This is a genomic window from Streptomyces sp. NPDC057854 (genome assembly GCF_042797055.1).
Taxonomy (GTDB): Bacteria; Actinomycetota; Actinomycetes; order Streptomycetales; family Streptomycetaceae; genus Streptomyces.
In genome coordinates this window covers 57,672-111,494 of record NZ_JBHVMF010000027.1, presented here as the reverse complement: position 1 = coordinate 111,494, position 53,823 = coordinate 57,672, and the positions used below count along the sequence as shown (strand labels likewise).

General features: G+C 70.9%; 42 protein-coding genes and 5 pseudogenes (1 of these 47 cut by a window edge). 29 read left to right on the top strand and 18 right to left on the bottom strand.

The annotated features are described in order from the left end of the window. The 3 genes from ACFVQZ_RS31145 to ACFVQZ_RS31135 all read left to right on the top strand — a co-directional run. Positions 1–300: alanine:cation symporter family protein (locus tag ACFVQZ_RS31145; protein ID WP_383628079.1), on the top strand; the 300-nt coding region annotated here is incomplete at its 5' end. Positions 301–524: 224 nt separating this feature from the next. Beyond that, complete coding sequence (nhaA, locus tag ACFVQZ_RS31140) at positions 525–1,829, top strand: Na+/H+ antiporter NhaA (protein WP_383628077.1); 1,305 nt, start codon at positions 525–527, stop codon at positions 1,827–1,829. Further along, positions 1,826–2,095 (top strand): hypothetical protein, encoded by a 270-nt coding sequence (locus ACFVQZ_RS31135; protein ID WP_383628075.1) that lies wholly within the window; start codon positions 1,826–1,828, stop codon positions 2,093–2,095. The genes nhaA and ACFVQZ_RS31135 overlap by 4 nt, the downstream gene beginning before the upstream one ends. Before the next feature lie 17 nt (positions 2,096–2,112). On the opposite strand, the gene ACFVQZ_RS31130 is transcribed toward ACFVQZ_RS31135, so the two are convergent. The 4 genes from ACFVQZ_RS31130 to ACFVQZ_RS31115 all read right to left on the bottom strand — a co-directional run bounded on the left by ACFVQZ_RS31130 (position 2,113) and on the right by ACFVQZ_RS31115 (position 6,682). Further along, positions 2,113–3,735, bottom strand: a complete 1,623-nt coding sequence (locus ACFVQZ_RS31130) for a hypothetical protein (RefSeq protein WP_383628073.1) — start codon at positions 3,733–3,735, stop codon at positions 2,113–2,115. 5 nt (positions 3,736–3,740) lie between these two features. Continuing rightward, entirely contained in the window at positions 3,741–4,631 is an 891-nt protein-coding gene (locus tag ACFVQZ_RS31125; protein ID WP_383628071.1) for an ATP-binding cassette domain-containing protein, read from the bottom strand. Positions 4,632–4,978: 347 nt separating this feature from the next. After that, the gene (locus tag ACFVQZ_RS31120) at positions 4,979–5,455 is read right to left on the bottom strand and encodes a hypothetical protein (protein ID WP_051788413.1); all 477 of its coding nucleotides are present in this window, start codon (positions 5,453–5,455) and stop codon (positions 4,979–4,981) included. A 348-nt stretch (positions 5,456–5,803) separates the two neighbouring features. Next, on the bottom strand, positions 5,804–6,682 hold the full coding sequence (locus tag ACFVQZ_RS31115; protein ID WP_383628069.1) for an LPXTG cell wall anchor domain-containing protein: 879 nt from the start codon (positions 6,680–6,682) through the stop codon (positions 5,804–5,806). A gap of 610 nt (positions 6,683–7,292) precedes the next feature. Between ACFVQZ_RS31115 and ACFVQZ_RS31110 the strand changes: the two genes are divergently transcribed. The 14 genes and pseudogenes from ACFVQZ_RS31110 to ACFVQZ_RS31045 all read left to right on the top strand — a co-directional run bounded on the left by ACFVQZ_RS31110 (position 7,293) and on the right by ACFVQZ_RS31045 (position 24,363). Beyond that, entirely contained in the window at positions 7,293–8,543 is a 1,251-nt protein-coding gene (locus ACFVQZ_RS31110) for a cation:proton antiporter (protein WP_383628067.1), read from the top strand. Next, positions 8,530–8,979 (top strand): CBS domain-containing protein, encoded by a 450-nt coding sequence (locus tag ACFVQZ_RS31105; protein WP_051788416.1) that lies wholly within the window; start codon positions 8,530–8,532, stop codon positions 8,977–8,979. Before ACFVQZ_RS31110 ends, ACFVQZ_RS31105 begins: the two co-directional genes overlap by 14 nt. A gap of 461 nt (positions 8,980–9,440) precedes the next feature. After that, positions 9,441–10,013: a hypothetical protein gene (locus ACFVQZ_RS31100; protein WP_383628065.1), complete on the top strand. Its 573-nt coding sequence runs from the start codon at positions 9,441–9,443 to the stop codon at positions 10,011–10,013. 212 nt (positions 10,014–10,225) lie between these two features. Further along, the gene (locus ACFVQZ_RS31095; protein ID WP_030497914.1) at positions 10,226–11,182 is read left to right on the top strand and encodes a HAMP domain-containing sensor histidine kinase; all 957 of its coding nucleotides are present in this window, start codon (positions 10,226–10,228) and stop codon (positions 11,180–11,182) included. Further along, positions 11,179–11,835, top strand: a complete 657-nt coding sequence (locus tag ACFVQZ_RS31090; RefSeq protein ID WP_030497915.1) for a response regulator transcription factor — start codon at positions 11,179–11,181, stop codon at positions 11,833–11,835. The genes ACFVQZ_RS31095 and ACFVQZ_RS31090 overlap by 4 nt, the downstream gene beginning before the upstream one ends. 286 nt (positions 11,836–12,121) lie before the next feature. After that, on the top strand, positions 12,122–18,331 hold the full coding sequence (locus ACFVQZ_RS31085; RefSeq protein WP_383628087.1) for a DNRLRE domain-containing protein: 6,210 nt from the start codon (positions 12,122–12,124) through the stop codon (positions 18,329–18,331). A 117-nt stretch (positions 18,332–18,448) separates the two neighbouring features. Then, positions 18,449–18,640 carry a hypothetical protein gene (locus tag ACFVQZ_RS31080; RefSeq protein ID WP_030497917.1) on the top strand — a complete coding sequence of 64 codons (192 nt, stop codon included), beginning with the start codon at positions 18,449–18,451 and terminating at the stop codon, positions 18,638–18,640. A gap of 572 nt (positions 18,641–19,212) precedes the next feature. Beyond that, positions 19,213–19,560 (top strand): annotated as a pseudogene (locus tag ACFVQZ_RS31075) (MBL fold metallo-hydrolase); the annotation flags it as partial. A gap of 727 nt (positions 19,561–20,287) precedes the next feature. Further along, entirely contained in the window at positions 20,288–21,250 is a 963-nt protein-coding gene (locus ACFVQZ_RS31070) for a sigma-70 family RNA polymerase sigma factor (RefSeq protein ID WP_150234920.1), read from the top strand. 283 nt (positions 21,251–21,533) lie between these two features. Beyond that, positions 21,534–21,707 carry a hypothetical protein gene (locus tag ACFVQZ_RS31065; RefSeq protein WP_383628062.1) on the top strand — a complete coding sequence of 58 codons (174 nt, stop codon included), beginning with the start codon at positions 21,534–21,536 and terminating at the stop codon, positions 21,705–21,707. Between the two features lie 15 nt (positions 21,708–21,722). After that, positions 21,723–21,932: pseudogene (locus ACFVQZ_RS31060) on the top strand (TIGR02391 family protein); the annotation flags it as partial. Between the two features lie 650 nt (positions 21,933–22,582). Next, positions 22,583–23,251: pseudogene (locus ACFVQZ_RS31055) on the top strand (hypothetical protein); the annotation flags it as partial. 241 nt (positions 23,252–23,492) lie between these two features. Continuing rightward, entirely contained in the window at positions 23,493–23,894 is a 402-nt protein-coding gene (locus ACFVQZ_RS31050) for a cupredoxin domain-containing protein (RefSeq protein WP_036416442.1), read from the top strand. 31 nt (positions 23,895–23,925) lie between these two features. Then, the gene (locus ACFVQZ_RS31045; RefSeq protein WP_030497923.1) at positions 23,926–24,363 is read left to right on the top strand and encodes a hypothetical protein; all 438 of its coding nucleotides are present in this window, start codon (positions 23,926–23,928) and stop codon (positions 24,361–24,363) included. On the opposite strand, the gene ACFVQZ_RS31040 is transcribed toward ACFVQZ_RS31045, so the two are convergent. The 10 genes from ACFVQZ_RS31040 to sigK form a co-directional block, all read right to left on the bottom strand. Beyond that, a complete protein-coding gene (locus ACFVQZ_RS31040) occupies positions 24,332–24,727 on the bottom strand; it encodes a hypothetical protein (protein ID WP_051788422.1) in 396 nt (131 codons plus the stop codon). The genes ACFVQZ_RS31045 and ACFVQZ_RS31040 overlap by 32 nt on opposite strands. 48 nt (positions 24,728–24,775) lie before the next feature. After that, entirely contained in the window at positions 24,776–25,537 is a 762-nt protein-coding gene (locus tag ACFVQZ_RS31035) for an alpha/beta fold hydrolase (protein ID WP_383628059.1), read from the bottom strand. Continuing rightward, the gene (locus ACFVQZ_RS31030) at positions 25,534–26,364 is read right to left on the bottom strand and encodes a DUF1295 domain-containing protein (protein WP_030497926.1); all 831 of its coding nucleotides are present in this window, start codon (positions 26,362–26,364) and stop codon (positions 25,534–25,536) included. The genes ACFVQZ_RS31035 and ACFVQZ_RS31030 overlap by 4 nt, the downstream gene beginning before the upstream one ends. Further along, positions 26,361–27,644, bottom strand: coding sequence for a class I SAM-dependent methyltransferase (locus tag ACFVQZ_RS31025; RefSeq protein ID WP_383628057.1), 1,284 nt, complete (start codon positions 27,642–27,644; stop codon positions 26,361–26,363). The genes ACFVQZ_RS31030 and ACFVQZ_RS31025 overlap by 4 nt, the downstream gene beginning before the upstream one ends. Next, positions 27,641–28,975, bottom strand: coding sequence for a class I SAM-dependent methyltransferase (locus ACFVQZ_RS31020; RefSeq protein WP_383628055.1), 1,335 nt, complete (start codon positions 28,973–28,975; stop codon positions 27,641–27,643). The genes ACFVQZ_RS31025 and ACFVQZ_RS31020 overlap by 4 nt, the downstream gene beginning before the upstream one ends. Continuing rightward, on the bottom strand, positions 28,972–29,751 hold the full coding sequence (locus ACFVQZ_RS31015) for a DUF1365 domain-containing protein (protein ID WP_051788423.1): 780 nt from the start codon (positions 29,749–29,751) through the stop codon (positions 28,972–28,974). Before ACFVQZ_RS31015 ends, ACFVQZ_RS31020 begins: the two co-directional genes overlap by 4 nt. Further along, positions 29,748–31,013, bottom strand: coding sequence for an FAD-dependent oxidoreductase (locus tag ACFVQZ_RS31010; protein ID WP_030497930.1), 1,266 nt, complete (start codon positions 31,011–31,013; stop codon positions 29,748–29,750). Before ACFVQZ_RS31010 ends, ACFVQZ_RS31015 begins: the two co-directional genes overlap by 4 nt. A 125-nt stretch (positions 31,014–31,138) precedes the next feature. Next, positions 31,139–31,621 (bottom strand): peroxiredoxin, encoded by a 483-nt coding sequence (locus ACFVQZ_RS31005; RefSeq protein WP_383628052.1) that lies wholly within the window; start codon positions 31,619–31,621, stop codon positions 31,139–31,141. A 37-nt stretch (positions 31,622–31,658) separates the two neighbouring features. Then, positions 31,659–32,408 carry an anti-sigma factor gene (locus ACFVQZ_RS31000; protein WP_190044978.1) on the bottom strand — a complete coding sequence of 250 codons (750 nt, stop codon included), beginning with the start codon at positions 32,406–32,408 and terminating at the stop codon, positions 31,659–31,661. Continuing rightward, positions 32,405–32,998 (bottom strand): ECF RNA polymerase sigma factor SigK, encoded by a 594-nt coding sequence (sigK, locus tag ACFVQZ_RS30995; protein WP_373305444.1) that lies wholly within the window; start codon positions 32,996–32,998, stop codon positions 32,405–32,407. The genes ACFVQZ_RS31000 and sigK overlap by 4 nt, the downstream gene beginning before the upstream one ends. Positions 32,999–33,368: 370 nt before the next feature. Between sigK and ACFVQZ_RS30990 the strand changes: the two genes are divergently transcribed. Beyond that, on the top strand, positions 33,369–33,608 hold the full coding sequence (locus ACFVQZ_RS30990; protein WP_030497993.1) for a chaplin: 240 nt from the start codon (positions 33,369–33,371) through the stop codon (positions 33,606–33,608). Positions 33,609–33,759: 151 nt separating this feature from the next. Here ACFVQZ_RS30990 and ACFVQZ_RS30985 read toward each other — a convergent pair whose 3' ends face one another. After that, entirely contained in the window at positions 33,760–34,170 is a 411-nt protein-coding gene (locus ACFVQZ_RS30985; RefSeq protein WP_383628049.1) for an ATP-binding protein, read from the bottom strand. Positions 34,171–34,539: 369 nt separating this feature from the next. On the opposite strand from ACFVQZ_RS30985, the gene ACFVQZ_RS30980 reads away from it, so the two are divergent. The 3 genes from ACFVQZ_RS30980 to ACFVQZ_RS30970 all read left to right on the top strand — a co-directional run bounded on the left by ACFVQZ_RS30980 (position 34,540) and on the right by ACFVQZ_RS30970 (position 38,987). Continuing rightward, complete coding sequence (locus ACFVQZ_RS30980; protein ID WP_383628047.1) at positions 34,540–36,597, top strand: MMPL family transporter; 2,058 nt, start codon at positions 34,540–34,542, stop codon at positions 36,595–36,597. A gap of 76 nt (positions 36,598–36,673) precedes the next feature. Beyond that, positions 36,674–38,248, top strand: a complete 1,575-nt coding sequence (locus tag ACFVQZ_RS30975) for a molybdopterin-dependent oxidoreductase (protein WP_383628045.1) — start codon at positions 36,674–36,676, stop codon at positions 38,246–38,248. 85 nt (positions 38,249–38,333) lie between these two features. Next, positions 38,334–38,987, top strand: a complete 654-nt coding sequence (locus tag ACFVQZ_RS30970; protein WP_030497997.1) for a fasciclin domain-containing protein — start codon at positions 38,334–38,336, stop codon at positions 38,985–38,987. 149 nt (positions 38,988–39,136) lie between these two features. Here ACFVQZ_RS30970 and ACFVQZ_RS30965 read toward each other — a convergent pair whose 3' ends face one another. Beyond that, entirely contained in the window at positions 39,137–40,006 is an 870-nt protein-coding gene (locus tag ACFVQZ_RS30965; protein ID WP_030497998.1) for a DUF4394 domain-containing protein, read from the bottom strand. A gap of 1,012 nt (positions 40,007–41,018) precedes the next feature. Between ACFVQZ_RS30965 and ACFVQZ_RS30960 the strand changes: the two genes are divergently transcribed. From ACFVQZ_RS30960 to ACFVQZ_RS30945, 4 genes and pseudogenes are all read left to right on the top strand, one after another. Next, positions 41,019–42,533, top strand: a complete 1,515-nt coding sequence (locus ACFVQZ_RS30960) for a DUF4331 domain-containing protein (protein WP_189954476.1) — start codon at positions 41,019–41,021, stop codon at positions 42,531–42,533. Positions 42,534–42,625: 92 nt separating this feature from the next. After that, positions 42,626–43,966 (top strand): tetratricopeptide repeat protein, encoded by a 1,341-nt coding sequence (locus tag ACFVQZ_RS30955; protein ID WP_189954433.1) that lies wholly within the window; start codon positions 42,626–42,628, stop codon positions 43,964–43,966. After that, positions 43,963–45,585: a nickel/cobalt transporter gene (locus tag ACFVQZ_RS30950; RefSeq protein WP_189954431.1), complete on the top strand. Its 1,623-nt coding sequence runs from the start codon at positions 43,963–43,965 to the stop codon at positions 45,583–45,585. Before ACFVQZ_RS30955 ends, ACFVQZ_RS30950 begins: the two co-directional genes overlap by 4 nt. Before the next feature lie 334 nt (positions 45,586–45,919). Continuing rightward, positions 45,920–46,264: pseudogene (locus tag ACFVQZ_RS30945) on the top strand (MBL fold metallo-hydrolase); the annotation flags it as partial. A gap of 190 nt (positions 46,265–46,454) precedes the next feature. Here the strand turns inward: ACFVQZ_RS30945 and ACFVQZ_RS30940 are convergent. Beyond that, positions 46,455–47,063, bottom strand: coding sequence for a hypothetical protein (locus ACFVQZ_RS30940; protein ID WP_383628042.1), 609 nt, complete (start codon positions 47,061–47,063; stop codon positions 46,455–46,457). 205 nt (positions 47,064–47,268) lie between these two features. After that, on the bottom strand, positions 47,269–47,994 hold the full coding sequence (locus ACFVQZ_RS30935) for a FadR/GntR family transcriptional regulator (protein WP_383628040.1): 726 nt from the start codon (positions 47,992–47,994) through the stop codon (positions 47,269–47,271). Positions 47,995–48,322: 328 nt separating this feature from the next. Between ACFVQZ_RS30935 and leuA the strand changes: the two genes are divergently transcribed. The 4 genes and pseudogenes from leuA to ACFVQZ_RS30915 form a co-directional block, all read left to right on the top strand. After that, entirely contained in the window at positions 48,323–50,044 is a 1,722-nt protein-coding gene (leuA, locus tag ACFVQZ_RS30930; RefSeq protein WP_383628085.1) for a 2-isopropylmalate synthase, read from the top strand. Further along, a pseudogene (locus ACFVQZ_RS30925) lies at positions 50,041–50,817 on the top strand (ABC transporter ATP-binding protein); the annotation flags it as partial. The gene leuA and the pseudogene ACFVQZ_RS30925, both read left to right, overlap by 4 nt. Positions 50,818–51,931: 1,114 nt before the next feature. Beyond that, the gene (locus tag ACFVQZ_RS30920; protein ID WP_030498009.1) at positions 51,932–53,176 is read left to right on the top strand and encodes an NAD(P)/FAD-dependent oxidoreductase; all 1,245 of its coding nucleotides are present in this window, start codon (positions 51,932–51,934) and stop codon (positions 53,174–53,176) included. A 411-nt stretch (positions 53,177–53,587) separates the two neighbouring features. Continuing rightward, a protein-coding gene (locus ACFVQZ_RS30915) for an SRPBCC family protein (protein ID WP_383628038.1) crosses the window boundary here: on the top strand, positions 53,588–53,823 show its 5' end (the start). It continues 1,033 nt past the right edge of the window; only the first 236 of its 1,269 coding nucleotides appear in the window; it begins with the start codon at positions 53,588–53,590; its stop codon lies off the right edge, out of view.

Sequence of the window (53,823 nt, the reverse complement as noted above, 5' to 3'; positions counted from 1 at the left end):
TACTGCATGAAGGCCTGGACGCACCTGTTCGGCCGCAGCCGCGCCAGCGAGCTCACCTTCAAGGTCCTCTACACCGTCTTCGCCGTCGCGGGCTCCCTGCTCACCCTCCAGACCCTGATCGACATGGCCGACGCGGTGCTCTTCCTGCTCGCCGTCATCAACATCATCGGCCTCTACCTCCTCGCCCCCGTCGTCAAGCGGGAGCTGAACTCCTTCCTCGCCTTCGCCAAGCGCCGCGACGCCGGCCTCGACACGGCGGACGAGGCCACCGACCAGGAGCCGGTGAGGACCACCGTCTGACCGCCCCCGCGGCCCGGCTCCCGAAGGACCCTGTCCCCGCGCCTCGGCGGGGACAGGGTCCTTCACCCTGTCGACGCAGGTCAGCGATGCCCTGGTGAGACCCCCGCGCTCCCACTAGGGTGTGAAGAAGGCATCAAGAACCACGATGCTGGTGTGCCGGGAAGTCTGGTCGGCGTCCGAGGGCCTGTGCGCCCGTCCACCGACATGCCCCGGAGGGCTCTCCCATGACCCAGGCACGCCCTCGCAAGACCGTCTTCGGACTCCTTCCCTGGCCCGAACGCCAGGCGATCGCCGAAGCCCTGCGCACGGAGACCGTCGGCGGGCTCGTGCTCCTGGCGGCGGCGATGGTGGCACTGATATGGGCGAACAGCCCCTGGAGCGGCGCCTACGAAGCCGTACGCGACTTCCACTTCGGCATCCCCGCCCTCGGCCTGGACCTCTCCGTGGGCCACTGGACGGCCGACGGCCTCCTGGCCGTCTTCTTCCTCGTCGCCGGCATCGAGCTGAAGCGTGAACTCGTCGTCGGTGAACTGCGCACCCCCGCCACCGCCGCACTGCCTGTCGTCGCCGCCCTGTGCGGCATGGCCGTCCCGGCCGCCCTCTACGTCCTCACCGCGAAGGCGGGCGGCGGCTCGCTGGAGGGGTGGGCCGTGCCGATGGCGACCGACATCGCCTTCGCCCTCGCCGTCCTCGCCGTCATCAGCACCCACCTCCCCTCCGCCCTCCGCGCGTTCCTGCTGACGCTCGCGGTCGTCGACGACCTCGGCGCCATCCTCATCATCGCGATCTTCTTCACCTCCGACCTCGACTTCTGGGCCCTCGGAGGAGCCGCCGCCGGCCTCGTCCTCTTCTACGTCCTACAGCGACTGCGGATCCGGGGCTGGTGGTGGTACGTGCCCCTCGGCATCGCCATCTGGGCCCTGATGTACAACTCGGGCGTCCACGCCACCGTCGCCGGCGTCGCCATGGGCCTCATCCTGCGCACCACCCGTGACAAGGGAGAGGAAGCCTCGCCGGCAGGACGCGTCGCCCACCTCGTGCACCCCTTCTCCGCCGGCGTCGCCGTCCCCCTCTTCGCGCTCTTCGCGGCCGGCGTCAGCGTCTCCGGCGAAGCCCTCGGCCAGGTGTTCACCGACCCCGAACCCCTCGCCGTCCTCATCGGCCTCGTCGTCGGCAAGGTCCTCGGCATCTTCCTCGGCACCTACCTCGCCGCACGCTTCACCCGCGCCCAGCTCAACCCCGACCTCGCCTGGGCCGACGTCCTCGGCCTCGCCACTCTCGCCGGCATCGGCTTCACCGTCGCCCTCCTCATCGGCGAACTCGCCTTCCCCGACCCCGCCCAGGCCGAACACGTCAAGGCCGCCGTCCTCGTCGGCTCCCTCACCGCCGCCGCCCTCGCCGCCCTCCTCCTGCGCCGCCGCAACCGCCTCTACAAGCAGCTCTACGAGGCCGAGAACCGCGACGACGACGGCGACGGCATCCCCGACTGCTACCAGACCGAGAGCGGCGTGGGCGGTAGCAGCCGGTGACCGAGGGCGGACACGGCCCCGCGCTCCTCGGCTGCGCCGCCGTCGTGGCGGCCCTCGTCATCCGGACCGCCGTGACGGAGATGAGGCGACCGGGCAGCACGCGCCAGGCATGGGGCTTCCTGACCACCCGCCGAGGGTGGACCACCTTCCTCGTGACCGCCTGCGTGCTCGCCGCCACCACCTACGCCATGGCAGGGGCGACGTACCTGCCATGGGCCCTGCTCGCCGCCCTGCTGATCACCCACGTCGTCTCGGACAAGAACTGACCCTGCGCTCCGAACGGTCAGACACGAAGATCCCGCCGCCGATAGCCGGCCGCACCGACCACCACGGCAAGAACGCCGACGACCGTCATCACCATGGCCGCGGCCCGGCCGGCCGGGACGTCGGGCACGGCCGTCAGATGCGTGAAAGGAGACATCCGACCGATCCACGCCGGCCATCCCCAGGTGTCGGCGAACACCTTCAGGAGGAACCCTCCCGCGGCCGGTACGCATCCGGCGACCGTGACCGCGCGCGGAGCCCAGGCGAGCGCGAGCGCCCCGGTGCCCAGGCACAGGAAAACGACGGGCAGAACGTTCCACGCCCCGGACAGCGCGGCGAGAAGACCGAGGCCGGCGCCGACCGCCCTGGTCCCGGCCCAGGTGGCCAGCCCGGCGACGGTCGTGAGCACGACCGCGCCCCCGACCGCCGCGGCGACCTCGGCGGTGAGCACCCGCACCCGGGTGACAGGCTGGGCGAACAGCAGCGTCAGCCGTCGCGAGGTCTCGTCCTGGGCCAGACCGGCGAGCCGGACCGCGGCGAACGCCCCGACGGGGACGGCCAGGAGCGCGAACAGCGTGGCCACGTACCCCTCGACGGTGACCAGCCCGCCGAAACCGGCCTGCGCGGCGAGCTCGGCGAAGCGGGGGTTGGCGGCGAGGAAGGCCGTCATCGAGACGGCCAGCACCCCGATGAGGAAGTAGTAGGCACCGATTCCCGTCGACCAGGCGGCCAGCGGCCGGAGAAGGCGGCGCACGGCGAACGCCCGGACCGAACCGAGCAGGACCCTCCGTGGCGCCCGGCCCGAAGAGGACGGCAGAAGGCCGCCGCGGACGTCCCGTCGCCCTGCCGCGGCGACGGCGGCGACGGCGAGCAGCACGCAGACGGTGCCCAGGACCGCCAACGGCCCCATGTGGTCCCCGTCGTAGGGGCGTGCGAGCGCCGCCATGCCGAAGGCTGTGAACCAGCGCAGCCACTCCAGACCGGCGATGCCGTCCCCGACCATCTTGAGCAGCATGCCCACGCCGAGCACCGCCACCGCCGCACCACTGGCCGCCGGCCGCGCGGCGAACACCTGCGACATGAGCGCGCCTACGGAGGCGAAGAACACCCCGCACAAGGCGAGGCCGGTCGCGTGCGCCATCGCGCCACCCGCGGCCGCACCCGCGGCGACGAGACCGGCGAACGCGGCCACGCCCGCCACGAGCGCCCAGACCACGAGGGTCGCGAGGTGGCGTGCCACCACGTTCCCGACCGGTACGCGCCCGGCGAGCAGGACGTCCCACCGGCCGGCGTCCTCCTCGCCCCGGGTGATCCGCGTCGCGGCGAGCAGTCCCCACACCGCGAGCAGCACGGAGAGCGCCGTCCCCGTCCGCCATACCGCGAAACCGCCGGCGTCATGCAGCGCCACCGGTTCGCCGAGCAGCGTCCGGATCGCCGGATTGCCGGCCAGAGCGGCCAGGGCCGCGGCGTCGGACGGGCTTGCGACGGCACTGCGATGGGCACCCACCGCGACCGCGGACATCAGGGCCGTGAAGGCGATCACGACGACCGCTCCCCGCCATGTCTGCCGCAGCGCCAGGCCCGTGACCGCCCACGCGGCGGAAGAGGCGGCTCCCCGGTCCTTCCCGATCCCCGTCTCCACGGCCGTCACCGCTCCTGCCCGCCGTAGTAGCCGAGGAAGATCTCCTCCAAGGACGGCTCCCGCACGGCCAGGCTCAGCACGCCGCCGGCCGCCAGCGCCCGCAGGGCCGGCCCGGGCGGGCCGGTGAGGACGAACCGGACCGTCGTCGCGCCGGTCGCCTCGACCTCCGCCACGCCGGGCACCCGCGTCAGGTCCGGCGGCGCGGTGGCGAAGCCCGCCGTCACCTCCGTGCGATGCAGCCGTCGCAGCTCTCTGACAGTCGCGACGTCCACCAGCCGTCCCGCGCGCAGGATCGCCACCCTGTCGCAGACGGCCTCGACCTCGGCGAGCTGGTGCGAACTGAGGAAGACGGTCTGGCCATTGTCCCGGGCCTCACCCACCGCCCGGCGGAACTCCCTCTCCACCAGCGGGTCCAGACCGCTGGACGGCTCGTCCAGCACGAGCAGAGGAGCCCGCGTGGCGAAGGCCGCGATCAGCGCGACCTTCTGCCTGTTCCCTGTCGAGTACGTCCGGCCCGGCTTGGACGGATCCAGACCGAACCGTTCCACCAGCTCGTCCCGGTAGGCGAGGTCGGTGCCCGGCCCCGTCCGCGCCAGCAGTTCGAGCGTCTCGGCGCCGGTCAGCCGGGGCCACAGCGCCACGTCGGCCGGCACGTGGGCCAGACGGCGGTGCGTCACGGCCACGTCGGCGGCGTCCGCACCGAAGACCCGGGCACGGCCGGCGGTCGGCCGGGCCAGCCCGAGCAGCAACCGGATGGTGGTGGACTTGCCGGCGCCGTTGGGCCCGAGGAACCCGAACACCTCGCCAGGCGGGACGCTCAGGTCGAGCCCGTCCAGCGCCGTCGTACGGCCGTAGCGCTTGGTGAGGGACTCGGTATGAAAGGCGGGCGAGACCATGAGGCCTCCACGAGAGGGAACGGCGGGCGCACGGCCCCTGACCGCCGACCAGACTTCCCGGCACACCAGTCGTGAACGTACTCCCGCCCGAGCCCACTCGACAAGAAGCAACTACCGACTGCCGCCGAGGACATCAGAACGCGACGCGTGTCACCCCCTCCCAGAGGGCCCGTTCTCGGCAGGGGCGGGGCGGATTCCCGCACGCCGTCCTGGTGCGGAGAGCTCGACATACGCGGGCCGGTCGCAGCGAGCCGTCCCGTCCCGCCTGCGGGCGTGCTCCGCGCCTTCGGCCATCGACCGAGTCGAACCGATGACCGCTCCGGAAAGCTCCGGCCCCGGAAGCGGACTCAGCAGTCGCCCTGCGAGACCTTCACGGTCAGCCGGACGGTATGGACCTTTCCCAGGCTGCGCGGCGGTTCGGGGGGAGAGAGGCGCACGCAGAAGGTTTCGGACAGGTGGGCCGCGCTGATCTCGAAGCCGTCCTCCGTGGGACTGCCCAACGCACCGCTCCCGGTGCCATCGTCGGTGGGCCTGATGACGAGGTCGGCCACGGGGCCCTCGTCCGTTGCCTCGATGGCGTCCCTGATCAAGCTGTCGTAGCCGAAGTGCACCCGCTGCGGCCGGGCCTCCAGCTCGCGGGCAGCCTCATGAACGGCGCCGCGCAGCTCCGACTCGCTCCACTGGCCGGTGTCGGAGACGTAGAGGTAGAAGCCGACCAGGCCGGCGACGGTCGCGAGCATCAGCACCCGGGCCACGGGGCTCCGCGTGTTGTAGACCCAGCGGCCCCTCTGCACGAACACGGGCTCGCGATCGCCCCACGACATGTGATCCTCCTCGTATGTTCCGATCTTCCGTGCCTGGACGCGTCACTGTCCGGGCACGGGAACCCATCGGGGTCGGGCAGTACAACCGAGCGCCTTGCTCACCCTCGGCACCCCTGTGCGGCGTTCGCTGACGTCGCCCCACGCGCCGGCAACAGCGTCGATGCCCTCCTCATCCGCTGTGCGGAATGCCTGTACGACGGGCAGCCCGCCGACGGTGGGCGTGCATCGGGGAACTGCTGCTCAGGTCCAGTTCGGTACGTCTCGACTGGTCGAGGACCGCGCCACGGCTTGGCGAAGGCGCCCATCTCGGCGCTCCGAGGTCGCGTAGCGGTGGGAGACGGGGATCCGTCAGGCCGCGGTCGTCCGGCGGCGCTTGAGGGCGAAGACGACGCCGGTGCCGGCGAGGACGGCCATGCCGCCGACGGTGGCGAGGACGGGAAGCTGGGAGTCGGCTCCGGTCTCGGCGAGGACGCCTTCGGGGTTGAGCTCGATGTCGCCGGCGGGCTTGCCGGGGAGGGGCTTCTTTCCGCCTTCCTGCGGTTCGGCCTCGTTCGTGTCGCCGGGCTCGGTACCGGCGGCGAGGATGTCGAACTCGTAGAAGTTCTGGTCTCCGGCGAAGACGCAGTTGCCCTCGTCGTCGGCGTAGACGCCGATGGTGATGGCGAAGCCGGAACCGGCGGGGGCCTTCTCGTCGACGCTCAGGCGCAGGTCGATGGAGAGGGTCTCCTTGGCGCGGACGTCGGTGTAGCCGAGGTAGCCGGCCCCTTCGTCGTCGGCGGCGAGGGAGATGTCGGTCCACTGGCCGGTGTCGGGGTTCTTGAACTGCAGGGTGAGGTGGCCGGTGGTCTCCCCCCAGGTGTCGGCGTCGATGGCGGCGGCGAAGACGCCGAGGTCGACGCGCTGGTAGGCCTTGTCTCCGGTGTTGACGACGTTGAGCTTGAAGGGGTGGAACCCGCTGCCGGCGACGACCTGGGAGGGCAGCCCGGACAGGGTGGTGCTCAGGTTCTCGTCGAGAGTCGGTTCCTGCTCGCCGTCGCATATGTCGGCAGGGGAGGACACCGTCGAGGAAGGCGTGGGCGTGATGGCGCCCTGCGTGGGGGTGGGCTGCGTGGAGGGTGTCCGGTCGGGGGGCGAGGTGACCTCCGGCGTCGCGGTGCCGGGCGCGGAGGTCTCCACGGCGGGGCCGGCCGAGTCGGCGGCGACGGCAGCGGCTCGGCGGAGCTTCATGAAGACCCTTGTGTGACTCGGGGTGCCGACGGGGGCGGCACGTGCATCGCACGGTGACGTCCGCCTTCCAGGAGGAAGCCGGTGCTCAGCACACAGGTGAAGAGTGCAGGGCCCCACGCCTGCGGGTCGCGAGAAAGGCTTACTGCAGCGGAAGCCGCCACAAGTGGAGCGAGCCCCCGGCGGACCCTTCGGCCCGGCAGGCGCTTGCGCAGCAGCTGGGGCAGAGCTGCGGCTCCCACCACTGCCGTGATGATCCAGAGACTCACCACAGTCCTCCGTGCCGATTCCGATGGCCGCCGTTGATGCGTGTGGCCCCATGTTTCCAGCCAGAGCGTAGCGGTAGGAAACGGTGTGCCGGAGGCATCCCTTCTCGGTGGGTGAGAGACGCCCAGGGCGGGATGGAGCTCTTCGACGTGATTCCAGGACCGCTCAGGTCGCTACCGGCCGACCTTCAGTTGCCGGGCCCCGGCAGTGTGGGGCAGGGATTCGTGCACGTCAAGGGCCCGACAATGCCGCGTATGGAAGGTGTAAGTTTCCTGGTGGTGTGCCGGGAAGTCTGGTCGGCGAGCAAGGGACACGTGTCTTCTCTGCTGATCGGGGGACTTTCTTCATGGTGCTCGTCGCCGTCTTCGGGGCCGCGCTGCTCGTCGCGGTTCTGCTGTCCGGGCTCGCCGCCCGCACCGTCCTGTCGACCTCGCTCCTGTTCCTCGTGGGCGGCGCGCTGGTCAGTGACGGCTTCCTCGGCCTGATCCACGTCACGCCCGAGAGCGAGATCGTCGCGGTGACCGCCGATCTCGCCCTGTTCGCCGTGCTGTTCACCGACGGCATGCACGTCTCCTTTGCCAAACTGCGGGCGAACTGGCGCAATCCGGCCAGGGCGCTGGGAATGGGCATGCCGCTCGCCTGTGTCGGCATGGCGCTGGTCGCCCACTACCTCGTGGGCCTGGACTGGACGACGTCCTTCCTGGTCGGCGCTGTCCTGGCGCCGACGGACCCGGTGTTCGCCTCCGCGATCGTGGGCCGCAAGGAGGTGCCGGCCCGGCTGCGGGAGCTGCTGAACGTCGAGAGCGGCATCAACGACGGACTCGCCCTGCCGGTGGTCCTGGTCCTCATCGCCGCCGCCGGACCCACCGCGGCCGGCGCGGAGGCGTCGTACGGAAGCATCGCCCTGGAACTCGGCCTCGGCCTCGCCTTCGGCGTGCTGCTCCCGCTGCTCGTCAACGGACTCGTACGCCTGCCGCACCTCGGCGCCGAACCCAAGCTGCAGCCCCTGCTGCCGCTGGCCACCGGGATCATCCTGTACGCCGCCTGCCACCTCACCCACGCCAACCCCTACCTCGCCGCCTTCTCCGCGGGCGCGGTCCTCGCCGCCGTCGCGCCGGAGTCCCACAAGACGTTCGAGCCGCTCGGGGAGGCGCTGGCGGAGCTGGCCAAGTTCGCCGCGCTCCTGGTGTTCGGCGCGCTGCTGACCCCACAGCTGTTCGGCGACCTGTCCTGGGGCGGCTACGCGGCGGCGATCCTCGCCATCGTCCTGATCCGGCCCGGCTCACTGCTGCTGTCCCTGTGGGGCACGCGGATCGACCGCCGGGAGAAGCTGGTGGCCGCGTGGTTCGGCCCGAAGGGCTTCGCGTCGGTCGTCTACGGACTGCTCGTCCTCCAGGCCGGCATCCCGCAGGGACAGGAGGCGTACACGCTCATGGCGGTCTGCATCGCCTTCTCGATCGTCGCCCACAGCAGCACCGACGTTCCCATCGCCCGCCTCTTCCACGTCGACGACCTCGTCGACACCGGCACCACGCCCGGGCCCGCTTCCGGTGACGGGACGAGCACAGGAGGATCGGTCCCTCATGCACGCACGTGATCTGGCCTGGCCCTGCACCCCGGTCCGCCTGGACACCCCCCTCCACGAGGCCGTGGGGCTCCTCATCCGTGAGCGGACGCCGGCGCTCGTCGTCGTGAGCATGGACGGACACCCCTTCACCGCCGTACCACCCGCCACGATCCTCAACGCCGCCCTGCCCCGCCCCGTACGCGACGACCCCCTGCTCGCCGCCGTCGTGGGCGAAGCGCTCGACGACACGGTGCGAGCCAGGGCCGACGCCCTCTCCCTGGCCGACGTCCTGCCCCAACGCCCGCCCGCACCACCGGTCGTCAGCCCCGACGCCTCGCCCCTCCACATGGCCGCCGTGATGGAACGCACCGGCAGCCCCGTCGTCCTGGTCGTCGACTACACCGACGACCAGCCGCACCTGCTCGGCACCGTCGACGCCACCACCCTGCTCCAGCACTACTTCTGAAACCGGACCCCGGGCACTTCCCGCCCGCCCCCAGGGGAGGCATGGATACTCGACGCCCCCACCAGCGGCCTCACGCACGCCGGCCCTTCCGTACACCGGACCCGCAGATGACCTGGGCATCGTGCGGTCCGGGGACCGGGTTCCTAGGCGGCGGTGGTCGTCAGCGTCAGCGCCAACTGCGACTGGTCTCTGAACGAGCTGCTTCCCGTCCGCAGCGGTGGCCGTGCCGCTCACCTTGCCCTACGGTGATCCATCGGTTCAAGTGCCCTCCAGAGGAGCGGTGTTGAGCGGTAGAGGGGGGTCGTCGGCGGGCATGGGGTGCCTGGCCGCGGGGGTGTTCATGGTGGGGGCCTTCGGGGGCCATTTCCTGGCCGTACCGGCCCACGTTCGCGGCGCTGCTCGACGCTCAGACGCCGCCGCAGAGGGTGCAGGGCCTCGCCCATCACGCCTTCCTGTACGGGATGGTGGTGCTGACGGCGTTCGCGGTGGCCGCCCTGACTGGGCGCGGGCGGAGGTTCGTCTGGTGGCTGGTAGTGGTCAGGGCCCTGGTGCTGGCGGTGATCGCGACGGTGGTGGTGGGCTGGGTGGAGCCCCGCGTCGCGGGTGCCCCGTGGAACGCCCGTGCGCTGGCGGAAGGCCTGGCGGCCGGTGCCGTCGCCTTCGTCTTCTGGGTCGTCGTGCGGTGGTGGGACCGCACCTGTCGGCATCGGCCGGTCGCCGGGCAGATCTGGCTGTCCAGGGTGCCGTTCCGCGAGGGCGGGGGAGCGCTGCCGCACTACCGCGTCGTGCTCAGGGCCCGGTGGCGGCATGCGGAGGTCCTGCAGATCACCACCAAGAACAAGGACGACCGGACCGATCACATCCGCATCCCCGACGAAGGGTGGGACCACGTCTCGGGGCGCGCCCACTGGGTGGAGAGGGGGCTGCCACCGCGTCTCGTGCCCTATGGCGACTTCGAGAAGGCCCGCCCGCAGGGGCGATGCCCCCGCACCACATGGCGGCTTCTCCGCGCGGCGCGGCCCGTCAGGACCTGAGTCTTCCAGTCACCGATCTCCTGACCCGCGAAAATCAATGCATGACGAACGGCATAGCTGTCCGGACAGGGCACCTCCCGGCGGGCGGAGATGGGTGTCAGCATGTATGGACGGACCGAGCGTGATCGCCAAGAATCCCTCTTGCTCGTCGTCACAGCACCCCCAAGGACGGGGTGAGCGGACGGATCCACGGAGCTAGGGGGAGGTCCGCGGTGTCGTTGTTCTGGCGGATCTTCGCGATGAATGCCTTCCTTCTCATCGTGGCCACTGGGCTGCTGTTGAGCCCGTGGGTCACGGTCTCTCACCCCGTTCTCTTCGACGAAGCCGTGGTGCTGACCGTCGGGGTGCTGGCCATGCTCGTGGCCAATGGCCTTCTCTTCCGGCACGGGTTGGCGCCGCTTGAGCGGCTGTCCCGCGCGATGGCGAAGGCGGATCTTCTGCATCCCGGCACGCGGCTCAAGGCCACCGGGCAGCACGAAATCGCGGAGCTGGTGGACACGTTCAACGCGATGCTCGACCGCCTGGAGAACGAGCGCGCCACCAGCAGCGCCAGGGTAGCGGCGGCTCAGGAGGCCGAGCGGCGGCATATCGCCCGGGAACTTCACGATGAGGTCGGTCAGGCCCTGACAGCCGTGCTCCTCCAGTTGAAGTGGCTGGCGGATCAGGCTCCCACGGAGTTGCGGAAGGACCTGCACGCGGCACAGGAGACGACCCGGGAAAGCTTGGACGAACTGAGGCGCATCGCCCGCCGGCTGCGCCCCGGGGTGCTGGAAGACCTGGGACTGGTCAGTGCCCTGCGGGCGCTCACGGCCGACTTCACCACCGCAGGAGTCGCGGTGCGGCACGACCTCGACCCGGGGCTGCCGGGCATGGCGCCCGAGGTGGAACTGGCTATCTACCGGGTGGCCCAGGAAGCCCTGGCCAACGCGGCGCGTCACTCGCATGCCGACCGCATCGAGCTGGACCTCAGGTACCGGACGCCGGGAGCCGTGGACCTCGTCATCCGTGACAACGGGCACGGCCGTCGAGACGCCGCAGAGGGATCCGGCATCCGGGGCATGCGTGAACGCGCGCTGATGATCGGAGCGGAGTTCTCCATCGGGACCTCACGGGAGGGCGGAACAGCGGTGCGTCTGCGGGTACCGGTGACAGCGGGAGCCGAGCGGTGACCACATCTGCGACTCGCATCCTGCTTGCCGACGATCACGCCCTGGTACGTCGTGGTGTGCGGCTGATCCTGGACGCAGAACCGGACATGTGTGTCGTGGCCGAAGTCGGCGACGGGGCCGAGGCCGTCGCCGTGGCACGTCAGGTACCGGTCGACCTGGCGATCCTGGACGTCGCCATGCCCCGGTTGACCGGCCTGCAAGCCGCTCGTGAGCTCTCACGTGCGCATCCGGGCCTGCGCATCCTGATCCTCACCATGTACGACAGCGATCAGTACTTTTTCGAGGCGCTGAGGGTGGGAGCCAGCGGGTACGTACTGAAGTCCGTGGCGGACCGTGACCTGCTCGGCGCGTGCCGTGCGGCCATGCGTGGGGAGTCGTTCCTCTACCCCGGTGCCGAGACCACGGTGATCCGCAAGTACCTCGACCTGGCAGAGGACGGCAAAACCCTTCCGGAGAAGGCGATCACGGACCGTGAGGAAGAGATCCTCAAGCTGGTTGCCGAAGGCCACACCTCGAAGGAGATCGGCGACCTTCTGGTCATCAGTGCCAAGACGGTGGAACGCCACCGGGCGAACCTGTTGCAGAAGCTCGGACTGCGCGACCGGGTCGAACTCACCCGTTACGCCATCAGGACAGGCTTGATCGAGCCGTAACAACGACCTTTCCGACAAGCCTCCGGCCCCGCCGGCCGCGAGGCGGCCCCGCCATGCCGCCGTCCCCTGACGGTCCTGACCTCTATCCCACAGCCGCGCCCTCCCACCCTCCTGTGGGAGGGCGCCGGGACCGGACTTCGCACCGGCCCCAGCACCACCATGAGAAACGCATACAGGGAGAAAAGTGACCAGCCAGATACCGGAGCCCTCATCAGGGTTCCGTTACCGACCAAGACTCGACCAACACAAGGGCATCCGCACCACCGCGGTCGGAGTGGCCCTGCTCATGTCGGTGTCGATGCTCTACGGCGCCGAAGCCGCCGTCGCCGCGCCCAGCGGTCCGCAGGCGGCGGAGGCCCCGCAGACGCCGCTCGCCGCGACGTCGGCCACTGACATCGCCTCCGCCCGTGTGGCGGCACGGCTGTCGGGCAAGCGTGTCGAGGCGTTGTCAGAGCGGACCGAGTCGTCGACGACGTGGGTGAACGAAGACGGTTCCCTCACGACCGAACTGTCCGCCGGACCTGTCCGATTCCAGGACCCGGCCACCGGCGACTGGCGTGACGTCGATGTCGAGCTCGTCGGCGCCTCGGACGGCTCTGTCGTCCCGAAGGCCCACCCGCAAGGACTGAAGCTCGCAGGCAAGTCCGGCACCAAGGCCTCCTCCCTGCGTGCCGCCCAGTCCGCCCCGGCGACGGACCTGGTGACCCTGGGCACCGGTGACGAGGCGATCACCTTGCAGTGGCGCGGCGGCCTGCCCGCGCCCAAGCTCGACGGCACCCGCGCCACCTACCAGGACGCGGTACCCGGCGCGGATGTGGTCGTGGAGGCCACGCGTACCGGCTTCGAGCAGTTCGTCGAGGTCAAGGCCAAGCCCGCTGCCGGGTTCTCGTACACGCTGCCGCTGAAGACCAAGGGCATGAAGGTCGAGCAGCAGTCGGACGGCAGCGTGCTCTTCACGGACAAGAAGTCCAAGAAGAGCGCAGTCATGCCCGCCCCGGTCATGTGGGACGCCACCGTCGACGAGGTTTCCGGTGAGCACACCCGCCGGGCCAAGGTCGCCATGAAGGTCGTCAAGACCAAGGACGGCGTCGACCTGGTCCTCACCCCGGACGCGGCCTTCCTGGCCGACCCGGCGACGAAGTACCCGGTGACCGTCGATCCGTCGACGTCCGCGCTGGGCAATCTCTTCGACACCTACGTCCAGCAGGGCGAGACGGTCGACTGGTCGGCCGACACCGAGCTGGACCTGGGCAACCCGGGAACGAAGAACGCCGACGGCACCTATCGCACCGCGCGTTCCTTCATCACCTGGAACACCGCGCCGGTCGCGGACGCACTGGTCTCCAGCGCGTCCCTGTCACTGTGGAACTTCCACTCCGGCAACACCGACTGCACCGCCCAGCCGTGGGAAGTGTGGACGGCGAACAACGCCTCCACGGCCTCGCGCTGGACGAACCAGCCGGCGATGGTCACCAAGATGGCCACCTCCACCCAGACCAAGGGCAACCCGTCCTGCACCGCCGACGGGTGGATCAGCGCGGACGTCACGAACCTGGTGCAGCACTGGGCGAACAACAAGTGGTCCCACGCCGGCATGGGTCTTCGTGCCACGGACGAGAACGACATCAAAGAGTGGAAGCGGGTCAACTCCGCCAACGCCGCCTCGAACGTTCCGAAGCTGACCGTCACGTACAACTACCGGCCCCGCACGGGAACGAAGCAGGAGGCGGGCGCTCCGTTCTTCTCCTACGGCGGCGCCTACGTCGTCAACACCACGACGCCGATCCTCCGTGACACGTTCGTCGACGCCAACGGCGACAAGGTCAACGGCACCTTCCAGATCTTCGACTCCGCCACCAACGCCCAGGTCGGCGACGTCATCGTGTCCCCCTGGGTGAACTCCGGGCAGGTCGCCTCGGTGACCGTCCCCGCCGGGGTCCTCACGAACGGCAAGACGTACAAGTTCCGTACGTCACCGTACGACGGCACGCACTACAACCTGGGCTGGTCGGCGTGGAAGACCTTCACGGTCGACACCACCGCCCCCTCCGCTCCCACCGGCATCACGTCGACGGACTACCCGTCCGCCTCGTGGGTCAAGGGCGCAGGGCAGGCCGGCACCTTCACCGTGACCCCGCCGTCCGGAACGGACCACAACTGGCTCGAGTGGTCCCTGGACGGTGTGACCTGGACCAAGGTCACCACCGGCGGCGCCTCGGGCGCCAAGGCCATCTCGGTCACCCCGCCCAAGAACGGCACCCACACCCTCCAGGTCCGCGCGGTCGACAAGGCGGACAACAAGTCCGAGGCCGTCGACTACACCTTCCACGCCGGCCCCGGCGGCTTCGTCCAGCCGGCCGACGGCGAGCGCACCGCACGCCGCCTCCCGCTCGTCGCCGAAGCCGACGGAGCCAAGTACGACAAGGTGTCCTTCTCCTGGCGCCGCTCCGAGGCCGACGCCTGGGCGCAGATCCCGGCCGGACAGGTGACCTCCGGCGGTACGCCGCTGACCGCGTGGCCGGTCCCGATGACGGGCGGCAAGAACGCCCCCCTGGTCTGGAACGCGACCGACACCGTCAACCCGGACGGCACGGTCCAGATCAAGGCCGACTTCACCGGCCCCGGTGGTACCGGTGCCACCCAGCCCCTCTCCGTCGTCGTCGACCGCAACGCCAGCGGCGCGGCCGTCGACGAGGTGGGACCCGGTTCGCTCAACCTGCTCACCGGTGACTACTCGCTGTCCGCCGACGACGCCTCCGCCTTCGGGCTCTCCGTGTCCCGCACAGCCTCCTCCCGCACCCCGGACAAGGGCGCCAAGCAGGAGGGGCAGGCACCGATCTTCGGCAAGGAGTGGGTCTCCGGCACCGTGGCCGAGGCCACCGATTCGGACTACTCCCATATCCGGCGGATCTCCGACACGGCCGTCGCCGTCGTCGACTCCGAGGGCGAGGAGACGCACTTCACGGCGAACGCCGCCAGAACAGCCTGGGTGCCCGAGACGGGCTCCGAGTTCCTGACCCTCACGGGCAACGTGTCCGGTTCCTTCACGCTCACCGACACCGAGGGGACGGTGACCGAGTTCACCAAGCCCGACGCGGCCGCCGCCACCTGGCAGGTCTCCTCCACGCTCCTGGACGGCCTCGCCGGCACCACCACCACGGTCGTCTCCGAGACGGTGACCGTGGACACCAAGAAGCTGTCCCGGCCCAAGCGGGTCATCGCCCCCACCTCCGCCGCGACCGCGGCCACGTGTACGGCGACCCCGGCCACCAAGGGCTGCCGGGCACTGGAGTTCGTCTACGCCGCCACCACCACGGGTACCGACACTACCTTCGGTGACTTCGCCGGCCAGGTGAAGGAGATCCGGCTGTGGTCCACCGAGCCCGGTGCCGCCGCGGCCACCTCCAAGGCCGTGCAGACGTACGCCTACGACGCGTCCGGCCGACTGCGCCAGGCATGGAACCCGCAGATCAGCCCCTCCCTGAAGACCGAGTACTCCTACGACGCGGCGGGCCGTGTCACCGGCCTGACCCCTGCGGGGGAACTGCCCTGGACCTTCACCTACGGCAAGGCCGGCAACGCCGCCACCGCCGGTGACGGCATGCTCCTCAGGACGTCCCGCTCCGGCCTCCAGCAGGGCACCAAGGACGTCGAGTCCGGCACCGCGTCCACGTCGGTCGTGTACAACGTGCCGCTGACCGGCACCACCGCCCCCTACAAGATGGGCGCGGCGGACGTGAAGGCCTGGGGACAGCTGGACGCCCCGACCGACGCGACCGCTGTCTTCCCCGCCGACGCGGTACCCGCCTCCCACGACGGCAGCACGCTGACCTCCGGCTCGTACACCCGCGCCGAGGTCACGTACATGGGCGTCTCCGGCCGTTCGGTGAACAGCGCCACGCCCGGCGGCCACATCACCACCACGGAGTACGACCGCTTCGGCAACACCGTCCGCGAACTGTCCGCCGGCAACCGCGCCATCGCCCTGGGCATCGGCGCCGCCGACAAGGCCGCCCAGTCCGAGCTCGGCATCGGCCTGCTCACCAGCGCCGACCGGGCCGACCTGCTGGCCACCAAGTCGGTCTACGACGGCACCGGTATGCGCGAACTGGAGGAGCTCGGCCCGCTGCGCCGGATCGAGCTCACCGCCGACCTGAAGTCCGGAACGACGACGCTCGTCTCCGCCGGCACGTCGGTGACCGCCCGCTCCCGGAAGGTCAACGAGTACGACGCCGGACGTCCCACCGACGGCACAGCCAAGGTCAAGGACCAGATCACCAAGGTCACCACCGGAGCGGAGGTGCGCGAGCACCCCGGCATCCACGGCGAGACCCGCATCACCCAGACCGTGTACGACTGGGCCAAGGGCATGCCCACCCAGACGATCAAGGACCCGGGCGGTCTCTCGATCACCGAGACCACCGAGTACGACGCCCAGGGCCGCGTCATCAAGCAGCGGCTGCCCGGAGCCACCGGCACCGACGCGGGCACCCGCGTGACCACCTACTGGTCCGCGACCGGCACCGGCACCTGCCAGGGCCGCCCCGAGTGGGCCGACCTGGTCTGCTCCACCGGACCCGCCGGCGCCATCACCGGCGGCGGCTCCAACCCCACCCAGCTGCCGACCACCACCACCGAGTACAGCTGGTGGGGCGGCCCCGCCAAGGTCTCCGAGACCGCCAACGGCAGCACCCGCACCACCACGACCACCTACGACAACGCCGGCCGCGCCACCAAGGTCGCCGTCACCGGCGGGATCGGCCAGGCGGTACCGGAGTCGACCAACGAGTACGACCCGGCCACCGGGCGCATCGTCAGGACGGTCTCCCCGACCGGGGGCACCATCACCAAGGCGTACGACAAGCTCGGCCGCCAGACGTCCTACACGGACGCCGACGGCGGCGTGACCACCACCGAGTACGACCTGCTGAACCGGCCGGTGAAGGTCACGGACAACGCGCCCTCGACCGTCACCTACACCTACGACCACACGGCCGAGCCCCGCGGTCTGGCCACCAGGACCACGGACTCCATCGCCGGCGCCTTCCAAGCGACCTATGACGCGGACGGCTCCGTCGCGACGGAGAAGCTGCCCGGCGGCTACACCCTCACCAGCACCGAGGACACCACCGGCAGCCAGCTCAAGCGCACCTACACGCGTGACAGCGACGGCGCGATCGTCTACGCGGACACCGTGACCGAATCCGTCCACGGGCAGGTCACCACTCACGCGGGCTGGTCCGACCAGAAGTACGGCTACGACGCCACCGGCCGCCTGATCACCGTCGAAGACACCACCGACACCGTCTGCACCAAGCGGACCTACACCTTCGACAACCGCACCAACCGCAAGTCCCTCACACGCGCGACGGGCACCCCCGGCGCCGACTGCCCCACCACCGGAGGCACCACCACCAGCCACACCTACGACAGCGCCGACCGCCTCGTCGACACCGGCTACGTCTACGACGCCTTCGGCCGGTCCACCTCGGTCCCCGGCAGCGGGACGGTCGGCTACTACACCAACGACCTCGTCCACCAGCAGACCGCCAACGGCACCCGGCGGACCTGGCAGCTCGACGCCGCCCACCGCTTCCGCTCCTTCAAGACCGAGACCGGCAGCGGCAGCACCTGGACCCAGACCGGCTCCAAGCTGAACCACTACGACGGCGACGGCGACAACCCCCGCTGGATCGTGGAGGACACCGCCACCGGCGCCCTCACACGCAACGTCGAATCCGCCTCGGGCGACCTCGCCGCCACCACCAGCAAGACCGGCGACACCGTCCTGCAGCTCACCAACATCCACGGAGACGTCGCCCTCCAGCTCCCGCTGGACACCAGTCAGGCACCCGTCGCCCTCGACAGCGACGAGTACGGCAACCCCCGCGCCGGTCAGCCCGCCACGCGCTACAACTGGCTCGGCGCCAAGCAGCGCTCCACGGAGACCCTCACCGGCCTCACCCTCATGGGCGTCCGGCTCTACAACCCGGCCACCGGCCGCTTCCTCTCCCTCGACCCCGTCTACGGCGGAAACGCGAACGCCTACGACTACGTCCACGCGGACCCGCTCAACAGCTACGACCTCGACGGCAAGTGGGGCTGGTTCAAGAAGAAGTGGAAGCGCTTCAAGCGCAGCGGCGTCGGACGCTGGGTCAAGAGGAACCGCGTCTGGATCGCCGGTGGCCTCGCCGGCGTCGGCTGTGGCCTCGTGACCTTCGGAACAGCAGCCGCCGCCTGCGCGGTCATCGCCGGCGGAGCCGCCAGCGCAGGCGCTCAGTGGGCAGGAAACCGCCGATCCACCCGAAGCGAGATCATGTGGGCCGGCATCTCCGGCGCCGCGGGCTTCGGAGGAGGCGGCGCGGCCCTCGGCGCCATCGGCAGATGGGGACTCAAGGCCGGGCTGCGACGATGGCTCCCGGGAAGCGGCCGTCACGCCAAGTACAAGCCCGCCTCCCACCGCAAGCGGAACTGGTACTCGCGACGCTGGTGGTAGCACCTACCCACCGGTCTGACCAAGTCCGGTAACAGCACAACCATCAGGAACCGGGGCGCTGCCGCACCTGCACTCGCGAGCAGCGCCCCGACGTCCCCCCGCAAGGAGTGGAACAAGGTGAACGAAAGCCGCAGCAACGCCAAGATCATGCCGGTCTTGGCCGTCCTGGCCTTCGCGGCAGGTATCGCGTTCTGGGTCATGAGAGGAGCGCGGGAGAGCGCTGCGATGTTCGCCTGCTCGGCGGTCATCTTCGCAGCCTCATGGTTCTTCGCCGTGCGCGCCGCCCGCGGCGACGAAGAACAGAACTGACCCTTGCAGGACGGGCGGGCCCGGTGCGCAGTCGACCGCCGTACGGCTACCGCGCATGCCGGGCCCGTCGGCAGCCAGACCGTGCAGGGCCAACGGCAGGATCTGGTCCCGGATGAGGTCCAGGCTGACATTGGTCGAGGTCGAAGCAGGCTTCGCGCATCAGCTACGACCCACCGCTCTCTTCAGTGGCACGCATCCCACTGTGTCCGACTCGGGGCTTGACGTGGGGCGCTGCCATCGACATGGTTCCTCAGACCCGATCCGCAGCCTGTTGCCGTCCCAGTGGACGACCAGCGGGACTCAGAGCAACACGAATGGGCTGGCTGGTGACTTGAGTCAGAGACGCACCGGCAGTAGGCCGCGAACCTCCGACTCGGTGACCGCAGGCCAGGTGGCGGCGCGGTCGGTGAGGTGACACCCGCAGCAGTTCGGGGGCTTCGTCCGTGACCTTTCCGGGTGGCGCGGAGGGCCTGAGACCAGTCCTCGGGCCTCCTGGAGTTGTGGCCGGTAAGACCTGATAGTGCGTCATATCGCCCAAGAACCACACGGACTATACGCCGATGTCTGGGGCGTGGCCAGACATTCACATGACGCCTGCGCAGGGGGTCCAGGCCCATCTTGACCTGCAGGGAGGTGCTCCGTCCGGTGTGATGCTGCCGATCCACTGGGCCACCTTCAACCTGGCTCCGCACCCGTGGGCGGAGCCGGGGGAGTGGACGAAGGACGCGGCGGAGGCGGCGGGGCAGGCGGTGGCGTTCCCCCGTCCCGGTGAGCCGTTCGAGCCGGCGGGCAAGCTGCCCGCGGATACCTGGTGGCGCGGGGTGTCTCAGCCGATCGCCCGTCCGTGGCGCCGGCCGAAGCCGGCGCAGATTCCTGCCGAGGCGTCCGAGCGGGATCTCGACCTGGCGGGTGACCGGTGACGTCGGGTGAGGAGGAGCTGGGCAGGCTCGTGGCCCTGCTGACCCGTCTCTCGGCCGACGAGCGTGATCGTGCGCTGCGTGCTCTGGATGGTCCGTCCCGGAGAAAGCCTTCGGCGAGTATCCAGCAGTTCGTGCCCTTGCCCTCCCGGGCAGCCTCGTCCGCGGTTGTCGTCCGAACATGCATCGTAAGTTCGTGAGCATGAACCCGGAGGGGCCTCGCCGGTTTGGCGGCGGGGCTCCCTTTTCGTCCTGTACCGGGTTACTCGCGTGCAGCTGAAGCGTTGAGGCTCTTCGTTGCTGACGCTTCCGGTGAGGGTGACGGCAGTGATGGTGGTCATGTGGTTGGTCACTGCGGAGGACGCGAGTGCGGAGGCTGCTGGGTATACGGGACGGTCGCCCCGTGCTCAGAGAAGGGTCCGTGTCGCGCGGCTGGTCCGTGCGGAGTACAACTACGACCTCGCAAGTTCACCGACGGAGTCCCCGCTGCCCCACGAGGTACGGCTTCCCCAGCAGCCCAAGAAGCGACGGCTGGTGTGCGGACGGTGCCGCAACGACGACGCGGACGAGAGGGAGCGTCCGGCCGCGCTCGCCACGCGTCCTCGTGACCGGTGCCGCCACGGGGCTGAGGGCGTGAGCCAAGTCACCGCTTCGGCTACGTATCCGGCGTGAAGGCTGTCCCGTCGTACCGGTGTGTACAGCCATTCACCCCGCAAGGAGCCGTGAAGCGATGCCTCAACCCCCTCTGACCCCAGCCACCGGCCGACTGCCGCAGCCCCTGCTGACGGCGGCGCAGGCCGCACGCCGCGAGTTCCTCGTGGCGCTGGAGCCACTGCGTGGCGAGTTGTTCCGCTACTGCCGGCGGCTGACCGGCAGCGTGTGGGACGCCGAGGACCTGGCCCAGGAGGCACTCGCCCGGGCATTCACACGGGCGGCACAGACCCACCAGCCGGTCGAGCGGCCGATGGCGTGGCTGGTGCGGATCGCGACCAACGCCTACCTCGACCAGGTGCGCCGCCCGGCCCCGCTCCTCGTGGAGCCGGCAGAGCGGGCTGCCCCTGCCGGCGCCGATCCCGCCGAGGTCCGCGACGCGCTCGCGGAGATGACCACCCTGCTGGCGCCGCAGGAGCGTGCCGCCGTCGTCCTCAAGGACGTGTTCGACCTGCCGCTGAAGGAGATCGCCGCCATGCTGAGCACCACCGAGGGGGCGATCAAGGCCGCACTGCACCGTGGCCGCGGGCGCCTGGCCGATCCGAAGCGGGCAGCTGCGCTCGCCCGCCGTACGGCTCCCGACCGCGAGACCCTCGACGCCCTCGCCGCGGCATTCACCGCGTACGACCTGGACGGACTGACCGAGCTCTTCGTCCAGGACGCGGTCAGCGACGTCATCGGCGTCGCCCACGAAGTCGGACGGACCCAGATCGCCGCCGGATCGCTGCACCACACCCTGGTCCTGGAGTCCTCCGTCCGGTGGCGCGCCGAAGTCCGGGAGCTCGACGGCGAACCGCTGCTCCTGATGTGGGCCACCCCGGCCGACGGCAGCGACCCCGAGGCGGTAGAGGACGTCCTGCGCGCCGAGATCGTCGACGGCGGGATCACGCGCCTGCGCTGGTACTACTTCTGCCCCGACGTCCTCGCCGAGGTCGGCGACCGGCTGGACGTGCCCGTCCGAACCCACGGCCACCTCGTGTGACGAGTGTGGGCACCGTTCTTGCCTTGTCGCAGATAACAGGGCCGACGCGTGGTTACTGCCGTCCTGCGGTGGCACCTTTGGGCCCGTGCCGATCTGGAGCGCCGCACCGCAGGCACAGCGCCCGCCGGCGAGCTTCTGGATGCGGCGGTGAGCCGCTCGGGCCACCCGTTCCAGCTGGAAGTTCTCGGTGTCCATCGCGTAGTGCACATGAACGGCCTGCTCGCCGCAGTACACGACGTCGACCATCTCGGGCTCGTCGTAGGCCGCTTCGATCAGAGCCGTCTTGACCGGAAAGAAGGCGCCCTGGGCGACGGCGGCCGCGATCAGTCGGTCGCCCTCCTTTCCCGGCGGCACGGCGGCGGGGTCACCCATGAAGGCCGTCGAAGTCGCCGTCCGCGACGCCTCCGGGCTCGACAATTCCCTCGTCGGCGTCGCGCTGATGCGCAAGGCGTTCTAACCGCACCAAAACGGCAAGCCCGGCGGCCCGCTGGCCGACGCCGGCGCAGAGGGCGGCGAGCAGGAGGCCGAGTCCGCGCTGTTCGCCGGCGCCATGGGCCGCTACAAGAACCCCTCCAGCCACCGCACCGTCGACTTCGCCGACCCGATCGAGGCGGGCCAAATCATCCAGTTCGCCGACCTGCTGTTGCGCCAGGTCGACCGGGCCCGGGCCAGGAACAGCTAACGAGGAGCATTGGAGCCCGCATCGTCCAACCAGCCCGGAGACATGTGGTGACCTGGTGGCTTCCTGCAGTCGTGATTATGGGGTCGGCAGGCGGCGGGCGAGGTCGGGGGCGAGTTGCCCGGCTGCTTGGCCGAGTCCGAGGGCGAGGTCTCGCCGACGGGGGATGCGGCGAGACCTCGCCCTCTCATGTTACGTCGTACATGCCCCGCAGACCCCTTGTCCTGACGGTTTGTTCGCTATGCACACAAACGGGAGATGACTGGTTTGACCTCAGGGTTCGTGGGGGCCGGGGGTGCCACCTGCTCTGATGGGAGCCGCGCGCATCACACAGCCGCGCTGCCGAGTAGCTGGCCGCCCTCTGCTCCGTCCGGGCCTCGAAGTGCTGACTGCCGTGCCCGTGGAAACGACAGTCGGCGCGTTCATCCCTGACCCCCGAGGCCAGCACTGATCGTCTGGACGTGTGCGGCTGTATCAGGCGAAGGCGAAGGGTGTGAGTTCAGCCTCTGCGATGCGCTCACGCGCGAAGAGTGGTGCGACCAGTACCCAATCCTCCTTCGGGGGCGCACCGAATGATGGGTGAAAGGGACTGAACGTCCGGACGCGATCCGGCCTCGTGCCGGTGAAACCTCCCCGGAAGGGGATGCATCGCGATGACAATCAAGCGCTCCACCCGTCTGACCGCCCTCATGGCCCTGCCCGCGGCCCTCACCCTCGCCGTGGCAGCCCCGGCACTGGCCCATGACACCAACCACGCAGGTCAGCAGACGCAGCACGGCCGGAGCTACAAGGTCGACCTGCGGCAGCTGAACGACTCGGGCGCCCGCGGCACCGCCCAGCTCACCCTGCAGGGCCGCCAGCTCACGGTGAAGATCAACGCCCAGGGTCTGGTCCCCGGCCAGCCCCACGCCCAGCACATCCACGGCTCCACCACCGGGCACAACTTCACCTGCCCCGACGCCAGCGCCGACAAGAACGGCGACGGTATCGTCACCACCGCCGAGGGACTGCCCGCCTACGGCGACATCAACATCTCCCTGACCACCAAGGGCGACACCACGAAGGCCAGCGGTCTGGCTGTCGACCGGATGCCGGTCGCGGACAAGAACGGCAACCTGTCCTACTCGCGGACGATCGCCGTCTCCCAGGCCGTCGCCGACAACATCACCCGCCTGCACGTCGTTCAGCACGGCATCGACCCCAATGGCAACGGGGTGTACGACTTCGGCAAGGGCAAGAGTGAGCTCGACCCCAAGCTGCCCCAGGAAGCCACCGCCCCCGCCAGCTGCGGCACCATCGAAGGCCACGCCGGCGCCTCCATGGGCAAGAACTACTAGCCCTCAGCGAAGGGGTTGACGCCCACAGCCACAGCTATACGGGCCGTAGCCGTTCCGCCCGTATGACGGCCTCGGTGACCACTCGCCGCCGGGGCCGTCACCGCCCCTTGCTGAAGACCTCGACCGCACCTGGTCCGCGCGCCGCCGCGGTTTCAGGGAGCCCCGGTCGCATCATCCAGCCTCTGTGGCCGTAGGGCCTCCCGCTCAGCGCACCCAGGAGGATCCCATGCTTGTCCGTCCCCGCTCCCGCACACCGCACATGGTCGTGGCGATCGCGGTGCTGTGCCTGCTCATCGCCCTCGCCGGCTGTTCCTCCTCCGGCGGGCCCGCGCCCACCTCAACGTTGCCCTCGGCGCCGTCCTCCACGTCGGTCAGCGAAGAGCGCATCGTCATCAAGGACTTCCGCTTCGAGCCGGCCGACCTCACTGTCGCACCAGGAGCCAGGGTTTCCGTGGTGAACGAGGACTCCGCTCCCCACACCGTGACAGCCCAGGCCGCCGATGCCTTCGATACCGGCACCATCGAAGGCGGCGAGACAGCCACGTTCACCGCGCCGTCCGCTGCCGGCACGTATCGCTACCTCTGCGGCATCCATCCGTCCATGAGCGGCGCCCTCACCGTCCGCTGACCCGCGCGGCGTCTCACCATGGAGCGATCCCATGCATCACGATCCGACGCGGCCGGACAGCGGCCACCGGAGGCTACACGCCGCCGCCCGTCTCCTGGCGGCGGCCGGTCTCGCAGCCGACGCCTACCTTCACGCGCGTCTCGCCGAACGCTACGACGCCGTCAGCGCCACCCTCAGCCAGGGCACCCTCTTCAGAATCGAGGCAGCCATCGCCGCACTCGCGGCGCTGCTGCTCCTCGTCCGGCGCCGCCCTCTGGCCGACGCCTTCGCCTGGACCGTCGCCGCCGGCGGACTCGCTGCTCTCCTGCTTTACCGCTACGTCGACGTCGGCGAACTCGGCCCCCTGCCCAACATGTACGAGCCGGCCTGGTTCACCGAGAAGAATCTCGTCGTCATCGCCCAAGTGCTCGCACTTCTCGCCACCTCATTGCTCCTTCTCACCCGTCGTCGCCGACGAGGCCACGCTTGACGTCCTGCAGACCGGCGTGGCGGGCCCAGAGAATCAGCGGAACCTGGAGGGGAAGCCGCGCGTAGGCGACGGCTCTTGCGGTCGTCGAGCGGTGGCGCCAGTCGTAGGCCATCTTGACGTTCGCCGGGAACACTCCGGCGAAGAAGAGGGCGGTCGCGTGGGCGCTCGCCCTTCGGGTCGCCGGCAGCGCGAGACCGGCTGCCAGAGCCAGCTCGACCACGCCGCTGGCCGTGGTCCAGGCCCGGGGGCCACCCGGCAGAGAGCCCGGCACGATGGCGTCGAACTGCCGGGGCGCGGCAAAGTGAGCGAGGCCCGCCGAGGCCATCAGACCGGCGAGCAGAAGCGCGGAACGAGCAGGGGACATGGGGTTCCTTCGGGCAAAAGGGCGCCGGGGCAGGCGTCCGGGAAGCGTTCAGTGGCTGCGGCGCAGGCGGATCGGGTGACATTCACCGGCGGACGGGATGAACATGGCGGCGTCCAGCGGTCCTGCCCCCCATATTGTCTCCGGGGTGGAGGTACAGGGCGGGGAATCCAGACCGAGGGTTTCGGCTGTGCTGCGGGCGGCAAGACTGTGCCAGAGACCCGAGCGGCTGATCATGACGTGGCGGCCGGCGGGCATGCGGATGCCTCGGACGCGGGCCCCGGCCACTTCGGCGCGATGGAGGTAGGCCCACGTGTCGGTGGCCGAGGTGATCCGGTCGGCCGGATCATGGAGGGCGATCACGGTGCGGTGCGCCAGGTGGGTGGCCGGCTCACCGGGAGGGCACCAGGGAGCGAGTGCCACGACGCCACGGACGTGCGGATCGTCGGCGGCGCGCAGCGCGGCCCGGGCGCCCATGGAGTGCCCGAGCAGCACCACGGGCAGAGGGCCGACCAGGTCGGCGAGTTCGGCCAGGGCCCGGCGCGTGTCGTGGACGGGGTCGGCGCGCTCGCCGTTCCAGCCGCGCATCCGGTAGCGGACGTAACCGATGAGGACGTCGGCGTGGCGGGGGTCCTGGCCGAGTACCCGGGCGAAAGCCTTCATCCGCAGGTCGGGCAGGTTGAGGGCAGACGGGGGTGCGAGGGAGTCGGCACGTCCGCCGTGCAGCAGCAGTACCGCGCCGGCCGCAGGCAGAAACCTGGGCTCGGGCAGGTGGAGAGCCGGGAAGGCGCTGCTCCGATCGGATCCGCTCATGTCATACGCTCCGGCTTTCCGGGAACGGCTTTGCGGGGTGGCAGGGGGAGGAAGCCGCTGGTGCGCGCGGTGTACGCGGCGTAGCCGGGGCGGTGGGCCATGTGCTTCTCCAGGAGGCGCTTGCCGCTGCCGATGGTGAGGAGCAGGGTCATCAGGACCGGGGAGACGAGGACGGCGAGGGCCGGCTGCCAGGCGGTGCAGGCGAGGAGGTACAGGCCCCACCAGACGAGGCTGTCCCCGAAGTAGTTGGGGTGCCGGGTCCAGGCCCACAGGCCCTCATCCATGATCCGTCCCCGGTTGGCGGGGTCCGCCTTGAAGCGTGCCAGCTGGTGGTCCCCGACGGCCTCGAAGGCGAGCCCGGTCGCCCAGACCGCGGCCCCGCAGTACGCCAGGGCGTCCAGGGGCGCCGAGCTGTAGGAGGCGGCCTGGACGGGCAGGGAGATCAGCCAGACGAGGGCGGCCTGGCCGAGGTAGACGGTGCGGAGCGCGTAGAGGGTCCGGTTGCCCGGTGCTTTGTCGAGGAGGGCGGTGTAGCGGGGATCCTCGCCGTGGCCGCGGGAGCGGTGGGCGATGTGACCCGCCAGGCGTAGCCCCCAGACGATTGTCGCCGCGGCGACGACCAGGCGCCGGCCGCCGTCGCCGTGGTCGGCGGAGAGCAGCCAGGTGACGGCGGCGACGGCGGCGAACGCGAGGCCCCAGGCGATGTCGACGATACGGTGCAGTCGGCGGCGCACGGCGATGGCGAAGGTGGCGAGGAGCACCGCCGGAGCCGTGGCCGCGGCGACGGCGAGGTTGACGGCGAGGGCGCCCCAGTCGGTGCCGTTCACGCCGGCATCGCCGGGTGGTACCAGGCGGCGGGGGTGGCCGGCATGCCGGACACGCCGTCGCGGGTGGGCCGTACGGCGAGGATCTGGTCGACGCCCATGCGGCCCTCGGCGAAGGCGAGCGAGGCACCGGCGAGGTAGAGCCGCCAGACGCGGGCGGTGGTCGTTCCGACGAGGTCCTCGAAGTCGCTCCAGCGCTGTTCGAGGGTGGCGCGCCAGGCGTCGATGGTGGTCGTGTAGTGCTCGCGGAGCGCTTCGACGGAGCGGGCCTCCAGTCCGGCGGTCTCCAGCACGTCCACGGTCCGGCCGACGGGGCGCATGTGCATGTCGGGGGCGATGTACGTCTCGATGAAGGCGCCCCCGCCGGGCGCGTGGGCGCCCCGGGACATCTGCTGGATCAGGAGCCGGCCTTCGGGGCGCAGCGCGTCGTGCAGCTTGGCGGCGAAGGCGGAGTACTCGGCGTCGCCGACGTGTTCGCCCATCTCGACGGCGGCCGCGGCGTCGTAGCCGCCCCCGTCGATGTCCCGCCAGTGCCGCAGCTGGACGTCCACGAGATCGGCCACCCCCTCGCGCGCGGCGCGTTCGGTGACGTGGTGGTGCTGGGCGCGGGACAGGGTGACGGCGGTGACGCGCGCCTTGTACGCGCGGGCCGCGTGGACGGTGAGGGAACCCCAGCCGCAGCCGACGTCGAGCAGGCGGTCCCCGGGGCCCAGGTCCAGTTTGCGGCAGATCAGGTCGAGTTTGTCGCGTTGCGCGTCGGCCAGGGTGTAACCCGGGTCGTCGGGCCGGGTCCAGTAGGCGCAGGAGTAGGCCATCGACTCGTCGAGGAGAAGGGCGTAGAAGTCGTTGGAGAGGTCGTAGTGGTGGCTGATGCCCGCGCGGTCGCGCGAGACGCTGTGCAGGCTGCCGGTCAGCCGTGCCCGCCCGTCGGGGCGCCTCGGGGGCGGACCGACGACGCCCAGGCGTACCGCGAGGGCGGTGGCCGCGGCCATGCCCGCCGGCCCGGGGCGTGCCGGGCGCCGGTCGCGGACGCTCCGGCCGGCCTGGGAGAGGGCGTCGGCCAGGTCGCCCTCGACGTCGAGGTCCCCGGTGACGTACGCCTCGGCGAGCCCGAGTTCGCCGGGCTGCCACAGCACGCGGCGCAGGGCGTCGGGCGAGCGGAGAACCACCAGGGGCGCGTCCGCGGGGCCCGTCTGGCTGCCGTCCCAGGCGCGCAGACGCACGGGGAGCGGCCCCGGGAGGAAGTGGCCGAGGAGCTGGGCGAGTCGGTCGGCAGTGCTCATCGGTGCGTTCCTTCGGTGAGGAGGAGCTGGCGGACGTCGAGGTAGCGGGAGCGGAATCCGGCTTCCGAGTAGGCGAGGTAGAACTCCCACATGCGCTGGAAGACGGGGTCGAAGCCGAGGCCGGTGACGGCGGGGCGGTGGGCGGCGAACCGTTCCCGCCACAGGCGCAGGGTCTCGGCGTAGTGCTCGCCGAAGCCGTCGTCGGCGACCGTGCGCAGACCGGCGGCGGCCGAGTGCGCGGCGATGGCCTCGCGGGAGGGGATCAGACCGCCGGGGAAGACGTACTTGCTGATGAAGGTGTGGGTGGCGGCGGTGTGGAGCATCTGCCGGTGGCCCATGGTGATGGCCTGCAGGGCGATCCTGCCGCCGGGCGCGAGCGCGCGGCGCAGGGCCCTGAAGTAGGCGGGCCAGTACTCCGCGCCGACCGCTTCGATCATCTCGACACTGATCACGGCGTCGTACCGCCCTTCCGCGTCGCGGTAGTCGCGCAGCTGGACGTCCACCCGGTCGGCGAGTCCGGCCGCGGCGATCCGCTCGCGGGCCAGGGCTGCCTGCTCGGCGGAGAGGGTCAGGGTGGTGACTCGCGCGCCGCGGGCGGCGGCCCGCAGGGCGAGTTCGCCCCAGCCGGTGCCGATCTCCAGCAGCCGGGTGCCCTCGCCGACGCCGGCGAGGTCCAGAAGCCTGTCGATCTTGCGGTGCTGCGCGGAGGCGAGGGACTCGAAGCGGGCGGGGAACCCGGTGAAGACCGCCGACGAGTACGTGAAGGTGGCGTCGAGGAACGTGGCGAACAGGTCGTTGGAGAGGTCGTAGTGGCGCTGGATGTTGGCGCGGGCCCCGTCGCGGGTGTTCCGGTCGGCGACGGGGCGGGCCGACACCCACAGGCCCCGGAGCCGGCGCAGCGGAGCGGGCACCAGCTCGTCGGCGTGGGCGGCGAGGACGGTCAGGACGCCAGCCAGGTCGTCGCTGTCCCATTCGCCCGCCATGTAGGACTCGCCGAAGCCGATCAGCCCGTCACGCCCGATGCGCTGGTAAAAGGCATCGGAGTCGTGGAGCGTCAGGTGCGGGCCCACCGCCGAAGGACGCGTACCGGCCGGAGGACCGGTCAGGGACAACTTGTCCAGGGCCCGGCTCACCAGGTACCGGGCGACGGCGGTCCGGGCAGGGCCGGCCGAGGGGATCCGGACCACGTCCGGCCAGTGGTCGGCGTCGACGTCCGCACGGCTGAGGGGCGCAGCGGTCGCGGGGCCGCCCGGCGGCGTCTGCTCGGGGACGTCGAGGGTGCGGCCGGCGAGCCGGGAGCGGCTTTCGGAGGTGAGGGCGGGGCGGGTCACGACAGCGTGCCTTTCTGCGGGGCGGAACGGGGACGTGGGTGCACGGGGAGTCCGCGCAGCAGCAGGTGGACGCCGTGGCGGCGGATGCCGGCCGAGACCGCGGCGGTGGACCAGGGTCTGCGCGCGGCCGCGGCCAGCAGCGCGGGCACGGTGGCGGGCCGGCGGCGGCCGCGGACGACCGCGGTGAACGCCCTGCCGTCGTCGTTCTCCAGGTGGACGGTCAGGGCCAGGCGCTCCCCGGGCAGCGGCAGGCGCATCCGGTAGCGGCCGTCGACCGCGAAGAACGGCGAGACGTAGACGGTTTTGTCCGCCACGGCCTCGTCCGCATCGTCCGTCCGCAGCAGGTAGCAGTGGCGCTGACCGTAGGTGTTGTGGACCTCCGCGACCACGCACACCAGGGAGCCGGAGGCATCGCGGCACCAGAACACGCTCAGCGGGTTGAAGACGTACCCGAAGACCCGGGCGTGCGCCAGCATCACCACCCGCCCGCCGCCCAGGTCGATGTCGTGCGCGGCGAGGAAGGCGTCGAGCCCGGCGCGGAGGGAGTCGGCGGTGCCGGCGAAGTGGTCGCGGGCGTCGAAACGGGCGAGCGGACGCAGTGGCCGGGGCAGCACTGGCAGGTGGTCGAGGTCCACGCACCACAGGTAGGTGCGGTGCCGCAGCGTGTGGTGCAGCGGCGTGCGGCGGACGTGCGTGATCACGCAGTCGTACAGCGCCGCGACGGGCTCCGCGCCCAGGAGGCCCGCGGATATGACGTCTCCTTCGGTGCGGGTCACCAGTCCACCCCCAGGGACCGGGCTGCCTCGACGCCGGAGCGGCAGCCGTCCTCGTGGAACCCCCAGCCGTGCCAGGCGCCCGCGTACGCGGTCACACCGGTGTTGAGACGGGGCAGTTCCTTCTGCGCCGCGACCGACGTGGGCGTGTAGACGGGGTGCTCGTAGACCATCCGCTCCACGACCCGGTCCGGGGCGATGCCGGTGTCACCGCCCAGCGTGACGACGTAGCCGGAGCCTGCGGGCAGGCGCTGGAGGCGCTCCATGTCGTAGCTGACGTGTACGGGTGCGGTGGAGGGCTCGCAGCCGGTCATGCGGTAGTTCCAGCTGGCGCGCGCCTTCGGAGAGCGGGGCAGGAGGGAGGTGTCGGTGTGCAGCACGGTGGGGTTGCGCGAGTACGTGAAGGCGCCCAGGAGCCGCTTCTCGTCGGCGGTGGGGTCCGCGAGCATGCGCAGCGCCTGGTCGGGGTGCGTGGCGATGACCACGGCGTCGTACGCGTCGGTGGCGCCGTCGCCGGTGGTGACGAGGGCGCCTCGGCCCGTGCGCCGGACGGCGTCGACCGGGCTGGAGGTGCGGATGCGGTGGACGCGTTTGGCAGCGGCAGTCACGTAGGCGGACGAACCGCCGGTGACGGTCTTCCACTGCGGGGAGCCGGTGATCGACAGCAGACCGTGATGGTGCAGGAAAGCGAACAGGTAGGCGGCCGGGTACGACAGCGCGGTGCGGGCCGGGCAGGACCACACCGCGGCGACGAGCGGCAGGGCGAAGTGGCCGACGAAGTAGGGGGAGAACCCGCCCTCGCGCAGGAAGTCCCCGAAGGTGACACCCGCGTGAGTCCCCCGCGCGAGCAGCCGCCGGGCACCCCGGTGGAAGACCGGCACCTCTGCCAGGAGCCGAAGGTACCGCGACCGCAGGGCCGCACGGGAGGCGAACAGTCCCGCAGCGCCCCGGGCACCCGCGTACTCCAGCCCGCACCCGTCACACCGCACCGACATGCTCATCTCGGCGTCCTGCGTGCCGATCTCCAGCTCCCGGAACAACCTCAGCAGGGTGGGGTAGGTGCGCTCGTTGTGGACGATAAACCCCGAGTCCACGGCAAGTGCCCGACCGCCGGGGCCGGGCAGCTCACGGGTGTGGGCGTGGCCGCCGAGCCTCCCGTCCGCCTCGTACAGGGTGACCTCGTACGAGGACGCCAGGACGTAGGCGGCCGTCAGGCCCGCCACGCCGGCGCCCACGACCGCCGCCTTGCGCTGTTCGACCACCATTGCTCCCGCCACTCGACACGCCGCCCGACTGCTGCGTTTCACCCGTACTTCGCAGCAGTCGGGCGATCGGATTGGCGTGATGTGTGACCGCGAGGTGGAAGGTCCGGTCGAAGAGGTGTGCCGGTTCAGCCGGTGAGACCGGCGAGATGCGTGCTCAGCGTGACGGCGGGCGGGTAGCTGGCGCCTATGGCGGTGACGTGCTTCCAGTGCAGGCGGCCGTGGCCGTTGACGATGAACACCGACCGGCGCAGGCCGATCAGGGGTGCGCTGATCCCGAAGGACTTCGCCACCACACGCTCCTCGTCGGACAGCAGGGGCATGCTCAGCCTGCGGTTGCGGGCGAACTTCTGATGACTGTCGAGCCCTTGTGGGCTGATGCCCCACACGGTGGCACCGGCGGACTGGAGTTGGTCGATGCCGTCGGAGTAGGAGCAGAGCTGTGCGGTGCGTACCGGTGTGTTGTCGCCGGGGTAGAAGACGAGAACGAGCGGCTTGCCGCGCTGCTCGCACAGGGTGTAGTCGCGGCGATGGAAGGTTTCGCCGTCCAGATGTCCGCCGGGCAGGCAGAAGTCGCCGACGATGTCCCCGATCTCCGGGATGCTTGCCATGAAGTACCTCGATCGCTGATCGTTGCGGAGCGCCCGGTCAGGCGGGCAGGGCCATCAGCAGCAGCGGATCGGTGGTGGGCTGGGGGGATCCTCCGTCGGGTTCGAGGGTGAGGCCGACGGCGCCCGCGTCGGCAGGGTTCCCGGCGAGGATGACGGTGCCGTCGTGGTCGATCAGACCGGCCGGGAGCATCGTGCCGTCGTGGTCGAGCCACAGCTGGTAGGTCTTCCCGGCGCCGGGCGCCGGCAGGTTGGCGGCGGTGAAGACGGCCTGGTTCCGCTGCTCGGAGGAGACGACGGTGGTCAGGGCCCCGTTGGCGGCCTTGCCGTGCACGGTTTGGGCGTCCGGGGCCGCCAGGACGGCACTGACCGCGTCGAGCTGCTGCTGGGCCTGGCGGGCCTGCTGCTCCAGCTCTTGTTCGTTCTGTGTCTGCCACACCGCGACGCCGCCCAGTGCGACGGCGGCCACAGTGGCGGCCAGCGCCAGGGACACGGCACGGCGGCGCAGGATCCCGCCGAGGACGGGTGCCGCACCGGCGGCGGGGACGCGTGGGGGCAGCTGACGCACGCCGTCGACGGCGGCCATGACCTGTGCTTTGGCTCCGGGAGGCGGCGGCTGGGCGACCGCGGCGGCCAGGCGCGCCGTGGTCGCCTGGAACTCGGCTGCTTCCTGGCGGCATGCCTCGCACGTTTGGAGGTGGGCGTCGAAGTCCTTGCGTTCGTCGTCGTCGAGTGCGCCCAGTGCGTAGGCGGCGGCGAGGGTGTGGGCGTCGGTGGTGTGGTGGTTCATGTGGTCACCCCCATGCAGTCGCGGAGCCGGATGAGCCCGTCGCGCATGCGCGTCTTGATGGTGGGAAGAGGCGTGCGCAGGGCTTCGGCGACTTCACGGTAGGTCAGCCCCTGGTAGTAGGCCAGGGTCACGGCTTGGCGCTGGAGTTCGGTCAGGCCGCGCAGGCAGCGGCGTACCTGTTCGGACTCCAGGCGGGTCTCGACCTGTTCGGCGACCTCGTCGAAGGCGGTGGTGTGTTCCCGGGCCGCCTGCGCGTGCTCGCGGTCGGCGGCGGCCTGGGCGGAGCGGACGCGGTCCACGGCCCGGCGGTGGGCGATGGTCGCGGCCCACGTCTGCACGCTGCCGGCGTCGGGCCGGTAGCGGGCGGCCTGGCGCCACAGGTCGATCATGACCTCTTGGGCGACCTCCTCGGACTGCGCCCGGTCGCGCACCACTTTGAGGACGATGCCGAAGACCAGGGGTGCGAGTGCGTCGTAGAGGGCGGAGAACGCCTGCTTGTCACCGCGCGCCACCTTGCCCATGGTCTCGGTGAGGTCGCTGGGGGCGGCGCGGCCGTTGCGGCCGGCGCCGAAGGGAAGCGGCTGGTTCACCTGCACCGCTCCGGTCGTGGTGAGAAGGCGCAGGGGCGGCCTGGGCCGGCCGTCAGGGGGCGGGGCGTCCATCGCATGCCGGTCCTTGTGTCGTCGCTCGATCGTGCCGGGCCGCCCGGCGGCGGCCCGGTCGCGAAACCTGTGGGTGCTTCGTTGATTTTTCGTAGCGGACCGGCGGGTGGATGGGTGGTGCTTCGTCACCCGCGCCATCGTCGAATAACCCGTTCGAGGGAAGGCGGGCGCAGGGGCCAAGCCGAAGGGCGGACGGCGGCGAAGACGGTGCGTGAGGTGAGCGGAGCGACGTTCTCCCGCTCTCCTCACCGGCCGCGCGGGTTGCTCGGCCGAGGCACCTTCATGGGAGGTAGTTCACATGGTTCGTGTGCGGAATGGTCTGGCGGTGGCCCTGGCGGCCGGTGCGGTGGTCATCGGTGGCGCGTCGATGGCATCGGCCGATGCCGGTGCACAGGGCGTGGCCGCCCACTCGCCGGGAGTCGGCTCGGGCAACCTCGTGCAGGTTCCCGTTCACATCCCGGTCAACGCGTGCGGTAACACCGTCAGCGTGATCGGGCTGCTGAACCCGACCTTCGGCAACACCTGCGTCAACGCCTGATCGAGCACCGCGAGAAGAGCTCCGGTCCGCCGCCTTCAAGACGGGGTGGCGCGGACCGGTGATCCGCCCGGAAGGCAGTGTGCTCCGAGCGGGTCGGCCGCGGGCGGCTGTCGGCACAGCCGCCCGCGGTACCACGTCCTCTCCGCCCGGGCTACCAGGTCAGGACCGCGATGACCTGCTTGCCCCGGCCGGAGCAGCTGACGAGGAGGTCCGCCCCCAGCGAACGAACAATCCTCAGCCCCCGGCCTCCCGTCTCCTTGCACCGCCCTTCTCGATGGCTCCCGGCCAGGTCCGCCGTCCCGTCGCTGACGGCGATGCCCGCCTGACCTCGTTCCAGGCTCAAGGTGAGCGCGTAGGGTCCGGCGGCGTGGAGCACCGCGTTGCCGACCAACTCCGAGACGATCAGTACGAGATCCTCGGCGACCTCGCGAGGGCAGGCGTCCGCCTCCTGTTCCAGGAGTCGTGCCACGGCTTGGCGGGCCTGGCGGGCCGCGCGTTCGTCCGAGAGGAGCGGCAGATGCAGCGTGACCGGACATCCGCAGGGAACGGTGGCGGTGTCCATGATGATTCCTCGCAGTGAGTGGTCTTCGTCACCGAAAACGGGTGAAGGGGAACGTCGTGGGGCTGTGATGGTGCCGTGGAATCCGCGCATGGTTACCCATCGTCACAGTCCAAGGGTCCGGGAACCCAGTGGCTGACGCTGCGGCCGGCCATTCAGTGCTGCTTTCAGTAACGATTCGTGACGATTGCCGCGATGGATTGCCGGAATCCGGGAAAAGTCCCGAGCCGCCGTCCAGGTGATCTCCAGCGCTGCCTGCCATCCCTGCCCCGCTGCCGTGCCGAAGCGGATGAGGACAGCAATCAGGTGCCGTGCTCCGCTGCCGCCGGCGCCCGCAGCACGCCCCCGGCAGCAGTACAGAGGGATGGCTTCGTGCTGAGGCTCAACCGTGCAAGGCCGTACATCGTGTTGCTGCTGTGGCTGATCCTGGCGGTCGCCGCCGGCCCTTACACCGTCCGTCTCGGCGAGGTCGCGCAGGCCGGCGGGGACGTCACGCTGCGGGAGACTACGGAGTCGGCCCGGGTGGAGCGCCTGCTGAACCCCGCGGGGGCGCAGGCCGCGCTGCCGCTGGCCGTGATCTGGACTTCCCGCCCGGAGGGCGAACAGATCACGGCGCGCCAGCAGCAGGCGGCGCGTCAGATCGTCGTCCGCCTGACCGGAACCGCCGGAGCTCCGGTGCTTTCCCAAGACGGCCGCGCCATGACCGCGGTGATCGGCGCCGAACCCGACGGCGGGGCCGCCCGCCTGGCCGCCGTCGCGAAGGCGGCGGCCTCGGTCGGCGGGACGAGCGTGCACCTGGCAGGACCCGCGGCCGCTCAAGCAGACCTCGACGCAGCCTTCTCGCATACCGACGGCACCCTCCTGGCCGTCGCTCTCGGCGGAGTCCTGTTGATCCTGATGCTGGTCTACCGCAGCGTGATCATGCCCCTGTTGGTGATCGTGAGTTCTCTCCTGGCCCTCGCGGTGGCCTGCGCCGTTTCGTACGCACTGGCCCGGACGGACTGGCTGTCCATCGACGGCCAGACCCAGGGCATCGTGTTCGTCCTGGTCGTCGGTGCCAGCACCGACTACGCCCTCCTCCTGGCCGCCCGCGCCCGCGAGGAACTCGCCGAACAGCCGGACATCCGCCGGGCGATGACCGCAGCGTGCCGCGCCACCGCGCCGCCCGTGCTCGCCAGCGCCGCGACCATCGCCTGCGCCATGATGACGCTCGTCCTCAGCGACCTGCCCTCCGAGCGGGCCCTGGGCCCGGCGGTGGCGATCGCCATGGCGTGCTGCACCGCCGTGTCGCTGACCTTCCTGCCAGCCGTACTGGCACTGTGCGGGCGGCGCGTGCTGCGGCCACACGCGGGCACACCGGGAGACTGGTGGGGACGGCCGGCCCGGGCGCTCGAGCACCGGCCGCGCCGGGCCTGGGCCGGCTGCCTCGCCCTCCTCGCCGCCGGAGCGGCTATGGCGCCGCTACTCGCCCCTACCGGCGTCCCCCTCCACCAGGCCCTACCGGCCCAGGCCCCCTCGGTTGCCGGGCACACCGTCCTCGTACGCCACTTCCCCGCCGGCACCGCCAGCCCCCTGATCGTCCTCGCCCCTGCCGCCCGGTCGGCCGAGGTCCGCGAACGGATCGCCTCAACACCGGGCGTAGCGGCAACAGCCACCACGCCGGCCGAGACCGGTGGGAGGGCGCAGATCCTGGCGACGCTGTCGGACAGCCCGGACAGCGCCCCCGCCCGGAACACGGTGGCCCGGCTGCGCGGCTCGCTGGCCGGGACCGGGGCACTGGTCGGCGGACAGAGCGCCCAACTCGCCGATCTTCACCAGGCATCGGTGCGTGGCCATCGGCTGATCATGCCTCTGGCACTGGCCGTGGTGCTGGCCGTCCTGATCGTCGTGCTGCGCTGCCTGCTGCTGCCACTGCTGCTGGTCGCCGCCGCCTGGGTCAGCCTGTTCACCGCGTTCGGGGCCTCCGCGCTCCTCTTCCAACTGGTGTTCGGCAGCAGCGACACGGAGCCCGCCGTGGTGCTGTTCTCCTTCGTCTTCCTCGTCGCGCTGGGGGTCGACTACAACATCTTCCTCGTCCACCGGATCCGCGCCGAAGCGATGAGGCACGGCACCGCGGTGGGGGTCCGCCGGGGGCTGGTGACCACCGGCGGCGTTATCAGCGCCGCCGGCCTCATCCTGGCCGCCACCTTCGCCGCACTGACCGTGATGCCTCTGCTCTACCTCGCCCAGATCGGCTGCATCGTCGCCCTCGGCGTCCTCATCGACACCCTCCTCGTGCGCCTCTTCCTCGTCCCCGCCCTGATCCTCGACCTCGGCCCCCGCACCTGGTGGCCCACCCACCTCCCGGGCGACCGCCGCCCGCCCGCCACAGCCTCCGCTCCGCGCACCCGTACCCCTGGCCGCGCCGCCGCCTCCACACCCACGCTGTAAGGCAACACCGGCAAGAGATTTCACTCTTTCGAGGGTTGGACCAATCCGCCGGGCGGAGGATGCCGAATGCAGCAACGTGAGCAGCCTCCGCAGCAAACTCGTCCGCGTCGCCTTCGGCGCACTGGCCGGACTCCTGGCCGCGTTCACGGCTCTGGCCGTGGCCGAGCTGGTGGCCGGACTGGTGCGGCCCGCAGCGGGGCCGGTGACGGTGGTGGGCGGCGCGGTGATCGACCGGACCCCCGCTCCGGTGAAGGACTTCGCGATCCGCACGTTCGGGGAGAACGACAAAATCGTTCTCCAACTGGGGATCCTCGCGATCCTCGCCCTCATCGCCATCGGCCTCGGCATCCTCGCCCTGTCGCACCGACGCGCCGGTGCGGCGGGGGTGTTGCTGTTCGGGATCGTCGGCGCTGCCGCGGCTCTCAGCCGTCCCGACTCCACCGGCACCGGTGACGTACTGCCCTCGATCGACGGAGCGCTGGCGGGAGCTGTGGCTCTGTACATGCTGGCGACCAAAGCCGCTCCCGTTCACGCCCCGGACGGGCAGCCAGGCACTGGGGGGTGGAGCAGGCGCGGGTTCCTCGCCGCGGCCGGTGTGACCGCCGTCGCCGCTACCTCGGCAGGTGCGCTGGGCCGGTACTTCACCGGCCGGCAAGGCCAGGGCGCCGTCGCCTCCCGGGAGAACCTGGTGCTTCCCAAGCCGGCCTCCCCGGTCCCCGCGGTCCCGGCCGGTGTTCAGCTGAAAGTGCCCGGCATCACCGCCTTCACCACCCCCAACGCCGACTTCTACCGCGTCGACACCGCCCTGACCGTGCCCAAGGTCGACGCCGGAACCTGGCGGCTGCGCATCCACGGCAAGGGGGTCACCCGTCCCCTCACCTACACCCTCGACCAGCTCCTGGCGCGCCCCCTCATCGAACGCGACATCACCCTGACCTGCGTCTCGAACGAGGTCGGCGGCCCCTATATCGGCAACGCCCGCTGGCTCGGCGTCCCTCTCGCCGACCTCCTGAAGGAGGCCGGCGTGATCCCTCCGTCGCGGGGAGGGAAAGCCGATCAGCTGGTGGCGCGCTCCGTGGACGGCATGACCCTCGGCTCCCCGGTGGAGGACGTGATGGACGGCCGCGACGCGATGCTCGCGGTCGGCATGAACGGCGAGCCGCTCCCCTTCGACCACGGCTTCCCCGTCCGCATGCTCGTCCCTGGTCTGTACGGCTACGTCTCTGCCTGCAAGTGGATCGAGGACATCGAACTCACCACCTTCGACGCCTACGACCCGTACTGGGTCAAGCGGAAGTGGGCCCGCAAGGCGCCGATCAAGACCCAGGCGCGCATCGACACCCCCAAACCCTTCGCCCGCCCCGCCGCCGGAACGGTCACCGTCGCCGGCGTCGCCTGGGCCCAGCACCGCGGCATCACCCGCGTCCAGATCCGTGTCGACGACGGGCCCTGGCAGGACGCCGACCTCGCCGCACAGGCAGGCGTCGACACCTGGCGCCAGTGGTCCTACCGCTGGAACGCCACCCCTGGCGGACACAACCTCACCGTCCGCGCCACCGACGGCACCGGTCAGGCCCAGACCGAACAGCGCACCCGGACCATCCCCGACGGAGCGAGCGGCTGGCACAGCGTCTTCGTCACCGTCCCCTAGACCACCCGGACGGCCGCAAGGCCCGTACCGGGCAGCACGACCAACCCCCTCGATACCCAGAGAAAGTCCCAAGGAGCAACTGGTCATGAACAGCATGAAGATCCGCCGTACCGCGATCGCCGTCGTCGCCGCAGCCGCGCTGCCCTTCTCCCTGGCCGCGTGCTCGGACTCCGGCAACGACACCAAGGCCGCCCCCAGCGCGGGTGCCGAGGACGCCGCGAAGACGACGGAGGCGAGCACCCCCTCGGAGGCGCCGATGACCGACGACCAGCCCTTCGGCCCCGCCTGTGCCGGTGTGCCGAAGGAGGGCGCGGGCTCCTTCGACGGCATGGCCAAGGACCCCGTGGCCACCGCCGCGTCGAACAACCCGGCCCTGTCCACCCTCGTGACCGCGGTCAAGCAGGCCGGCCTGGTCGACACCCTCAACAACGCGGAGAACATCACGGTCTTCGCGCCGACGAACGACGCCTTCGCCAAGATCCCGAAGGCCGACCTCGACAAGGTCCTCGCCGACAAGGCCACCCTCACCAAGATCCTCACGTACCACGTCGTCGGCCAGAAGCTCACGCCGAAGCAGCTGGAGAACGGCTCCTTCGAGACCCTCCAGAAGGGCATGATCACCACGAAGGGCTCCGGTGAGGAGTACACCGTCAACGACGTCTCCAAGGTCGTCTGCGGCAACGTGAAGACCGCCAACGCCAACGTCTACATCGTCGACACCGTCCTCATGCCCAAGTAGGGCTTCGCGCACGGTCCGCACGTCACGGTGGCCCTGCACTAGCCCTCCTCGGAAGGGTGCAGGGTCACCGGCATGATCCCTGGGCCGATAGCCGTACCAGGAGCCTGGGCTCGGCAGGGTGCCGCGCCCAGGCCGGCTGCGGGCGGGGGCTACTTCTGGTTGATGGGCAGGGCCAGGTCGGTGACCTGGTACTTGGCCGGGAAGGCGCCCTCACCGGTGGCCTTGCCGGTCAGGACGTCGACGGCGTAGAGGCGGTAGGAGCCACCGTTGCCGATGGCGGCGAAGCCGTGGTTCGTGCCGGCGGCCGGGTTGTAGTAGATGTCGAATCCGGCGTCCAGGGCGGCGTCCACGCCGAGGTTGCCGGTGGAGGCCAGGGTGCCGGCGTTGGCCGGGGACTGCAGGGAGATGCGGTCGGCCATCGTGTCCAGGTCGAACAGCGTCGTCGCGGTCGCCGCGTTCAGATCGTTGTTGGTGTAGGCGGCTCCGGTCACTCCCATGGCGGTCGACGGCGGCATGGTCGGGTTCGTCAGGGTGCCGTCGACGGTGGTCGTCAGCGGGGCGGCCGCGTCGTCGATGTTGTGCCGCAGGTTCTGCCCGGTGTTGGAGATGACCCGCAGCCGGTTGGCGGCGGGGTTGAAGTCCACGCCGAACGCCACGCCGGCCAGGGCCACGGTCAGCTGGGAAACCTTCATGGCCTTGGCGTTGGTGGTGTTCAGGGTGTAGATGCCGCCATTGTCGCCGACGCCGTACAGCTTCTCGTTCTGGACGCGGAAGTCGATCCCGACGAGCTTGGTGTCCCCGGACAGCCCCGAGACCTTGCCCAGCGACCAGGTCTTGGAGGGCCTGTGGACGTCGAACTCGACCAGGCGCTGGTCGCCGGTCAGGCCGATGGCGTGCAGGGCCTTGTGGTCGTGGGCGGGCGGCATCTTCGAGGCCGTGTCGGACACCGCCAGCGCGGGTGCCGCGCACAGGGCGGCCAGGACGACTGCGGAAGCCGCGGTCACGGTCCGGTTGCGCATGATCACTCCTTCATCGGAGCTTGGGCCCAGGTGGCCCAGGTCTCGTGGTGAATTCGCCGCCGGCGTAGCAGGGGATGGGCGCCAGGGACGGAGGCCACCCGCACGGCCCAAGGGCACTGCCTCGGGCTGCGCCATCCAGGTGGGACCGGCCGCGCGCCGGTCCACCGACGGGAGGATGCGACGCTGCCGGTGGTGACGGTGTGGTCGTGGCTAGAGACGAGACATGGCGGCCCACTGACTGTGCGGGACTTGAGATCTGCTGTCATGGGAGCGAGGTGCGCGGGCTGCGGCTGCTGGGCTGGCAGGAGGCCCTGCCCCGCTCTCTTGCAGCCGTCCTGGACACCTGGCCCGCACAGACCACGCGCCGGCCCGAGGGAACGAAGATTCCCTTCGCCACAGACTCTGTCCGGTCCTGGATGTGCGAGAAGCGGTTCCTCGGCGCCACGCCGCCGGCGAGCCGGTGACAGCGATCGACCCGCGTACACGGCGGCTGCCACGCCGTGTGAGCACCCTCACCCCCTCGCCCTATGGACCCAGAGGTCATCCATGCGGCAACGGCAACTGAACAGACACACTCACCACCAACGCTGCACGGTTGCAACTGAGTTGCAACAAGCGGTTTTTGGCTCGTTCGGGCTAAGAGCGGCACTGCGTGTCGCGCCCACCTTGAAGCCGGGACAAGAAATCCTCTGGCCTGCACAATTGTCGCTCCTCGCGGGCCCGGGCACGTCGGCGGCGGGCGGCGGGCAGGCGGGCGGCGATGTCCGGGCGTGGTTTCCTTCGCCCTGCGCAGCCCTGCGCGATGGTGTGTCTGGACGTGGTCAGTCCCGTTGCCTTTCCTGACCATGCCCGGGCAGTGCGAACTCCCCCGTTCGCCGCGGTGCCGACCGCCACCCGATAAGCCCCTAGCGACACCGACGCCCGCCCTATCAGGCCGGGCTTGGTACGCACCTTGCTGGGAAGGAAGCACCTCTTCGTGAAGGCAACCTCCACGGCGTCCGGCCGGCGCCGGATGCTGGACCACTCCCTGCTCGTCCTCGGCTCAGGCGCCCTGGCGACCGCCATGGCCGTCCTCGCCCTCGGCCCCGGTGTCAGTTCCGCCTCCAGCCACCGTGAGGCCCCGCTGATCGCCGGTGATCCGCGCGCCGACAACACCGACGTGTACGCGTTCACCAGCCCCGACAAGTCCGACACCGTGACCCTGGTGGCGAACTGGATCCCGTTCGAGGAGCCCAACGGCGGCCCGAACTTCTACGCCTTCGGCGAGGACCTCCGCTACAACATCAAGATCGACAACACGGGTGACGGCAACGCCGACGTCACCTACACCTGGCGGTTCAAGAACCAGATCCGCGACGCGGCCGACCAGTTCCTGTACAACACCGGCCAGGTGACCACCCTGGACGACCCGGACCTGAACTTCCGGCAGGTCTACGACCTCATCGAGACCCGCGGCAAGACGAGCAGGACCCTGCTGTCCAACGTGCCCGCCGCCCCGTCGCGCGTCGGCCCCGCCTCGATGCCGAACTACGCCTCCCTGCGCGCCCAGGCCGTACGCGGTCTCCCGGGTGGCGGGAAGGCGTTCGCCGGGCAGGCTGAGGACCCGTTCTTCGCCGACCTGCGGGTCTTCGACCTCCTCTACGGCGGGAACCTGTCCGAGCGCGGCCAGGACACCCTGGCCGGCTACAACGTCAACTCCGTCGCCCTGCAGATCCCCAAGAAGTACCTGGCGCTGAACTACACCCCGTCGCGCAATCCGGTCGTGGGCATCTGGTCGACCACCGACCGCAAGGGCGTGCAGGTCTCCGACTCGCGCACCGGGCACGGCGACAAGTGGAAGCAGGTCTCCCGCCTGGGCAACCCCCTCGTGAACGAGGTCGTCGTCCCGCTGAAGTACAAGGACGCCTTCAACACCCTCAACCCCGACCAGGACCGCACCGTCCAGCCGGTCGTCGACAAGGTCCTCGACCCGATCCTGCCCAAGCTGATCCAGCAGGTCTACGGCGTCCCCGCACCGCCCGCCCCGCGTAACGACCTCGTCGAGATCTACCTCACCGGGATCTGCAAGGCGTGCGGGCCGATCCAGGCCGACCTCAACGCCCACCGTCTCAACCGTGACGCCAACCTCCGCCGCATCGTGCCCGCGGAGGAACTGCGTCTGAACATGGCCGTACCCCCGGCCTCGAACCCGAACCGGTACGGCGTCCTCGCCGGCGACCTGGCCGGGTTCCCCAACGGACGCCGTCTGACCGACGACGTCATCGACATCTCCCTGCAGGCCGTCGAAGGCGCCGCCCAGACCGGACAGCTCATCCCCGCCCTTGCCGACGGCGACAAGGTGAACGCCAACGAGGTCCCGTTCGGCACCTCGTTCCCGTACCTGGCCCTGCCCCACACCAAGTCCGTCAACAGCGGACCCTCCGGCATGGCCATGAGCAAGGAGAAGTCTGCGGCCTCCCTCGGCGGTGTGGGAGCAGCCCTGCTCGCGGCGGCCGGATGGCGGATGCGCCGCCGCAACCGCGCCTGATGTGACGCCACCGCACCATCAAGGCTCCCGGGGCCGGACCACGCCCGGTCCGGCCCCGGGAGCGCGTCACTCACGCAGGAAGACACCCTCCGATGACCCCTGACCCGCCCACGCCCGCCCGCGGCCGACACCGACTGACGAAAGTCGCCGTCACCCTCGCCCTGGGAACCGCGATGTTCGCCGCCGGAGCCGTACTCATCCAACCCGCCATCCCTAACACACCCCCTTTCCCCGCCTCCGCACCTACCGGCACAGCCGCCCGGCCCGAGGCCCCGGCCGCGGCGCTCACCGCTCGCCTGGAGCGCCTGCCCGGCGACTGGAACACCTGGACGGCCCTCGGGATGGCCCGCATCGAGCAGGCCCGCACTACCGCTGACCCCGCCCTTTATGTCGCGGCCGAGAAGGCCCTGCGCCGCTCTCTTTCCGTGCAGCCTGGCGGCAACAGTGGCGCCGAGACCGGCATGGCCGCACTCGCCGCCGCCCGCCACGAGTTCACCGCCGCCCGCACCTGGGCCGAGAAGGCCATCACCAGCGACCCCTACAACCCGGCCGCGTACGGGGTCCTGGCCGACGCCCACACCCAGCTCGGCCACTACCGCGACGCCGAGCGGGCCGTGCAGAAGATGAACGACCTGCGCCCCGACGCAGCCTCCCTGGCTCGCGCCTCCTATGTGTTCGAGCTGCGCGGCAGCACCGGGCGGGCGGCGGAACTGATGCGGCGTTCCCTGACCGCGGCCACCACCGACAGCGAGCGCGCCTTCGCCCACGCCTGCCTGTCCGGCCTCGCACTCGAGGACGGCGACGCGCGCCAGGCGCTCAGCGAAGCCGAACAAGGGCTGCGAAAAGCACCGGCCGACCCCGCGCTCCTCGATGCCCGAGCACGCGCCCTCGCCGCACTCGGCCAGACGAAACAGGCACGCGCCGACTGGCAGCACGCGACGGACATCGCACCCCTGCCGCACCTCCTGCTCGCCCTCGGCGAGACGCATCAGGCTCTCGGACACGACGAACAGGCCGAAGCCTCCTACACCCTGCTCAGGGCACAGGACACCCTGCGTACCTCCGCCGGCGGCTCGCCGGACACCGACGCCATCCTCTTCGAAGCCGACCACGGCAGCCCCGTGCGCGCCGTGGCGATGGCCGAGCAGGCCCTGCGGACAAGGTCGTTCGTCGCCGTCCATGACGCCTACGCGTGGGCCCTGCACCGCGCCGGACGCAACGAGGAGGCCCTCGCACACGCCGACCAGGCCCTCGCGCTCGGTACCCGGAACGCCCTGTGGCACTACCACCGGGCCGCGATCCACCACGCCCTGGGCAACGACCAGGCCGCCACCGCCGACCTGCGGTCGGCACTCGGTCAGGCTCCCGCACTCAATCCGCTGCACGCCGCCCAGGCGCGTGCCCTGTCCCAGCGAATCGGCACCCAACCATGACCCCAGCACACCGCACCGCCGTCACAGCCGCCGTCTTGCTCACCGCTGCCTGCAGCCTGACCACCCCCGCCGCAGCGGCCGCACCGGCCCATCCACTGGGCAACTTCACCGTCAACTACCACACCGGCCTCGTCCTGCATCCAGACCGCATCGACGCCACCGTCATCGTCGACCGCGCCGAGATCGCCGCCCTCCAAGAGCGCCCTCTCATCGACGCCGACCGCAACAACACCCTCACCGAAGCTGAAAACGCCCGGTACGCCCGCACCACCTGCACAGCACTGGTCGACCGACTCACCCTGCGCACCCCCGCCGGACCCGCCCGCTGGAGCCCCAGGGTCGCGCAGCTCACCTGGGAGCCCGGCGAAGCAGGACTCAAGACCAGCCGACTCACCTGCGCCTACACCACCGCCGCCCCACTGGAGCGCGGCGGCGCCATCAGCGTCGACACGCGCTACGACACCACCCGCATCGGGTGGCGGGAGATCACCGCCAAGGGCATCGGACTGCGCATCACCGGAACCGATCTCCCCGCCACCTCACCCACACAGGAGCTCCGCCGCTACCCGCCGGATCCCCTCGCCACAGCACTGGACCAGCGCACCGCCGAACTGCACACCACCCCCGCCGACGGCACCACCAACACCCCCACACCTGCAGCCGGTCCCGCGGGGACAAGCGCCAACCGGATCGCGAACTGGTTCGACATCCTCGTCTCCCGGCACGAACTCACCCTCCCCGTCGGCCTCCTCGCCCTCCTCCTCGCCATCGTCCTGGGGGCCTCCCACGCCCTCCTGCCCGGCCACGGCAAGACGATCATGGCGGCATACCTCGCCGGACGCCGCGGAACCCGGCGCGACGCCGTCACCGTCGGCGCGACAGTCACCCTCACCCACACCGCGGGTGTCCTGATCCTCGGCCTCGCCCTCCCCACCGCCACCCACCTCGCGGGCGAAACCATCCTGGCCTGGCTCGGCCTGACCAGCGGACTCATCGTCACCGCCATCGGCCTATGGCTTCTGACCCGAGCCCTCCGCCACAAGCCCACCCACGGCCACCACCATCACTCCCACGGACACAGCCACCACCATCATCACCAGCACAGCCACCCTCACGAGCACGGACACGAGCACGGGGGAAGCCACCATCCGGCTCCTTCCACGGCGCCCCATACCGGCGCGCCTGAATCCGCTGCTGCCGCCACGCGCACCCTCACCGCTCCAGCCCAGGCCCCTGCCTCGCACAGAACGCACGAGCATGCGCCGTCCGAGCACACACACGCTTCTCGTCCTGCCGGGAAAGCAGGCCTGATCGGGATGGGCATCGCCGGCGGACTCGTGCCCAGCCCCTCCGCCCTCGTCGTCCTCCTCGGAGCAGTCGCGCTCGGCCGCACCGCCTTCGGCATTCTCCTCGTCCTCGCCTACGGCCTCGGCATGGCGGCCACCCTCGCCCTCGCCGGAATGCTTCTCCTCCACGTCAAACATCGCATCAAGAAGGCTGGCGACCGCCCCCGGCTGCGCTGGCTCGTAGGTACCGCCTCACGTATCGGACCGGTGGCCACCTCCGCCCTGGTCGTCGTCGTGGGGCTCGGGCTGGCCGTACGAGCTTTGGCCCCCTGAGACCGTCCCTGTTCCACCACGCTCCACGCACTGCAGAGAAGGCCCGCACGCCCCGGCGGCGACGCCCGCACCTGTCACCGACTGCACCTCATGTGGCGGGGAGCGGCGCAGCGCCTGTCGCTATACGGCGGCCAGCTCAGAGCCTGAAACGGCAGCCTGAGCGCATGATCTGAGAGAGATCGTGAACGCGATCCCCTACGTCGACCGCAGCCGGATCCCGCGCCGCTCTGGAGAGGTCGGTCCTGGGACCGATCCGTCGTCTCCTTGGGCGCTTGGTCCCTCGGGGCCTGTGTGATGCCGGCCGGTTCAACGATTTCGATGTAACGCGTTGTGTCCCGACATCCACATGACCCCCGCCGAGGGCCTGAAGGCCCACCTCGACCTCCAGGGCGGCGCCCCGTCCGGTGTCCTCCTGCCGATCCACTGGGCGACCTTCAACCTGGCGCCGCACGCGTGGGCGGAGCCGGGGGAGTGGACGAAGTACGAGTGCGAGGAAGTCGGCCAGGCGGTGGCGCTTCCCCGGCCCGGTGAGCCCTTCGAGCCGGCGGGGAAGCTGCCCGCGGAGCCGTGGTGGCGGGCTGTGTCCCATTCGATCGCGCAGCCGTGGCGTCGGCCCCGGCCCGCTGAGGTCGTTGCCGAGCCGCGTAGCGACGATCTCGATCTCGCGGGCGAGCGGTGACGTCGGTCGGGGACGATCTTGCCGAGGTCGCGCCGATGCTGGAGGGTCTCCCGTCCGAAGGGCGCGACCGTGTGCTGCGGGCATGGGACGGGGCACCCCGCAGGGAGCGAGCGGCCGTCGTCCAGCGGTTCAAGCCCTTGCCGGCCTCGCGGGGCCCGTCGCTGGTTGTGGTCCGAACGCGCATCGTCGGTCACTGAGCTGCAGTTTCGTACGGATCGATGTGCGGGCGGTGGTGGCCGGCATCCAGGCTGGCGCCCAGCACGTTGCTCCTCGACGCCGTCCCGTGGGGGAACTTCCCGCATGGCGACGATGCCCGGGAGGCCGTTCGCCTGCTGCGCGCCGGCGAGGACCCGCCGACCGGGCGACGGGCGTGCTGGGGGGCCTGTGTGCTAACGACAGCCGGGCCGCCGCCGCCCTGGCCGTACCGTTCCTGATTCCCCTCGCCACCGATGCCCACCACCCACACCGTGCCGCCGCCCTCGCCCTGCTCTCCGGCCCGGCCCGAGCTCGGCGCTTCGGCGTCGCTTCCCGCGATGAACTCCTGCTCCACCGCAACGATCCCCGGCGCCACGCCCCCGGCGATCACGACGACTACGGCGTCGAGGTGACCGGCTACCCGGCAGGCTGGTCGGTGGCCGCCGCCCGCGCCGCGATCACGGCCGGAACGCCCGTGCTCCTGCCGCTTCTCCACGACTCCGACCCCACCATCCGTACCGACGCCGCCTACGCCCTGGCCACGGCCGCCGACCCCGACCACACGGTCCGAACCGCCCTTGCCGCCAGGTTCGCCGCCGAGCATGACGCCATGGTCCGCGCCGCCCTGCTCCTCGCCGTCGCCGAGACCGCCCGAGCGCACGTACCGCCGGATCCGGTGAACCGGGACTCTCGCGCTGTATCCGCTGCATGCTCCACGCCGAGAAGCCCGAACCGTACGACGACCTCTGGGCCTTCTCGCTTTGAGCGACCGGCCTCGGCCCCGTTTGCGCTGCCGTCCTCGTCGGCCGCTAGCGTCGTGCGTCGCCGCCCGGACCGCCCGGGGCGCCGGGGCCGAGCAGGAGGGCGAGGGTTGACTCCAGTTCGGTCTGGGCGAGGCGGGCCGCCTCGTCGGCGTCGCCGGCCTCCACCGCGGCCACGAGGGCGACGTGGGAGTCCTCGCCGTGGCGCGGCTCGCCGGCGCGCAGGGCGAGCAGGTCGAGCAGGTCGATCAGGCCCTGACGCAGCGCGGGTGCGAACTCCGCGAAGAGATCGGTCAGTACGGGATTGTGGGCGGCCGCGATCAGGGCGGCGTGGACCCGGATGTCGGCGTCCACGAAGCCGGCGTCGTCGCCCTCCGCCGCCGCGCGCCGCCCGTCCAGCGCCTCCCGCATGGCCGCGATGTCGGCGTCGGTGCGGCGCAGTGCGGCCAGCCGGGCCGCCTGGACCTCGACCAGCATCCGGACCTCGTAGACGTCACTGACGGCGGCCTTCCGCAGCCGGGTCGGCCAGTCCTCGACCGGGCGGGTCGCCGTCACGAAGACCCCGGCGCCCTGGCGCGGCTGGACGAGCCCGGCGCCGGCGAGCGCGCGCAGCGCCTCGCGGACGGTGGAGCGGCCGACGCCCAGTTCCTTGGCCAGAGTGGTCTCACCGGGCAGTCGGGTGCCGACGGGCCAGTGGCCCGAGGTGATCTGCTCGCGCAGCCGGTCGGCCGCCTGCTCGACGAGGGGGCTGGGGCGCAGGGCACCGAGCTGCATGGGGTCACCTGATTCTCGGTCGTGCCCGGTGAGGGGCGGGTGCGGTGGTCCGGGGTGCGGCTGGGCGTGCGGGCCGGATGTGTTCTCGGAGAGAAAGTATCCCGAGAACTTGTCTGAGGAGTACTTGTCTGAGGAGCTGAGGAGTGGCTAGGGTGCCGGTCATGATCTTCCGCGGACGGCTCCTTCTCGGCTGCCGCGGCGGGGCCTGACGCGACCGGCACCCCGCCGCGGGACGACGCGCTGCCGCCGGTCGCATCCCGACCAGCAGAAGGAGCCACGACCCGTGACCGCCACCCCGTACGCCTGGAACCCGCAGCGCCCCGGCCCCATGCCGTACCACCGCTACCGCCCGTACCAGGACCGCGTGCACGTCCCCGAACCGTCCGAGCGTCACTGGCCCTCCGCCCGTATCGAGCGGGCCCCGCTCTGGGTGCCCGTCGACCTGCGCGACGGCAACCAGGCACTCGCCGAGCCCATGGACACCGCCCGCAAGCGCCGCTTCCTCGACCTGCTCGTCCGCACCGGCTTCAAGGAGATCGAGGTCGGCTACCCCTCCGCCAGCCGGACCGACTTCGACTTCGTACGCCACCTCGCCGAGCTGACCGCCTCGGGCGCCGTCCCCGACGACATCACGCCCGTCGTCTTCACCCCGGCCCGCGCCGAGCTCATCGAGCGCACCTTCGCCTCGATCGACGGCCTGCCGCAGGCCGTCGTCCACCTCTACATCGCGACCTCGCCCGTCTGGCGCGACACCGTCCTCGGCCGGGACCGCGCCCAGGTGCGGGCCACGGCCGAGGAGGCCGCGACGCTGATGGCCCGGCTCGCCGACGCCCGGCCCGGCAGCCGTATCCGCTTCCAGTTCTCGCCGGAGACCTTCAACCTCACCGAACCCGACTTCGTCCTGGAGCTGTGCGACACACTGACCGAGCTGTGGGATGCGAGCCCCGACCGGCCCGTGACCCACAACCTGCCCGCGACCGTGGAGATCGCCACCCCGAACGTGTACGCCGACCAGATCGAGTACGCCCACCGGCACCTGGCCCGCCGCGACAGCGTCATCCTCTCGGTCCACCCGCACAACGACCGCGGCACCGGCGTCGCCTGCGCCGAACTCGCCGTGCTCGCCGGCGCCCAGCGGGTCGAGGGCTGCCTCTTCGGCAACGGCGAGCGCACCGGCAACGTCGACCTGGTGACCCTCGCCCTCAACCTGCACGCCCAGGGCGTCGACCCGATGCTCGACCTGACGGACATCGACGCCGTCCGGGCGGTCGTCGAGGAATGCAACCGGCTGCCCGTGCACCCCCGCCACCCGTACGCCGGGGACCTCGTCCACACCGCGTTCTCCGGTACCCACCAGGACGCCATCAGCAAGGGCCTCGCCCGGCACGCCAAGGCCGCCGCCGACGCGGGCATCGATCCCTCGCAGGCGCCGTGGAGCGTTCCGTACCTGCCGATCGACCCCGCCGACATCGGGCGCAGCTACGAGGCGGTGATCCGGGTCAACTCCCAGTCCGGCAAGGGCGGTGTGGCCTATCTCCTGCGCACCCACCACGGCCTCGACCTGCCCGACGGCCTGCGCCCCGGGTTCTCGTCCGTCGTCCAGGAGGCCACCGACACCCACGGCCGCGAGGCCACGCCCGACGAGCTGTACGCGCTGTTCGACGCAACCTACCTCGCACCGGGGCGGGACGCCGGGCCCGTACGACTGGGGGAGTGGGACACGGCTCCCGGAACCGACGGGGACCACCGCTTCGACTGCGTCCTGACCGTCGACGGCCGCACCACCGCCCGGCAGGGGCACGGCAACGGGCCGCTCTCCGCCTTCACCGACGCCCTCGCCCGGGCCGGCATCGCCGTCGACGTCCTCGACTTCGCCGAGCACTCCACGGGACCGGGCACCTCCGGCGACGCCGTCGCCTACGCCGAGTGCCGCGTCGACGGTCGTACCGAGTGGGGCGCGGGCCGGGACTCCTCCGTCCTCGCCGCGTCCGTCCATGCCGTCCTGTCGGCGGTCAACCGCGCCCACCGCGAAGGACGCCCGGTCCGATGAACGAGCCCGTCCTCACCGCGGACGCCGTCCATGTCGTCCGCGACGGGAACACCCTCCTCGTGAACGTGTCGCTCACCGTCCGTCCCGGTGAGCACTGGGCGCTCCTCGGCCCCAACGGCGCAGGAAAGACCACCCTGTTGAGCCTGCTCGGCGCGCGACTCCACCCGATCCGCGGCCGGGTGGAGGTCATCGGCCACCGGCTCGGCCACGCCGATCTGCGCGCCCTGCGCTCCCACATCGGCCACGTCGACCCACGCCACCCGCTGAGCTCCTCACCCCGGCTGCGCGACGTGGTCCTCACCGGCGTCACCAACACCGTCGAGCGCCCCCCGCGTTGGGAGCCGACGCGGGAACAGAGGGACCGGGCGGAGGAGCTGATCGCCACCCTGGGCCTGACCTACCGCGCCGGGGCGCGCTGGTCCACTCTGTCCCAGGGCGAGCGGGGCCGGGCCCTGATCGCCCGGGCACTGATGCCCGCTCCGCGCCTCCTCCTGCTCGACGAGCCGGCCACCGGACTCGACCTGCCAGGCCGGGAGCAGCTGCTCACCGCCCTGGACACGCTCGCCGCCGCCCACCCCCGGCTCGCGACCGTCCTGGTCGCCCACCACCTGGAGGAGCTGCCCACGGCCACGAGCCATGCGCTGCTCCTCCGCGGGGGCCGCCCCCTCGCCCAGGGGCCGGTGGCCGACGTGCTGACCGGCGAGCTGGTCGGAGCCTGCTTCGGCATGCCGCTCGCGCTCACCCGGGCCGACGGCCGCTGGACCGTCCGGGCCGAGCTCGGGGGGCAGACAGTGGAGTCGTGGACCAGGTTGTCTCGGTCGTCCTCCTCGGAGCCGTGGCACTCGGCCGCACCACCTTCGGCGTCCTCCTCGTCTTCGCCTACGGCCTCGGCATGGCTGCCACCCTCACCCTCGCCGGACTGCTCCTCCTCCACGTCAAACACCGCATCAAGGAAGCCGGCGACCACCCCCGGCTGCGCCGACTCGTCGGCAACGCCTCACGCGTCGGACCGGTGGCCACCTCCGCCCTGGTCGTCCTCGTGGGGCTCGGACTGACCGTTCGCGCCCTCGCCACCTGAAAGCCGCACCCCACTTCCGCTCAGGACCTGGCCCACCGAGCAGGGGCCTCCTTCAAAGGCCAGCCGCGGGACCCTGCCTCGCCCACCCCCTGCCTCCGCAGCCCACTCCGGTCGCGTAAAGGGTTGTACCAGGGCGGCTGAGGGCTGGCTGACGGCTGCGTACAGCGGGGGCCGAAGCCTGCCCGAGGTCGGGAGCCCGACAGGTCGGCCACCGCCCATCCGCATGTATGCCTCTGGGCAAGCCGGTCCCGTACGCCCACGTCTCTTGCTCATGCAGGCCGACGGTGGCACCGCGCAGCCGGGGCCCCCGTCGGGCCCGACACCGTGGACCTGCTGGAGAGCCCCTCCGTCTCGTCGCTTCGGCGCACTCCCCGGCAGATTCGGTTCCGCTTTCCCGTGAGCCGGGAAGCGTGCCTTCTCGCCGCGTCGGCCGCCATGGGTGTCCCCTCCATGGGTTACCAATCGGTGGACCGCTCCTTTTGGTTGGCGCAATCCTTGTCGCTCGAAAGGGAAAGCAATTCTTTAGACTTGAACTAGTCGATGCCGTGAATGGCTTGTTCTTGACCTTCGCTTGAAGTGTGGTGTGCATCACAATCTCGACCGAATCCGCATGGCATATCGGGCATAATGCCCGCCGATAAGGCGGAATGAGTCGTTCGGGTGGCGGAATCTGCGCTACTGCACATTACTCTTCCATGACCGATGCTTGACCTAGATCGACCCCCTTCATAGCCTCCGTATCACGCTGCGTACCGCAGGCCTGATTGACCACCAGGTTCTAGAATTGACCCAGCTTGGGGGGACTCCGTATGTACGATGTCGTTGTTGTTGGCGGCCGTTGCGCTGGAGCGCCGCTGGCCATGCATCTGGCCCGTCAGGGGCACCGCGTTCTCGTTGTGGACAGGTCCTCCTTCCCGAGCGACTCGGTGTCGACGCACTACATCCACCAGGCAGGTCTGCTGCGCCTGAAGGAGTGGGGCCTGCTCGACGAGGTCATCGCGGCCAAGACGCCGCCGCTCCGCAAGATGCACTACGGGTACCGGGGCATCGAACTCAACGGCTTCGCGGACCCCGTCGACGGCGTCGACGCCGTCTACTGCCCGCGCCGCACCGTGCTGGACGAGATACTCGTCAACGCCGCCCGCCGGGCCGGCGCCGAGGTCGTGGAGAACTTCACCGTCACCGACGTGGTGGTCTCCGACGGCCGTGTCACGGGCATCCGCGGGCGCGAGGGGGACGGCCCCGAGCGCGAGTTCCGCGCCACGATCGTCGTCGGCGCCGACGGCTTCCACTCCACCGTCGCCAAGAAGGTGGGCGCGGAGCTGTACAACGTGCGCCCCGCCGCCGGCTTCATCTACTACTCGTACTACACCGGTCTCGAGTCGTGGGGCCTGCACCACAAGAACGGCATGAACGAGAAGTGGTTCGGCACCTGGCCGACCAACGACGGCCTCACCATGGTGGCCACCATCTGCACCAAGCGGTACCTCAAGGAGTTCCGCCAGGACGTCGAGACCAACTTCCAGGCCGTCATCGACGACGTGTCCCCGGAGATGGGCGAGCAGTTCCGCGACATGGGCCGGCGCGCGGAGGACTTCCGCCCCATGCGCTACCCGGACAACTACTACCGCCGCGCGTACGGCCCCGGCTGGGCGCTGGTCGGTGACGCCGGCTACCACAAGGACCCCTACACCGGCTGGGGCATCACGGACTCCTTCCTGCACGGTGAGCTGCTCGCCGAGCGCATCCACCAGGGCCTCGCGGGCGAGCGCCCCATGGAGGAGGCGCTGGCCGAGTACAACAAGCTGCGCGACGAGGAGAGCGCCGGCGTCTACGACTTCACCACCACGCTGGGCGAACTCACCGAACTGCCGCCGTTCTTCAAGGCGACGATGAGCGCGATGAGCAAGTCCCAGGAGTGGACGAACAAGATGCTCGGCCTGATCGGCGGCGTCGTCCCCGACTACGAGATCTACGCGCCGGACGCCCTGGAGCGGCTCTACGACGACGCCGGCGTGCCGCAGGACGAGCGGATCTACGACCCCGCCGCCTGACGCCCCCGCCCGCGGCCCCCGCCGCCCCCTCCGGAGCCCCCCCGGGCCCCGGACCCGAACCCCTCCGCCGAGCACCGTGCGCCGAGCCCCGCCCTGCCGGGCGCTCGCGCCGGTGCCTCGTGCCACCCCTGTGCGCCGCGGCCCCCTCCCACGCCGCCCTCCGCGCGCCCCTGTGACGGGACGATGATCCCGGACACCGGCCCTCCGCCCGCCGGGGGACACCGGCGTCCGGTCCGCTCCCGTACACCGGCGCGCCAGGCCCGCCCGGATCCGCACACCCCTCCCCCCAGAGCACCCCAGTCACCCCGCCGTCCCCGACGCGCCGGGGCCCGGTGCGGCCTGCCCGCAGGCCCCGGACCGCCCCGACGCCGGCACGGCATTCCATGCGCTTCGTTCGAGGGAGACCCACAGATGACGCGTGCGTCCAGCATGTTCGATCTCATCAGTGACCAGGATGAGGACAGGCCCTACTTCGAGACCGGCGGCATCGGCAGGTCGCACGAGTTCTACACGGGCGAGGAGCAGTTCCGCCGGGAGATGTCCCGCATCTACGGCCGGCGCTGGCTTCCGGTCGACCACGTCTCCCGCCTGAAGGAGAAGGGCGCCTACAGCACCCTCAACATCGGCTCCGGGTCCATCCTGCTGAT

What these genes read in the sequence shown, in the direction of transcription:
- nhaA (WP_383628077.1), top strand. Translation starts at nt 525, where the DNA reads ATGACCCAGGCACGCCCTCGCAAGACCGTCTTCGGACTCCTTCCCTGG.
- ACFVQZ_RS31125 (WP_383628071.1), bottom strand. Translation starts at nt 4,631, where the DNA reads ATGGTCTCGCCCGCCTTTCATACCGAGTCCCTCACCAAGCGCTACGGC.
- ACFVQZ_RS31120 (WP_051788413.1), bottom strand. Translation starts at nt 5,455, where the DNA reads ATGTCGTGGGGCGATCGCGAGCCCGTGTTCGTGCAGAGGGGCCGCTGG.
- ACFVQZ_RS31115 (WP_383628069.1), bottom strand. Translation starts at nt 6,682, where the DNA reads ATGAAGCTCCGCCGAGCCGCTGCCGTCGCCGCCGACTCGGCCGGCCCC.
- ACFVQZ_RS31110 (WP_383628067.1), top strand. Translation starts at nt 7,293, where the DNA reads ATGGTGCTCGTCGCCGTCTTCGGGGCCGCGCTGCTCGTCGCGGTTCTG.
- ACFVQZ_RS31105 (WP_051788416.1), top strand. Translation starts at nt 8,530, where the DNA reads ATGCACGCACGTGATCTGGCCTGGCCCTGCACCCCGGTCCGCCTGGAC.
- ACFVQZ_RS31100 (WP_383628065.1), top strand. Translation starts at nt 9,441, where the DNA reads ATGGTGGTGCTGACGGCGTTCGCGGTGGCCGCCCTGACTGGGCGCGGG.
- ACFVQZ_RS31085 (WP_383628087.1), top strand. Translation starts at nt 12,122, where the DNA reads ATGTCGGTGTCGATGCTCTACGGCGCCGAAGCCGCCGTCGCCGCGCCC.
- ACFVQZ_RS31070 (WP_150234920.1), top strand. Translation starts at nt 20,288, where the DNA reads ATGCCTCAACCCCCTCTGACCCCAGCCACCGGCCGACTGCCGCAGCCC.
- ACFVQZ_RS31050 (WP_036416442.1), top strand. Translation starts at nt 23,493, where the DNA reads ATGCTTGTCCGTCCCCGCTCCCGCACACCGCACATGGTCGTGGCGATC.
- ACFVQZ_RS31045 (WP_030497923.1), top strand. Translation starts at nt 23,926, where the DNA reads ATGCATCACGATCCGACGCGGCCGGACAGCGGCCACCGGAGGCTACAC.
- ACFVQZ_RS31040 (WP_051788422.1), bottom strand. Translation starts at nt 24,727, where the DNA reads ATGTCCCCTGCTCGTTCCGCGCTTCTGCTCGCCGGTCTGATGGCCTCG.
- ACFVQZ_RS31035 (WP_383628059.1), bottom strand. Translation starts at nt 25,537, where the DNA reads ATGAGCGGATCCGATCGGAGCAGCGCCTTCCCGGCTCTCCACCTGCCC.
- ACFVQZ_RS31025 (WP_383628057.1), bottom strand. Translation starts at nt 27,644, where the DNA reads ATGAGCACTGCCGACCGACTCGCCCAGCTCCTCGGCCACTTCCTCCCG.
- ACFVQZ_RS31010 (WP_030497930.1), bottom strand. Translation starts at nt 31,013, where the DNA reads ATGGTGGTCGAACAGCGCAAGGCGGCGGTCGTGGGCGCCGGCGTGGCG.
- ACFVQZ_RS31005 (WP_383628052.1), bottom strand. Translation starts at nt 31,621, where the DNA reads ATGGCAAGCATCCCGGAGATCGGGGACATCGTCGGCGACTTCTGCCTG.
- ACFVQZ_RS31000 (WP_190044978.1), bottom strand. Translation starts at nt 32,408, where the DNA reads ATGAACCACCACACCACCGACGCCCACACCCTCGCCGCCGCCTACGCA.
- ACFVQZ_RS30990 (WP_030497993.1), top strand. Translation starts at nt 33,369, where the DNA reads ATGGTTCGTGTGCGGAATGGTCTGGCGGTGGCCCTGGCGGCCGGTGCG.
- ACFVQZ_RS30985 (WP_383628049.1), bottom strand. Translation starts at nt 34,170, where the DNA reads ATGGACACCGCCACCGTTCCCTGCGGATGTCCGGTCACGCTGCATCTG.
- ACFVQZ_RS30970 (WP_030497997.1), top strand. Translation starts at nt 38,334, where the DNA reads ATGAACAGCATGAAGATCCGCCGTACCGCGATCGCCGTCGTCGCCGCA.
- ACFVQZ_RS30965 (WP_030497998.1), bottom strand. Translation starts at nt 40,006, where the DNA reads ATGCGCAACCGGACCGTGACCGCGGCTTCCGCAGTCGTCCTGGCCGCC.
- ACFVQZ_RS30960 (WP_189954476.1), top strand. Translation starts at nt 41,019, where the DNA reads ATGCTGGACCACTCCCTGCTCGTCCTCGGCTCAGGCGCCCTGGCGACC.
- ACFVQZ_RS30955 (WP_189954433.1), top strand. Translation starts at nt 42,626, where the DNA reads ATGACCCCTGACCCGCCCACGCCCGCCCGCGGCCGACACCGACTGACG.
- ACFVQZ_RS30950 (WP_189954431.1), top strand. Translation starts at nt 43,963, where the DNA reads ATGACCCCAGCACACCGCACCGCCGTCACAGCCGCCGTCTTGCTCACC.
- ACFVQZ_RS30940 (WP_383628042.1), bottom strand. Translation starts at nt 47,063, where the DNA reads ATGCTCGGCGGCGAACCTGGCGGCAAGGGCGGTTCGGACCGTGTGGTC.
- ACFVQZ_RS30935 (WP_383628040.1), bottom strand. Translation starts at nt 47,994, where the DNA reads ATGCAGCTCGGTGCCCTGCGCCCCAGCCCCCTCGTCGAGCAGGCGGCC.
- leuA (WP_383628085.1), top strand. Translation starts at nt 48,323, where the DNA reads ATGCCGTACCACCGCTACCGCCCGTACCAGGACCGCGTGCACGTCCCC.
- ACFVQZ_RS30920 (WP_030498009.1), top strand. Translation starts at nt 51,932, where the DNA reads ATGTACGATGTCGTTGTTGTTGGCGGCCGTTGCGCTGGAGCGCCGCTG.